Consider the following 56,836-nt stretch of genomic DNA (forward strand, 5'->3'; position numbering starts at 1 on the left):
AACTCTTCCGGATAAGGCTTGGGCACAGCGACATCCTTCCCACCCGCCCCACAGGGCAAGCCAGTTCAGATGTCACCCGATCGTGCAGCAGACCCCGGTCTCCCGCACCGGGGGCAACCAGTGCACAGGCCGGGGCGTGGGCAGGTTACGTCCGGTCTGCTGACTGGCGCTGACGCGAACACCCCGATCAGGCACGCGAAGTCTGTCGCCGGCCGCCTGGTCGACTGGTCCACCAATGAGGCAGGCGTCAGCGCTCTCCACAAACGCCACACCATCCGCCCCGCGAGCCGCGGCCCGCACTACAGACGCACCAGCAGCAGACCATCAGCTGTTTGGCCTTTGCGAGGCCGGCCTTGGCGTGCTCGCAGATGGGCAGTGAGCTCGGCATCTGTTCTCCTCGGGGAACCCGCTCGACGTACGGAGAGAGGTTGCGCTGTTCGGCGGACGCACCCGGGACGCACCCGACGCGACTGCGAACTAATTTAGGATCGCAATAGCAAATTATGACGCGAGGGTCAAAGAGGGTCACATCGCGTAAATTGACCCGTCAACCAGCAGAGTTGCTGCGCCAGATGCTGCTCATGCCCCGGTTGACATCGTCGCGGGTGCGACGCCTACTGGAATCAGGGGCGTTCTGCGGATGGAGATCGACACGGCGCTGGAAAGCCCGGGCGCCACGGATGAGCCCGCGCCGGAGTACGCACATGACGGTACAGACCGTCCAACCTGGCGCTACAACAGGCCGTGGCTCCGAGAGACGGGCACCCCGCGCCAACGCATGGCCCTGGGCGGGAGCGGCGGGCCGTCCCCTCCCCCGGCGGGATCACGCGCTACCACCTCAGCCGGTACGGCTGGAACGACTGCACATCCGGAGACAACAAGGCCACACGTGCCAAGGACGCGGGACGGTGGACACCTCGTGGCCGGCCTCACCCCGCACAAGGAGGCGAAACCCATGTCGATCATGTCGGACCCCACAACGCTGGACGGGGTGGTACGGCCGGCCAGGAGGAACGACCTCGAAGGGCTGATGCCGACCCACAGGGCGGAGCAGAGCGGCGCCGCGGAGGCCGTGCTCGTGGAGCCGGAGGCCGAGGCCATGGTCCAGCTCAGGGATCGTGTGGCGCGACTCGAAGCACAGGCCGTGTCGCGGCCGGCCGATCAGGCCGTAGCGACCATGGTCAGTGGGCGCTTCCGCAGCACGGGAGGCGGAACACAGCTCGAACTGCGAGTGGACGTGGACGGCCCGCGGCCGCTGATGCGGATCAGCGGAGACTTCTTCCAGACCAGTGGGGCGACTACCCATTACGTCGGTTCCTTCGTCGTCGAGACGCTCACCGCCGCCGTCACCGAGGGTCTGGTGAAGCTCACCGGACGGGGCACGTTCAGTTTCCCCGTCCTGTCCCCGTACGTGGAGGTGAGTATCGTCCGCGGTACGGATGTGGCACCCACCCCGGGCGAGGCCACCGTGCAGTTCTCCACCGACGGCGGGAGTCCCAGCGCAAGTTACCTGTGCGCGTTCGTCTCACCGCACTTCCGCAGCGTCCAGCTCGAACAGGATTCCGTGACAGGGACCGTCCCGTTCGTCTCGTACGACACCGGGTCTCTGCCGCAGCCGCCGTCGAGCCCGGCACGTGTCCTGAGCGTGCCCGCCGCGTACGCGGAGGCGGGGATCGAGGTGCAGATCGCCGGGGCTCCCGACATCGTCCCCGCCGGTGCCGCGGGCCCCGACGCACGGTGGAACGACGCGGAGTTGCACAACGCCATGGTCAACCATTTCAGCCTCTGGCGGGATGCCCCGCTGTGGCAGGTATGGCAGCTGGTGGCCTCCTCGTACGTCCAGGACGGTATCCGGGGCATCATGTTCGACGCCGGCGGGGCCTTCCAGAGACAGGGCTGTGCGGTGTTCCACGACGCGATCAAGGGCGAGGACCCGGCCAGCCAGCGTGCGCAGTTGCGCACGTACGTCCACGAACTCGGTCACGCCTTCAACCTGCTGCACTCGTGGCAGAAGGACCTGGCCGACCCGCCTCAACCGCTCGGGCCCAACGGCGGTCTCGGGGACCTGTCCTGGATGAACTACGTGCAGAACTTCCAGCCGCCGCCGCCCGCACCGGGTGGCCAGGCCGCCTACTGGGCCGCGTTCCCCTTCCAGTTCACCGACAGTGAACTCGTGCATCTGCGGCACGGCTTCTACCGGGACGTGATCATGGGCGGCAACCCGTTCGGCGTCGGTGCGGCCGAGGTCGACGTGGACCTCTTCGACGACCCCGTCGTCGACAACTCCGGCCTCACCCTGGAACTGCGGTCTAACGGAACGTTCCGCTTCGGCGAGCCGGTCGTGGTCGAGATCAAGCTGGCCACCACCGACCTGCGCGGCCGCAGCACACATGGCCGGCTGCACCCCAACGACGGACTCGTCACCGTCGCCATCCGCACCCCCTCGGGCGAGACCAGGACCTACCGGCCGCCACTGATCCGCTGTGCGGACCACGAGCACCGGACGGTCCTGGACGCCGACCGGCCGGCGATCTACGAGAGCGCCTACGTCGGTTACGGGAAGGACGGCTTCTACTTCCAGCAGCCCGGCCAGTACCAACTGCGGGCCCAATACCACGCGTCGGACGGTTCCCGGGTGCTCTCAAGCATCCACCGGCTCACGGTCCGCACGCCCCTGACCGAGGCCGACGAGGATGTCGCCGAGTTGATGATGTCCGGCGATGAGCAGGGCATGCTCCTGTACCTGCTCGGCTCCCGCGCCGAAAGTCTTGAGTCCGGGACCCAGGCCCTCGACCAGGTGCTGGACCAGTACCCCGAGCACCCGCTCGCCGTCTACCCGCGCATGGTCAAGGGCTTCGGCGTCTCAAGGGACTTCAAGGACCTCACTCCCGGCAAGGAGCTCCGCATCCGTCACGCCAACACCGAGGAGGGCATCGGGCAGCTCAGCAGCGTGGTGGAATCCTCGGCCGGTGACGAGGGAGTCGACAACATCACTCTCGGCCAGGTGATGCGGCGGCTGGCACAGGTGGAGGCCAAAGCGGGCAATCCGCAACGGGCGACAGAGGTGATGGACGAGATGGTGGAGATCTTCGGCCGCAAGAACCTCAAGCCCCACGTCATGCGGGACATCCGGTCGGAGGCCGAACGGACCAAGGTAGAGATCACCCGTCGGTAGCCATGTCCCGCCCCTCACCCTCCCCCTCCCCCAACGCGGGCGGCGGCCAGGCGGCCGTCGCCCTCCACATGGTCCTGCATGCGGCGAAGGGCCCGCACCCCGTCAGCGAACCGGTTCCCGTCGAAGTGGAACTGCGCAACGTCAGCGACGCGGCTGTGTGGGTCGTCGGTGTACTCGACGGTTCCGAGGCGGGGCTGCGGTTCCCCCACTTTCGCACAGCGGTCCTGCACGGCGGAGGTACCGTGTACCGGCCACTCGTTGAGGACCCCCTCGTAGGTCCGCTGCTACGGTCGCACTTCCGCCTGCTCAGCCCAGGCGAGAGCTTCGACCCCAGCGCTGGTGGAGGCGACGGCTACCTCCCTTTGACCGTCTTCACCCAGTTCCGACCGTTGGAAAGGGGCCAATACCAGTATCGGCTGACCTTTTCCAGCGAGAGCGCCCGTCCTGAGCAGTGGTTCGGACGCTTCGGGCAACGCGCCGACGAGCACCCCGCCCTGATCGACCTGATCAGCCGTGTCCCTCGCGGCGTTCTCACTGCCACAACCGATGTGACGGTGAGCTGACTGCTGAACGCGATGGCCGGAGCGATCGCTCAGAGCCAGGCCCGCCGCTTGAAGATGCGTCGTCGGCGGCCTTGGCCATCCCATACGCGGCGCCGAAGCTGTGCTGCTCGCTCTCGGGCACGGTGAAGGAGGCGGTCACGACCAGGCTGCCCGGGGCCTTCATGAGCAGGGGCGCGCAGCGGACGGTGGCGACGTAGTGGGCGCGCACCCCGTGAGTGAACATGGCGTCGCACAGCTCCAGTGGCTGCTGCCCCATTAGGGTGTTCCATTCGCCCCAGGCCCCTGGGTTCAACCGCTCGTAGCCTGCTCAGACGTTGTTGACCAGCAGGTCGAGGCGTCCCTGCTCGGCGGCGATGCGTTCGACGGTGGCCGCCACCGCGGCGTCGTCGGTGTGGTCACAGACCGCTGGGACCCCCTGCCCGCCCTGAACCTGGCACGCCAATGCGGCTATGCGCCGGCGTAGGAGTTCGGCGGGGGGTTGGCCGCAGGAATATGGAACGGCCCCACCTGGGGAGCTTGGGTTCTATAGGGGCTGCGCGCTCGTTGCCCCTGTACGCGCGCGTGGACGCCTGTACGGTCTTCCACATCGGAAGATTCTCGCCCTGCACCGCCCTGAAGAGGGTCGGCTGGGAGACCAACGCGCCCATCTCGTCAGCAGTCTGCGCCATCTGACTCAGGGAGCCGCAAGCCCTTTGGTCGACCCGCCATAGGCACCTCATGTGTTCACATGTGCCGGTCAGTCCGGGGCGCTTCGTGTCTACCAGGCATTCCAGAGCCCGCCGTGACGGTGGCGGACCGGAGGGATATCTGCGTCGTCAAGGTCGTGTCCGGCGTGATGCAGTCCACGGATCCGCTGGGCTTCGAGTCGACCCTGGAGCCGGGCCGGGCTTTCAGCCATGGCGATCTCGGCAGAGAACGAGCCCTTTCTGCAATAGAGCACCATCCACTGCCAGGAGGTGATCCGGTGCAGCCTCTTCGTAGGGGCAGGGCGACGGCCTTCGCGGGCGGCCTGGGCTAGTTCAGCGTGGGTGTAGCGCAGGTCGTACAGGGACATGGACTCCGAAGCGACGCCTTGGGCGCGGAGTTGCCTGGGAGTGGTGCGGACGGTTCGGGACATCGAGAGCCTCCGTAGGGCCCTCTGGGCTTTCCAGAGGTACCTACGGGGGGTTCGTAGTGGTCAGCACGACTCAGCCCCCTCGTCGGTCGGACGATCTACCAGCAGGACAGTAGTCGCGCTGAGGCGTGGAGGCCGGGATTTTTTTCTCCCAACCCCCTTGCCAGGTCATGCCGATCCAAGATCTTTCACGAAACTGCGGCCAGAGCCAGATTCAAGTAGCCCCATCAGCATGTTGGTGCGGCCGTCCTGACGGTGGACGCTGATGGCGAGGTTGCGCAGGCCGGCCGTGATGCGTGGGAGGTGGCCGACGTGGATCTTGGAGTTGTCCTCGCGGAAAGTCGGGTGGGGTGACGGGGAGCCGGGCGAGGCTGCTGGTGCCGCGGGTAATGCGGCGGGGTCATCAGAAGGCGCCGCGAAGAGGTACGGATGCGGGCCGTGCGTGCAGATGCCCGGCCAGGTCGCCTCCCGCCATGCGGTGACCTCGTCTTCGTACGCCGAAGTCAGCAAACGCCGGCATCGTATGAGGTCACCGGATGACGGCTATGCGGTGTCGTAGCGGTGGAAGATCAATGAGCAGCGTTCATGCGACTCAGCCCGGGCGCGCTCTGCCCTCGGTGCCGTTGCCGGCGGCTGTCAGGACCGGACGGCCCACACGCTGCACAGTTGCTCCGAGCTCGGCGACCCATGTGTTCACAGCGCTGGCGGATCGTCCGGAGCGCTGCCGCGATCCGGGAGCTGTCCAGGTCGACGGCTGACGACGGCAGCTGGCAGGGCCGGCAAGTCGGACTGGCACATTGGGTCGTCGTGACCGATGCCCGGGGCGGTGACCGGGGCCTAGGTTCGGGCTGTCCTCGTCGGTCGCCCGCGGCCCGACGCTCACCCAGCGAAGTGAAAGGCGGTTCATGCGCCGGCTCACCTACTACATCGGCTGCAGTCTCGACGGCTTCATCGCCGGACCGGGCGGGGAGACCGACTCCTCCGGTTTCGACGGCGACCTGAAGGACGCGATCCTCACCGAGTACCCCGAGACGATCCCCGGCCATGCCCGTGAGGCGCTGGGTCTCGTCGATGTGCCCAACAAGGCCTTCGACACGATCCTGATGGGCCGCGCCACCTACGATCCCGCCCTGCGGATCGGCGTCACCAGCCCCTATCCGCACCTGCGGCAGTACGTCTTCTCCTCCACCCTGACCCGGACCGACCCCGAGGTGGAGGTGGTGTCGGGGGACCCGGTGGAGCTCGTCCGCGGCCTCAAGCGGCAGCCGGGCACGGGCATCTGGCTGTGCGGCGGGGCGAGCCTGGCCGGGCAGCTGCTGGGCGAGATCGACGAACTGGTGGTGAAGCGCTACCCGGTGGTGTTCGGCAGCGGCATCCCACTGTTCCGCGCCCCCTTCGCCCCCGGCGAATGGCTGCTTCGCGACTCCCGGGTCTTCCTCACCGGCACCACCTTGACCAGTTACGTCCGACGCTAGGAGCACCGATGCTGTTTCGACCCACGACCGGGGCCGAGGTCGACCGCGTCGCCGCGGTGACGGTCACCGAACCCGTCGGCTGGATCGACGCCGACCGCTACCGGGATGAGCTCGGGCAGGGGATGTACCGGCCGGAGTGGACCTGGATCGCCGAGGACGGCGACGGCCGGCTGCTGGCCCGCGCCCTGTGGTGGGGCCGGGCGGACAGCGCCCACCCGATCGCCTTGGACTGCCTGCACGTCGACCCCGGGGCGGGCGACCCGGCCCGGGTGGCGACCGGGCTGCTCACCGCCGGGCTGCAGGCGTTCGCCGCCGCGGGCGCGCCGAAGCCGCCGCTGTACAACCTGACGCTGCCGGTCGGTTGGCGCGACGACGCGGTGGCGGCGGACGCGGTGGCCTGGCGCCGGAGCGCCGCGCGGGCCGCCGGCCTCAGCCATGAGGTGGAGCGGCTGCGGCTGGAGTGGACCAGCGGCGATCCGCTGCCGGGGGGCGAGGGCCGGCTCAGCTTCGCGCCGGCCTCCGACGAGGAGTTCCTCGGGATGTTCCGGCGGATCGCGGTCGGCAGCCTGGACGACGAGACCCGCCGGAACGTCGCCACGATGGGTGTCGAGGCGGCCGCCCGAGAGGAGTTGGCGTTCTACCTCGGCTGCCCAGGCGAGCGGGAGTGGTGGCGGCTGGCGTACGGCCCCGACGGGCGGCTCGCCGGACTGGTGATTCCCTCCGCGACGCCGTACGCCCGGAACGTCGGATTCCTCGGTGTGCTGCCCGAGTTCCGTGGCCGCGGCTATGTGGACGACCTGCTCGCCGAGGTCACCCGGAGCCATGCGGAGGCCGGCGCCGAGCTGATCACCGCCACCACCGACACCGGGAACGCGCCGATGGCGGCGGCCTTCGCCCGAGCCGGCTACCGGACCACGCAGATCCGGATGATCTGGTCGGCGCCGGTGGCCGAGCAGGAGCGAGCACGGTAGGCGCGGCGGTCGCCGCCCTCGAGTCCGTCCCCAGTCCGTCCCCGGTCCATCCCGCCCGGTCCGCGTACAGTGACGATCAACGTGGCCCGGCGGTGGCCGAGTTGGCGGATCCTGGGGGGCACGGATGCAGGGGCGCGACGAGGAGCTGCGGCGGATCGAGCTGATGCTCGCCGACGCCCTGCGCGGCGAGAGCAGCGCCCTGCTGCTGCACGGCGAGGCCGGCATCGGCAAGACCGCGCTCCTCGACCACGCCGCCGCTCGCGCACAGGGCCTGCGGGTACTGCGCATCGAGGGCATCGAGTCCGAGATGGAGCTGGGCTTCAGCGGACTGCACCAGCTCTTGCTGCCGATCCTCCAGGTGCTCGACCGGCTGCCCGCCCCGCAGGCCCAGGCGCTGCGCTCCGTCTTCGGCCTCGTCGACGCGCCGGTGCAGGACCGGCTGACCGTCGCCCTCGCCGCGCTGTCCGTCCTGGCCGAGGCCGCCGCCGACACGCCCCTGCTGTGTCTCGTCGACGACGTGCAGTGGCTGGACCAGCCGTCTGTGGATGTGCTGGCGTTCGCCGCCCGCAGACTGCGCGCCGAGGGCGTTGCGATGCTCTTCGCCGCACGCGGCGACTGGCCCGGCAGCACCGGGCGGGCGCTGCCCAGGCTGCACGTCACCGGCATCGACCGGACTGCGGCCGCGGCGCTGCTGCCCGGGCTCGCGCCGCACGTCGCCGAGCAGATCATCGACCAGGCGCAAGGCAATCCGCTGGCGCTGCGGGAGCTGTCAGCAGCGCTCACCCCGGCGCAGCGGTCCGGCCAACTGGGGCCGCTGGTGCTGCCAGAGGTGCCGTCGGCGCTGCCGAGCCGGCTGCAGGAGTCGCTCGCCGAGCGGATCCGCCGGCTGCCCGAGGCCACCCGCCGGATCCTCGCGGTGGCCGCCGCGGACGACACCGGGGACTTGACCGCAGTGCTGGCGGCGGCGGCCCGGTCCGGGGGATCGGCCGACGATCTGGCGCCCGCCGAGCGCGCCGGGCTGCTGGTCGTCTCCGGCACAGGGCTGCGTTTCCGGCATCCGCTGGTTCGGTTCGCCGCCTACCGCAGCGCGCCGTTCGCGGAGCGGATCGCGGCGCACCTGGCGTTGGCGCAGACGCTGGACGGCGCCGGGCACGCGCACCGCCGGGCCTGGCACCTGGCCGCGGCGGCGACCGGGCCGGACGAGCGGGTGGCCACGGAGCTGGAGCGGGTCGCCGAGTGGGCGGGAAGCCGGCAGGCGATGGCGTCGGCCTCCGCTGCCTACGAGCGGGCCGCTCAGCTGACCGCGGACCCGGCGCTGCGGGCAAGGCGTCTGATCGGCGCGGCGCAGCGGGCCGGCGAGGCCGGACAGGACGAGCGCTGCGGCGCCCTCGCCGACCAGGTGCCGCAGCCGCTGCAGGACCCTGGAATGGCGGCGGACTTCGCCCGGGTGCGGGCCGTGGTCGAGCTCGGCTTCGGCAGCCCGGCGCGGGCCGCCCGGATCCTCGCCGAGGGCGCGGACGCGACCGCCGCGCAGCGCCCCGACAAGCTCCCCGTCCTGCTGACGGACGCGCTGCACGCGGCGTTCGCCGCGGGGGACGCGGCGCTGATCGCCCAGATCGCGGCCCGCGCGCCCGGTCTGCCGGTCCTCGCGGTGCCGGCGCACGTCTTCGCCGACGCGACGGCCACCCGGCACGAGAACGCGAATGCGGACGCGGACGAAGTCCCCGCCGACCCCGACGTCCGTGGCGCGCGGCGGCCGCTCGCCGAGTTGGTGGCCGCCTGCGACCGGGATGAAGTCAGCCTGATGGACCGGCTGATGACCGGGCACTACTGCCACCTGCTCGCCGACCACGCGACCGCACACCGAGCCGTCTCCGCCGCCGTGGCGCACTGCCGCGACCACGGAGTCGGCGGCTGGCTGCCCACCACACTCCACCTGCTCGCCCAGGTGGAGCTCGCGCTCGGCCGCCGCGACGACGCCCAGGCGCACGCCGCCGAGGCGCTGCGGCTCGCCGACTACTACGACCTCGACCACCGGGTCGCCCACCTGCGCGCCCTGCTCGCCGTGCTGGCCGCCGCCCGCGGCGAGGAGGACCGCACCCGTGAACTCGCCGACCTGGCCCTGGAGTACACCAGCCCGCGGTGCGTCGGCCGGGGCACCTCCGACGCGCTGTGGGCGCTGGGCCTGCTCGACCTCGGCTCCGGGCAGAGCCAGCGGGCGCTGGACCGACTGGAGACAGCGCGGGATGAGGCCGGCCACCCGCTGATGGCCCGCCACCTGCTGCCCGACCTGGTCGAGGCAGCCGTACGGGCGGGCCGCCCGGAGCGGGCGAAGGCACCCGCGCAGGCCCTCGCGGCCTGCGCGAACGCCCTCCAACAGCCCGCGGTCCACGCACAGCTCCTCCGCTGCCGGGCCCTTGCCGGACCGGATTCCCGGGCCGAGGAGCACTACCTCGCCGCCCTCGACCTGCACCCGGCCGACGACAGCTTCGAGCGAGCCCGCACCGAGCTGCTCTTCGGCGAATGGCTGCGCCGGCAACGCCGCAAGCTCGACGCACGCGAGCGACTGCGCGCAGCGTTGGAGCGCTTCGAGCGAGTGGGCGCTCGGCCGTGGGCGCGGCGAGCCCGGACCGAGCTACGGGCGGCGGGCGGGCACCACGACCCGGCACTCGCCGCGGACTCGCCGATCGCGCGGCTGAGTCCGCAGGAGCGGGAGGTGGTGCGGCTCGCCGCGACCGGCGCGACCAACAGGGAGATCGCCACCCAGCTGCTACTGAGCCCGCGCACGGTGGGACACCACCTCTACCGGGCCTTTCCCAAGCTCGGCATCAGCTCCCGCACCCAACTCGCCGACATGCTCGGTGGGTAGCCGGTGCGGGCGAAGCACCGGTCCCGACGCAGATCCAGACCCCGAGACGCCGAAGTCAGTAAATCGCCGTGCAAACAAGATCGTGTTGCGAGCTCTACGCAAAGACCGCCCACGACCGTGATCGGCCGGACAGGTCCTACTAGATCTTGCTCTCGGATCCGGTGGATGATCTCGTCGTCCGTCATGTCGACATTCGTAGCGGCCTGCCACCGGACGTCTTCGTATCCGACTGCTGCGCGGATGGCGTCGAGGCCGATGTGGAACACGACGAAGCGGCTCATGTGGGCAGCTCCCTGAGGTGCCCTTCGGCGACGAACGCCACCTCGCCGCCCACCGTGACGGAGTGGATGTCCTGCCCTTCGCCGTGTGCGCTGATCGCCATCTGGCTGGCGCGGCCGGTGAGGCGCCCCTGGTGCAGGGTGACGGTCTGTCCGTCGCCGATCCGGTTGTGCCGGCGCAGGTAGGCGGCGGCGCAGCCGGCGCCGGAGCCGGTGGCCACATCCTCCAGGAGGCCGTCGTTGCTCCAGTGGCGTCCTTCCAATGCGGTGGCGTCGAGCAGGTAGGCGAACTGGGCGCCGAGCGCAGCGAGCGGGGCTTTGAGGTCATGGGCGATCCGGGCGCGTTCCAGGGCGTCACCACGCACGGGGAGTATGAGGTATCGGAGTCCCGTGGAGAGCACTTCCGGGGGCAGGTCCGGGTCCAGGTCGCAGGCGTCCAGGGAGAACCAGGAGGCCAGCGCGGGGATGTCGGGGCGGCCGAGGAAGGCGGCGGGGCCCTGGTCGAGAACTGCGGTGTAGCGGCCCGCTGCGCGACGTCGGGTGGTGACGTCGACCGTTCGGGCTTTCAGGTTCAGGCGCCAGGTCTCGGTGTCATCGGCGCCGTGCAGAGCGTGCAGGACGCATGCTGCCCCGATGAGGGGATGGCCGGCGAAGTCGAGTTCCCCGGCGAGGTCGAAGACGCGCGCACCCCAGGTCCGCTCATGGGTGGGGTGGCGGGCGAGGAAGACCGATTCGAAATGGCGCATCTCCCGGGTGATGCGCGTCATCTGCTGCCCGCTGAGCCCCACGGAGTCGAGGAACACCGCCAGGCTGTTGCCGCTGTAGGGCTGTGAACTGAAGACATCGACGTGCAAGTAGTGCATGTTTCGGACACTCCGGTCTGTCACAGGCTCGAGGACTTTGTGACCTCTGCGGGGTGGGCCCCTCGGCAGTCGGCGTCCCTGGGGTGTTCGTCGGGTGCGGGCGGGAGAGCTGCGCTGAGCGAGTACAGGATGGGCAGGTAGGTGTCGCTGAAGGGGAACCGGTACAGGCCGTCCGGGCCTTGCGGCAGGATGTGACGCCCATCGGTCTCGGTTTCCGTGTGCTCGCCGAGGCGCTCGACGACCAGCCCCGCCGAAGCGGCCGCCGTCACGATCTCGCCGACCGAATACGGGTATTGGGTAGACCTCTTCGGCTGGAGGGGAGCGTCGGCGTGGGCGTACGTGCCTGTCATCGCGTCGTGCTGCGGTGCGCCGCCACCGTAGGGCCAGTCGGCCACGAAGGGGTCGAACGTGAGTACCGTCTGGAAGACGGGGTGAAGGTCCACGAGAACCAGTCGGCCACCCGGCCGCAGCGCTGTCGCCGCGCCGCCCATCCAGGCGCCGAGGTCCCCGATCCAGGACAGGACCCCGTAGGTGGCGACGACCAGGTCGAATCTGCCGGCCAGAGCGTCGGGGAGGCGCTGGGTGTCCGCTTCCACGAACTCGGCGGCCAGACCGGCCTGTTCCGCAAGGGTGCGTGCCCGTGCGATCGCCTTGGAGGAGAAGTCCACGCCGGTGACGCGTGCGCCCAGGCGCGCCCAGTTCAGGGTGTCCATCCCGAAGTGGCACTGCAGGTGGAGGAGGTCCTTGCCGGCCACGTCGCCCGCGAGTTCCCGCTCGATCCCGCGCAGTGTCTGCCCGCCGGCGAGGAATGTCTGCACGTCGTACGACCGGTCTTCAGGGGCGGTTCCGTGGAATTCGGCGAGGTCGTCCCACAGGGCCCGGTTGGCCGCGAGGCCGTCGCCGGCCGCCCCGCCGTCCTCGCGGGCGCATACGCCGTCAGATGTGTTCTCAGCAGCCATTGCCGGCCTCTCCTTCGCTTTCTGTCTCTGTTTCGAAGACGCTTTCCGACGGGTAGTCGGCGGCGCGGCCGCTAGAGGAGCGGCCGGCCCTCTTCCACAGGCTCTGCTGCCTGGATGCCGAAGGGGTGCGGGCGCTGGCGCGGCGGCGGCAAGGTGGCGGCCGCGGACGTCGGCTGTGCGCTGTTCACCGCCGCCTCGACGCGCCTTCCGGCCATACGGCACCCCAGGCAGTTTGGGTGCCCCTGCCGGGCGCCGAGGTCCTTCACCCGCCAGTGCCACTGGTCGGCCGGGCGGGGGCCGCTGGGCTTGCCCCAGCCCGCCAGGTGGAGGAGCCAGGTGATGACCGCGGCCAGGGCGATCACTGCGGCGCCGGAGATCACCAAGGCCGCGGACACGGCGATGACGCCGAGACCTGCGACGCAGAAGCCGACCAGTGCGACGGCTGTTCCGGTCCAGCCGGCGACCGTATGACCCAGGTCGACGTTTTCGTGTGCGCTCATTTTCTCAATTCCGGTTCTGTGGATATCGATGGGGCAGGCCGGCGCTTACGACGAGGCGCTGTCTCCCCTGGCCGTGGCGCGACCGCTCGGGCCACCGTGGCCCGCCCCCGCCCGGTCGCGTTGCGGAGCTCGCGCTTGCTCGGAGGCCTGCGCAGAGAGGTGGTCCTGTGCCCACACGGTCAGGGCGGCCAGGGGGATGAGAAGCGCCTTGCCGTGGGAGGCGAGCGTGTAGAGGGTGGGTGTGGGGGTGCCCGGGTGGTCGGTTCGGACCACCAGGCCGAGTGCGGTCATCTCCCGAAGGCGTCGGGTGAGCAGGCCGTCACTGAGGCCGGGGACGCGCTCGTGAAGGAGGTGGAGGTCGGCCGGGCCCTTGGCCAGGGCCGTGATGACGAGCCCGGTGCCGCGTGTGCCGAGGAGCGCGAAGGCCCGGGTGAGGGCTTCGAGAGGCTCCGGCAACCGCTCAGGGCCGGGCTGGTGCACCGCCTGCGTGCGCGGTGGGGCCATGTTGGTTCCCTTCCCGGTACGGCGCGCGGGACGGATCGTGGTCCCTCGCGCCGCCCGTCGTGGTGGATGTGTCCGGCAGCCGGCCGCTGCTACGCCGTCGCCTTCGCCGTGTCGCGGGCTGTGCCGCCGGTCTGCGTCTCCACCGCGGTCGTGCCCGGTTTGCCGTTTCGGCGCAGCAGGAGGGTGACGACGACGGCGGCCAGGAGGGTGGTCGCGGCGCCGCTGACGAGTGCGAGGTGCATTCCGGAGGCGAAGGCGTCGCGGGCCCGCTCGATCAGTGCTGGGTTGCCTGTGGTGTGGCCTATGTGGTTGGCGGCGGCGAGGGAGGAGCGGGCCGCGTGCGCGATGGGGGTGGGGAGCCCACTGGTGTCGAGTTCGTCGCGGTACTGGGCGCTCATGAGGCTGCCGAGGACGGCTATGCCCAGAGCGCCCCCGAGTTCGCGTGAGAGGTCGTTCACGGCCGAGCCCACGTTCTGCAGACGGGGAGGCAGTGCATCGGTGATGGCTGCGGTGGCCGGCGTGGTGGCCAGGCCCATGCCCGCCCCGAGCGGCACCAGCCCGCCCACGACCAGCCAGTACGAACTGCCGGTGTCGAGCTGGGCCAGCACGACCAGGCCGGTGGTGACCAGGAGAAGACCGACGGTCCAAGGACCGCGGGCGCCTCTCCGGGCGACCAGGCGCGGGGCGAGCCGGGCGCTGGGGATCATCGCCGCGGACATCGGCAGCACGCTCACCGCGGCCATCAAGGCGCTGTCACCGCGCACCAGTTGGAGGTATTGCATGGTGACGAAGATGAACCCGAAGAATGCGAAGAACTGCAGGGTGGTCGAGATCGACCCGGCCGCGAACGCCTTGTGGCGGAACAGCCTCGGGTCGAGCAGGGGATGCGGGTGCCTCAGTTCCCAGGCGACGAAGGCGGCCAGGACGACGAGCCCGATGGCCATACCGACCAGGGTCCGCGTGCTGCCCCAGCCGTGCTCGGGCGCCTCGATCACCGAGTAGACCAGCATGCCCAGCCCCGCGACGGTGAGAACCGCTCCGACCACGTCCACCCGGTGCTTGCCCGGCTGCGCGGACTCCGGGACGAAGAAGTGGGTGCCGATGAACGCCACGGCGGCCATCACCGCGTTCAGCCAGAACACCGATCGCCACGACCACATCTCCAGCAGCAACCCGGAGGCGAACAGCCCCAGCGCCGCGCTCGCGCCCGCGACCGCCGCCCAGATGCTGATGGCACGCGCCAGCTGATCGCGGGGGAATGTGCTGGTGATCGTGGACAAGGTGGCGGGCATGACGAACGCGGCGGCCACGCCGAGCAGGGCACGCAAGGTGATCAGGACGCCCGGTTCATCCGTGAAGGTCGCGGCGAACGAGATCGCGGCGAATAGTCCCATGCCGCCGAGCAGGGCCTTGCGACGGCCGAAGCGGTCGCCGAGGGTCGCGGCGAACAGCAGCAATGAGGCGAAGATCAGACTGTAGGAGTCGATGATCCACGACAGCTGGGTCTGGTTGGCGTGCGTCTCCCGGGCGACGTCGGGCAGCGCCACGCTCAGCGATGCCATCGCCGATACGACGGTCGCCAGGGCCAGGCAGGTCACGGCCAGGACGGCGCCGGGGCGCAAGGCGCGCACCGGTCCTGCGGTCTGGTCCGACACGGGTGAGCCGGGCATGGGGGAACCTCCTTTGGGACGAAAGAAACAGGTGGACGAGCGGCGCTGTGGATCTGCGCTTCGCAGGGTCAGCTGGTCACCGACGGCGTCACGACGTCGCCGAGGCTGCGGCGCGGGCTGAGGCCCGGTGTGCGCTTGGGGTGACCGATGCGGAAGGACAGCAGGCCGGTCGAGGCGGGGCGGCCCAGCAGGGTGGCCCAGCGGGCGGAGAAGACATCGGGGGTGCCGGCCGCGGTGTCGCGGTCGATGCGTTCGGTGATCTGGTTCATGTGGTGCAGGCCGAGGCCGAGCGTGGTCGCGGTGAGGTGCATCCGGGCCAGCAGCCGGCCGCCGTTGACCTGGGCTGTGCGGTCGGTGACGTCGTCCACGGTGATGACGCCGTAGGCGGCGGCGGTCGCGGTGTGCACCTCGCGGGTGGCCTTGACCCAGTAGGCGTCGCCGTCCTTGCGGGACTGTGCCGGCAGGACCTTTGCGGCGAAGAGGGTCAGTTCGCCGAGTCCCTGGCCGTCGAGGGTGAGGCCGTCGCGGTGCTTATCGATGCTGTCGCGCGAGCTGCGGAACCAGGTGAACGCCTCGGTCGACTGGGCGGTGTCCGCGGTGATCGCCTCGGTGGCCTCGACGTAGAGCCGTCCCAGCCGCTCCCGTGCCTGCGCCTCGGTGATCCACAGTACGCTCGCCCCGTCGATGCGGGAGCTCTGCTCGGTGAAGCCGCCGAGGTCGACGGGCGCGGAGGTGTAGGGGCCGCGGTTGGTGTGCCGGTGCGGGATCGCGGCGGCGAGGGCGCGGTCCCGCCCGCTGCCGCCGGCGCTCAGCACGATCCGCGCAACACGTTCCGAGGCGACGCCGTCCGGGAAAAGGGTGACGCCTGCGGTGAATCCGGCCGGTCCGGCGGCGATCACCATGTTCTCCACGGCGCAGCCGAGCCCGGCGAAGTGTTCGCGGCCACTGGCGTCGTTGAGCGGCATTCTCCGGCTGGGATCCGAGTGCACGTCGATGGTGTCCCCGTCGACGTGGATGCGCCAGGGCTGGGTGTTGTGCGGGTTGCACGCCAGGACGCCGGCGGCGACCACCCGCTCGATGCCGGACATCGAACTCCAGTCGTGCCAGAGGTCGTACGGGTCGCCGGATCCGGCGCTGAAGGCGCCGTTGGTGACGGCCCGCAGTCCGCCGACGCCCACACCGAGGGTGGCTACCGAGCCGATGCCGAGGCCCGCCAGTTTCAGCGCGTCCCTGCGGGTGAAGGCGATCTCCGGGCGTTCGTCTGTGACGGTGTCAGTGGCCATTGCCTCTCTCCTGTCGCGCGGCCTCGGGTTGTGGCAGGAGACTCGCGCCGGACAGGGTGCCTGCGCACCACCCCGCCGCGAGATGTACCCGGGGTGGTGGGGCTGGCAGAATCGGCGTCGGGTTGCGGTACCGGGCCGCAGGTCGGGAGCGTCGTGACGTCGGACAGTCCTACGCGGCCTCTGCTGGCCGTGAAGCAGGTGATCCCGCCGGCCCGGGCCGGCGCGGTCCCGCGTGAACGCCTGCAGCGGCAGTTGCGTCTGACCGAAACGCGTCTGACGGTGGTGGTGGCGCCCGCAGGATGGGGCAAGACGAGTGTGCTCAGCGGCTGGGCGGCGGACCCCGAGGAGAAGCGCCGCATCGCCTGGGTCTCGCTCGACGAGAACGACGACGAACCAGTCCGGTTCTGGAGTTATGTACTCACCGCGCTGCACAACGCCGGAGACGCGATCAGCAGGGCGCCGCTGCAGGCACTGGACGCGGCCAGCGTCTCCCCCATCGACCTCGCGCTGCCGATGCTGCTGAACGAACTGGCAGCGACCGCGGTGGCGCACGTACTGGTCCTGGACGACTACCACCTGATCGCCGATCATCGGATCCACGAGGCGGTCGAGTACCTGGTGGCATACCTGCCCGCCTCGTTGCGGATCGTGATCGCCTCGCGCACGGACCCGCCGCTGCCGATCGCACGGCTGCGGGCCCGCGGTGACCTGACCGAGCTGCGGGCGGCACAGCTGCGTTTCTCGCCCACCGAGGCGGCGGCCCTGGTGTCGGCGGTGTCGGGGCACGACCTCGACGATGCGGTCGCGGCAGCCGTATGGGAACGGACGGAAGGATGGGCGGCCGGCCTGCAGCTGGCCGCACTCGCCCTGCGCACGGACCCGGCGAAGGCCCACGCCGATGACCGGCATCTGCTGGACTACTTCGCCGCGGAGGTCCTGCCGGGCCTCGCGCCGAGCCATCGCGACCTGCTGGTGCGGGCCGCGCCGCTCGAACGGCTCTCCGGTCCGTTGTGCGATGCCGCACTGCAAGTGACCGGATCGGCCGGGGTGCTGGCCGACCTGGTCAGGGCCGATCTGTTCGTGGCAGCGCTGGATGGCGAGCAGCAGTGGTATCGGTGTCATCATCTGCTCCGGGAGGTTCTGGGACGTGAGTCCACGACGGACTCACGTGAGGTCCTGGGCCACGCCGCCATCTGGTTCGCCGACCATGACCGCATCGACGACGCGGTGCACCACCTGCTGCGGGCCGACCGCGACGACGAGGCCGCCGAGCTGATGCTGCGCAACGCGGAGAGCTGGTTCTTCCGCCGCGGGGCCGCGGCGACGTACCTGCAGTTCGGCGAGCGGCTGCCCGGACGAGCGGCGGGCCCGGAGCTGGCCTACTCGCTGGCCTTCGCGGCGGCGCTCTGCGGCGAGCAGGACCGTGTGAACCGCTGGCTGGACGTGTGCGAGGTGCGCAGTACCCCGGACACGGTCATGGCCGGCTGGCACAGCTTTCGCGGTGCCGTGCTCACCGTGCGCGCGGGCTTCGGCATGTCGGATGCCGAAGCCGCGCGATCCGTGGCCCTGGCGCGGCAGGCTCTCGAACTGGAAACCGCCGACGGTGTCACCGCGCATCCCCACGTCCCTGCGACGCTCGGTGGCGTGCTGGCTCGAGACGGCCGTTTCGACGAGGCCGCGCCCCTGCTTCTCGACGTGTGGCAGCACCGCCACCGCGACTCCTGGCCCCTGTGGACCGTGATGGCTGTAGCGGGCATGCTGGCGGTCAGCCTTGTCGAGGCCGACCACCGCGAAGAGTGCGGCCGGGTGCTGCGCGAGGCGGGTCCCACCGCCGACGCCGTCGAGCGCGACGGGAGGGAGGCCAGCACCCCAGGGCTCGCCGCGCTGCGGATCGCCGCCGGCCGCCTCCGCTACCTGAACTCCGACGTGGAGGGGGCCGCGGTCCTGCTGCGCCGTGCCGTCGCCCTCGCCGAACTCCACCCACGGCCGACGACACTCTTTCTCGGCCTGCTGTACCTCGCGGACGCCGAACTCGCCTGCGGTGACCGGCTCGCCGCCCGGGCCGCGCTGGCCCGGGCCCGTGAGGTAGTGGAGGAGGATGCGGTGAGCGGCTACGCGAAGCGGCGGCTCGAGGAGAGCGAGGCGCGGCTGGGCCGGGCCGGCGCCCGTACCGCCGTACGCTCCGGTGCCCTCGCGGAGGAACTGACCGACCGTGAGTTGTCGATCCTGCGGGCACTGCAGGGGCCGGCGACCCAACGAGAGATCGGGGCGGCGATGTTCCTGTCGATCAACACGGTCAAGGCGTACAACAAGAGCCTGTACCGCAAGCTCGGCGTCGCCTCCCGGCACGACGCGGTCGCAGTGGGACGCGAACTCGGCTTGATCTGACCCCACCCCGGGTGCTTCTCCCGGCGGGTGGTGTGCGGCCACCCAGGCGAAGGGTTCCCTGGACGCATGGCCCCTCCCCGTTACGAGCTGACGACGCGCGGACCGATCTCCCGCACCGTGCTGGACGTGGTCCGGACCAGGTTCGATCACGTGTCGACACCGGGCGCGGACGGCACCGTCCTGGTGGTCGACAACATCGACCAGGCGTCGGTACGCGCCCTGCTGACCCTGCTGTGGGACACCGGCCACCACGTGCTGGCCTTCGAGGAGAAGACGGCCTGAGCGGGCCCCGAACAACCTGCGCACTACCGGTAGTTGAGCTCGGCGAGCTCGGTGGCGAGCTTCTTCGGCAGGGCCGTGTGGCCGAGCAGCGGGAGCACGGTGTTGCGTGCCCCACGGGCCATCGGGTTGCGCGTGGTGGCGACGCGGGTCATCCGGTGGGTGAAGGCGACCACCCGCTGAGCGACGGGGCGGCGCTGCGCCTCGTAGCCGTCGAGCTGCTCGTCGGCAAAAGCCCGGCCGAGGGCGTAGCCATCCTGGATACCGGTGTTCATCCCCTGCCCACCGGCCGGGCTGTGGACGTGGGCGGCGTCGCCGGCCAGCAACAGGCGGCCGGCACGGTAGTGTTCGGCGACCCGGTGGTGCACGCGGAACCGTGACGACCACGCGAGGTCGGTGACCATGGCCTGGCCGGGGGCGCGTTCGTCGAGCAGCTGCTGGACGAAGTCGATGTCCGGTGTGGCGGGCGCGTCGTCCACGGTGGCGACGACCCGGTAGTGGCCGCCCGGCAGAGGGGCGACGACGGTGAGGCCCGCAGTGCCGAAGGTGAGCGAGACCTCGGCGGGGCCCGGGGCCCAGTCCATCACCACGTCGGCAAGGACGAAGGACTCGGCGTAGGCGCTGCCGGTGAAGCCGATGCCCGCCGCTTCGCGCACGGTGCTGTGCATGCCGTCGGCGCCGACAGCATATGCGGCGCGCAGCGTCTCGCCGGTGGTCATGGTGAGTGTCACGCCGTCCTCGTCCTGCACGACGGAGGCGACCTCGTAGGGGCGGTGCACATCGCCGCCGAGCGCGCGCAGCCGGTCCAGCAGCACGTTCTCGGTCTCGTACTGCGGGACCATGAGCGTGTACGGATGGGGCGTGGCCAGCTGGTCGAACGGCACGGTCAGCAGCCTGCGGGCGCCGTCGCGGACGGCGAACCGGGTGACCTGGACGCCTCGCGCGATCAGCTCCTCGGAGGCTCCCAGCTCGTCCAGGACCTCCAGGGTGCGGGCGTGGACGACGGCGGCACGCGAGGTGTTCGCACCCTCGGCCAGCCGGTCCAGGACGACAAAGTCGATGCCGGCCGAAGCGAGCGTGACCGCGAGAGCGAGTCCGGTCGGGCCGCCGCCCACGATGGCGACCTCCGTGCGGTCAGGGAGTGCGGTGGTGTTCATGTCGTTTTCCTCCAGGACGCGTCAACAGGCGTTTGCCACCGTATGTTGGCCAACGTTCGTTGACATGATGCGCGACGTCATGCTGGAAAGTCAACATACGTTGGCCTACAGTCGTTGACATGACGCACACCGCCAAGATCACCAGTACCGACAGGCGCTCAGACCGCACCAAGGCCGCGATCCTGCGCGCCGCACGCGAACGATTCGCGGCCCAGGGCTACGAACGCACCACCATCCGAGCCGTGGCCTCCGACGCCGGCATCGACCCATCGATGGTCATGCGCTACTTCGGAAACAAGGCCCAGCTCTTCGACGCGACACTCGCCATCGACCTGCGCCTGCCGGACCTCACGGGCGTCCCAGCGAACAGGCTCGCCCAAGCCCTGGTGCGGCACTTCCTCGAACGCTGGGAGGGCGACCCGGCCGACGACGCATTGCTCGTCCTGATGCGATCGGCGGTCACCAACGAGCAGGCCGCGGCACGGATGCACGAGATCTTCGCGGCGCAGGTCGCCCCAACGCTCGCCGCCGCCCTGGGCCCGGCAGTCGCCGCACAGCGCGCGGGCCTGGTCTCCGCGCAACTCCTCGGCCTCGGGCTCACCCGCTACCTGCTGCGCCTCCCGGCAGTGACCACCCTGACACCGGACGAAATCGAAAGGGGCCTGGCCCCAGCCATCCAGGCCGTGCTCGACCCCGAGTAGGGCCGCTCTCCCACCGTCATCGCGCGCTACCGCGAAACGCGCCGGAGGCTGCGGCGGGTGCCCCGAAGGGGCCGAACGGGTCGTCGTGATCACACAGATCCTGCCCGAACTGGATGCGCCTGCTACGTCGTCGCTCTAATCCGGCCTTCAGGAAGAGGAAGGAAGACAGAAGATGTCTCGGAGGCCTGCCGCCTATCGGGACGAGGTCCTTACGTGACCCGGCGACGCTCTGCCGCAGATGCCGTCAGCGGGCTTGGTCAGCGCCCGGGTCAGTTCCCGGTCAGCCGACCGCGCTGCATCAAGTTCCTCGGTCCGCTCAGCGAGCCGGCCTCTCATGTCGGCCAGGTCTTGTTCGAGCAACTGATGTGGCGTTGAAGCTGGTCGATGTCGGCGGACGCGCCAAGGCCGGTTTCCTGCCATGCGGTTTCACCGAGCTCGGACGGACGCTTCTCCATCTGCCGGACCCAGACTGTCAGCCGCCTGTTCCGCTCGAGGGCGTTGGTCAGGAATGCCCGCGGCGAGGCCTGGCCGACGGCCGCGATCCGGCCTTCTTCAGGTGAGGCGGCTGCGGCGTGGACGCGTTCGAGCAGGTCACGGTGGCGGGCGAGGAAGGTGCGGTCAACCCGGTCGGCGCGAGCGAGACCGGAGACGGTGATGTCTCCACGGACGCCCGAGAACCCTGGAAGCGGACGGAGAGCTGGCCCTCATCGGTATGACGGTCCCGGTCATCGTGGCGCTGATCGTCAACGGACCGAACTGGCTCAAGGACGATGGATGGGGCGCCGACGACACCGTAGTCCGGCTCCACCGGGCATTCGTCGTCGGGTCAATCTGGTTCCAAAGCTAGCTTCGCGTGCCGCGGCTTCTGCTCTGCCTCGCGACACCGAGCGCTCGCCGCTGGCGTGCGGTGGCCAGCGGACTGGCGAGCGGAGCCGTCGCCCTGGCCGGGATCGGCGTGCTGCACGCCGACGCTCCCCAGTTGTTCCACGGACTCACCCACCGGGCGCTGCCCCTCGCCCTTCTCAGCACGATCGGCGGTGTCGCGGGCCTCGGCCTGCTGACGCGGCGGCGACACGTCGCGGCCCGGGGAGCGGCTGCGCTGACCGTCGCCGCGATCGTGTGGACATGGGGCGCGGCCCAGTAGCCGGCCATGCTGGTCGGCAGTCTCACCGTGGACCATGCCGCCTCCCAGGCCGCCGTGCTCTGCGCCTGTCTCCTGGCCCTGGCCTGCGGCGCAGTGCTGCTCATACCGGCCCCGTGGCCGCTGTATGGGACCTTCCAGCGGGCACACACTGATGACGTGTCGAACACGCAGGGCCATACGTCCCCACAATGATCTCGCTGCGTGGGCTGCGACTCCCTGACGCGGAAGCTCAGTGGGCTGTGGTGGCCAGGGCCTCCTCGGCCTGGCGGACGCGCCACTCCTCGATCCTCTCCTGCTGCTGCCGAGCTCGTTCGAGCAGCGTGTCGAGCCGGGCCGGGTCCAGACGCGCGTCGACGGCGCTGAGCCGACGCAGGCTCTGCCAGCCGGCCACCTTCCCCTCGACTCCCAGCCGTAGGGCTTCAAGGTCCAGTACGGTGCCGAGCGGGGAGGGGCGTAGCAGGTGGCCGTTGAGCTTCAGCCGTCCCAGCTTCTCGCCCGCCCAGCCCGCGCACACCTTGTAGCGGCGCACGGGGATGCCGAGGTCTCTCATCATGTCCAACAGCGCCTTCCGGTCCTGGACGATCTCGGCCGCTATGGGCTCGATCGCGCGGCCGAGCGCGGAACCGCGGGCGGTTCGCGCCAGGCGGATGGCGCGTTCGGTGCCGGCGGTGGCGCCGGCGAGGTGGTCGTTGAGATAGATGCCGAGCAGCTTCGTGTCGGCGCTTCGTCCGGTGGGGCGGCGCTGGGCGACGCCGGAGTGCGGTAGGACGTTCATCTGCCAGTCTCCTCAGGTTGTGGGGGCCTGTCGGCATGCGTTTGGTGGACCAGCGCGAAGCCGGATGTCACCGGGGTTCGGTCCGGGCCGCGGGGGAGGTAGTAGGTCTGTCTGAGAAAGGCGGCCATGTCCTGCAGAGCCTGTCTGTATCCGGCCTTGTAGTGCGCGTCGACCTCCCTCCGACGGCCTTCGGCCTCCGCCCAGGAGTCGAGGTGCCAGGCGATGAGCAGATGATTGCGGTACGAGGCGCCGTGCCTTCCGCCGAGGGCGGCTCGCGCGTGGTCCTCGGACCAGTCGTCCAGTTCGCTGGTGTCGAAGGCGAGCAGTTCATCGTCTGTCTGCGGCACCGTTTCCCTCCTCGGGTCGGTCTCCGCCGTCACGGGTACCGCAGTAGCTCCCCGGAATGTTCGAATCGTCCAAGTTGCCCCGTGCAACCGGGCACGGACGTCGTACCGGGGCCCGTCCGGGTACCTGGGGGGACGTGAAGATCCGGGAGCCCCGGCAGGCGTCGCGGCCCGGCTCGGAGCACCCGCCGGAGCGAACCATGCCGAAGACCATCAAGGACCGGACCAGCCAGTACCCTGCCCGTCATCAGCCGCTGTGCCAGGACAGCCGCCGAGCTGGGGTTCTGCCCGGTGAACAGGTTGTGGTCCTCCACCGTGTACGGCTCCCAGATCGGGCCGCGACTGAATTCGACCCCGATCTTCTCCTTCAGCTCGTCCTCCAGCAGCCACTGCGCCTTGTCGGCAAGCCCGACAGCCAACTCCTCCTCATTGGTGAAGCCGGTGACCCGGTAGCCCTTGAAGGGCGACTCGCCGTGGATCCTGGTGGCCAGCAGCGCGGAGGGGGCATGGCACACGATCGCCAGTGGCTTTCCGGAGGCGAGCGCCCTTGTTCAACGACTCCATCGCCGTTCGACGCGTTCGGGAACCCCGAAGCCCAACGGGACCTGGTCGCTGCGGTCTTCGCCGACGCGGGATGGGAAGCCCCAGGCATGCTTGCCGCCATGCGCGACACGGATGACCTGTTCTTCGACGCAGTCGGCCAGATCCGCATGCCCCGCTGGTCCAACGGCAGAGTCGCACTGGTGGGCGACGCCACGTACGCACCCTCGTTCCTTACCGGGCAGGGCACCAGCCTCGCGCTCGTCGGCGCGTACATGCTCGCCGGTTCCCTGGCCGACCGGGACCACGCCGCGGGCTTCGCCGCCTACGAACACAACACCCGTGAGTTCGTGACCGTGAACCAGGACCAGGTCGGCAAGGGCGACGCCACACTCTTCCCCACCACCGCCCGCGCCCTGGAGCAGCGCAACGAGATGCTGCGCAATCTCAGTACCGTGTCCTCCACGGAGGGACGACCGGCCCACTCGGCCCTCACCCTGCCCGAACTCATGCCCATGACCTGAGCCCGGGCACGCGCACGGATGACGGGCGTCACCGGCGGTCGGGGCCGTCAGCCTGGATCCGGCACTGGTGACGGGGGGCGCGCTGATCGCGGAGCGCCACTACTCCAGGCCGACCAACTGGGCGCCCCAGAACCACAGTTCAGCAGCAATGGGTCAGGGCTCGACGGTCCGCCACCGCTCCTTCTCTCTGAGTATCCGCCGGATGCCAGCTCCGGCCCGGCTCGGACAAGGTCCTGTCCGAGTCGGGCCGATGATGCCGGTGCCCGTGCCGCACCAGCCGGCGAGCCGCCGACCGGCCGATTCTGTCGCTCGCGCAGGGGACGATGGTCTTCGGCATGTGCTCACCCTTCGGCCAGTTTCGGCTGGCGTTACGTAGAGCTCTACGCGTGGTCATCAGTCACTGCGGACACCCCAAATCACCTGCACACCAGATCAGTTGCTCTGTTATCCGGGATGGTGCAGGGGATCCCGCACCGCCGCACGTGAAGCTCGGTTCTTCCGGGAGGCGTACGCCCTGTTCGCACGCAACCGATCGGGCCGAGTGTTGACGGCCTGACCGGTCCGAGACGCGGACCCGGACCTTATTCGAGACCGGCTCAATTTGCGAGGAAATGCCCCGCTGCCCGGCCGTGCGCACGATGCCCATGGGCTTTTTGAGTCTGCTCGACGGTGAGGTGCACCTGAAGAACTGGCGCGTACTGACCCGGCTCCGCCTCGACGCGAAGTCGGCCATCCCGCTCATCCGCTGATGGAGGGTGGCCCCCGCCGAATGGTGCAGCCGGTCGAGCGAAGGCAACGCGCAGGCCCCCTTGCAGCGTGACCCCCACGCTTCGAACGTTCTCGGTCAGGGTCCGGGTGCCTCTGCGGTGCCTGATCATCCGTCGGCAAGGCGTTGGATGGTGGTACTCAGCCAGGCTTGGAGGTCAGCGGGGTCGCCGAGTTCGGAACGCAGCACCCGGCGGCGGGTCGAAACGCCGAGCACGAAGGCGTCGATCGCTGCGGCCCGGCTGCGGGCCTCCGCATCGTCCAGGCCGCTGCCGCACAGGAAGCGGTGCAGCGGCTCCAGCGAGTTCGTGTCGAGGAAGGCGGCCAGCGCCTCCGCCGCCTCAGGGCGTTCGCCCGACGCGCGTTGCAGCACCAGCAGCGGGTCCTCCCCAGGCGCACCGAACCAGCGCTGGACGATGCTCGCCGCGAGGCGCGCACCCAGCGCGGAACGATCGCCGTCCAAGGCGGTGGAGACCGGGATCTCCACTCTCGTTGCGGCCACGAACAGGCCGTCCTTGCCGCCGAAATAGCGCGTGATGAGGTTGGGCGACACGCCGGCCGCGTCGGCCACGTCCTTGACCGTGACCGCCCCGAACCCCTGCCCGGCGAACAGACGACGCGCATGCTCAAGGATCCGCTGCCTGGTCGCCATCGCGTCACGAAAAGTCATGTGTATGAGCATACACATGATGTGTATGCTCATACACATGACCGATGAACTGCGAGAACGACTCCGGCGGACGCGGCGCGTAGTCACCCCCTGGAGCGACGACGCGACCCGTGGCGTCGGCGGCACTCGCCTCACCGCACTGCTCGACCACTGGGCGAACGGGTACGACTGGGGCGCGCATGAGCGTCGTATCGCCGAGTTCCCTTGGGTGACGGTGCGAGCAGACGACACCGACCTACGGCTGGTCCACCAGCGGTCCGCCAACCCCGGCGCCCCGGTTGTCGTGCTGCTGCATGGCTGGCCGGACTCGGTGCTGCGGTTCGAGCGCGTCCTGCCTCTGCTCACGGACATGCACGTGGTGGTTCCCGCACTGCCGGGTTTCCCGTTCTCGGCCCCACTCACCCTGCCCGGTATGTCAGTCAACCGGATCGCCAGGATCGTCGCGACCGCCCTTGATGAGCTCGGGTACGCCAGGTACACGGTGTCCGGTGGCGACGTGGGTGGCACCGTCGCGGAGATCCTTGCGGCCGAACGACCGGACCGGGTAGCTGCTCTCCACCTCACGAACATCGCGCCTCGGCGCGCGCTCACGGCGGACCCGGCAAAGCTCGCGCCCGACGCGGCGGCCTATCTCGACCAGGCGGCGCAGTGGTTCCGGACCGAAGGCGGGTACATCGCGGAACAGTCGACGCGGCCAAACACACTCGCTGCCGCCCTTGGCGACTCCCCCGCCGGACTTGCAGCGTGGATCGTCGAAAAGCTGGAGTCCTGGTCCGACGAGGCGGCCTTCACCCCGGACGAGCTTCTCACCTGGGTCACCGCCTACTGGGTCACCGGCACGATCGGCACCTCTTTCGCCACCTACGTCGAACCGGTCGCCCTCCCTGACCGGATCGACACGCCGACGGTGCTTTCCGTGTTCCCGCGCGACATCAAACCGGAGCCGCGAAGCTACGCCGAGGCGTTCCTGAACGTTTGCGCTTATGTGGAACACCGCGCCGGGGGCCACTTCGCAGCCTGGGAACAACCCCAGGCTTTCGCAGGCGACGTACACACCGCGGTCGAACTGGGCGTCTGAAACGGAGTCTGCCGACGGCGGCGCCATTGGTCCACTTTTCAGCCGTCGCCGACAGGCGTGGTGGTGAAGGCGCCGCCTGAGCTCTTGCGCCGCAGCTCTCTCCCAGGGAGCTGCGGCGCAAGACTACAAGCCGCCGTGGGCCGAATGCGGCCATGTAAACGGCGTCGCCAGCGACCAAGGGAGCCGGACTGATGCGTCGGGCGACCTGGGTGTCAAACAAACGGGTGTCCCTTTTGCCCGTCCCAGGCCAGCACCCGGCCGCACACCGTAGTCAGATGAACCATCGCGTGATGCCAAGGGCCCGGCGTCCCGAAGCCGGGAGGCCGGGCCCTTACCGGGGCGGGCGTGATCAGGCGGGGTGGATGTTCTCAGCCTGCGGGCCCTTCTGGCCCTGCGTGACGTCGAATTCGACCTTCTGGCCCTCCTGCAGCTCGCGGTAGCCCTGGCTGGCGATGTTGGAGTAGTGGGCGAAGACGTCGGGGCCGCCGCCCTCCTGCTCGATGAAGCCGAAGCCCTTCTCGCTGTTGAACCACTTCACTGTGCCTTTGGCCATGACTGTCTCCTTTGAGGGAAACCGGGCACGCATCCTGCGCGACCGGGAGGTGATCGCCCTGGTCCGGAGAGGTGCTGAACAGCAAGAACGCCCGTGAGGCGATCACGGGCGAACGGAACTTCGGAACCACGACTGCTGATCACAACGCTATAACGGCATGACGGCAGCCGCTAGTCAAAACGCGCCAGCATCCGGCCCGGAAAAGGGCTGGATCGCTCGCCCGTGAGGCTCGGCCGACGGTGATCAAGCAGTTCGCGCCCTTCTTCTGCAACAAGGCTGCGGCGAAGCATGGCCTCTCCCCGCCGCCGACTGTTCTCCGGGTGGGCCCCACCGATCATGCGTGACCTGCCCCTCCCCACACGACGTCACCTTCGACTTCCCGGAACCGGCTCGAGACCGCGGACGAGCCGCCCCCGCGCGACCTCGATGGGGCACCACATCGGCTTCCAGCATGGCGGGCGGGGGCGGCAAGCGATTCTGGGACGCCGCCATCTGTCTGCCCGGCGAAGGAGGCTGCCTTGAGGCCTCTCAGCCCACTTGCTCCTGAGCGCCGAGGACACCCGAGTCTCGACTACTGCGAGTGGACAAGTGCCGAGGCCCGCCGGGAGGCGCCGAACGCCGGAAAACAGGCGACAGACGCACGAGATCTTCTCCCGCACCGGGCGAACGGTTCGGCCAGGGAAGGTGGCATCGCTTTCACCGCTCCCTGTCCCGGGTCGCCGGCGTGATCCGATGGTGCCGAGGCACGCTGCGGGTGCCCCGCTCCGTCGGGAAAAGGAGATCGCACAGGCAGTGGATCATCCTGTCCCGCTCTGCGGGTACCGTCAGGGTATGAGTCATCCACACCCCCAGCTGAAAGCCGCCCCGCCCCTTCCAGAAGGGGGGCTGCGGGTCGTCGCCCTGGGCGGCCTGGGTGAGATCGGCCGCAACATGACCGTCTTCGAGCACGCGGGCAAGCTGCTCATCGTCGACTGCGGCGTGCTGTTCCCCGAGGAGACCCAGCCCGGCGTGGACGTGATCCTGCCGGACTTCACCTCAATCCGGGACCGGCTGGACGACATCGTGGCCGTGGTGCTCACCCACGGCCACGAGGACCACATCGGCGGCGTGCCGTACCTGCTGCGCGAGCGGTCCGACATTCCCCTTGTCGGCTCCAAGCTGACGCTGGCGTTCCTGGAGGCCAAGCTCAAAGAACACGGCATCCGGCCGCGCACGGTGGAGGTGCGGGAGGGCGACCGGCGCGGCTTCGGGCCCTTCGACTGCGAATTCGTGGCGGTCAACCACTCCATCCCCGACAGCCTCGCGGTCGCGATCCGCACCCCGGCCGGGATGGTGCTGCACACCGGCGACTTCAAGATGGACCAGTTCCCTCTCGACGACCGCATCACCGATCTGCGCGCCTTCGCCCGCCTCGGCGAGGAGGGCGTGGACCTGTTCCTCACCGACTCCACGAACGCCGAAGTACCCGGCTTCACCACCTCCGAGCGAGAGCTGAACCCGGCGATCGAGCAGGTGATGCGCACCGCGCCGCGCCGGGTCATCGTCTCCAGCTTCGCCAGCCACGTGCACCGCATCCAGCAGGTCCTGGACGCCGCCCACCAGCACGGCCGCAAGGTTGCCTTCGTCGGCCGCTCCATGGTCCGCAACATGGGCATCGCCCGTGACCTGGGCTATCTGAAGGTCCCCTCCGGTCTGGTCGTGAGCACAAAGGAGCTGGAGAAGCTCCCGGACCACAAGATCACTCTCGTGTGCACCGGCTCCCAGGGCGAACCCATGGCCGCGCTGTCACGGATGGCCAACCGCGACCACCAGATCCGCATCGGAAAGGGCGACACCGTCCTGCTCGCCAGCTCCCTCATCCCCGGCAACGAGAACGCCATCTACCGGGTGATCAACGGACTCACACGGTGGGGCGCCCATGTGGTCCACAAGGGCAACGCCAAGGTGCACGTCTCCGGGCACGCCAGCGCCGGCGAACTCGTCTACTGCTACAACATCGTCAAACCCCGCAACGTCATGCCCGTGCACGGCGAATGGCGCCATCTGCGGGCCAACGGCGACCTCGCCATCCGTACCGGTGTCGACCCCGAACGGGTTGTCATCGCCGAGGACGGCGTCGTCGTCGACCTCGTCGACGGCCGCGCGTCCATCACCGGCAAGGTCCCCGCCGGCAACGTCTACGTGGACGGCATGGAAGTCGGCGGTGCCACCGAGGCGTCCCTCAAAGACCGCCTCACCCTCGCGGAGGAAGGCGTGGTCACGGTGGTGGCGATCGTCGACGCGGACACCGGCGCCCTCGCCGAGGCCCCCGACTTCCTGGCCCGCGGCTTCGTCCACGACGACACCACCTTCGAGCCGGTCATCCCCGTCATCGAGAAGACCCTGGCCACCGCAGCCGAGGAAGGCGTCGGGGACGCGCGCCAACTCGAACAGCTCCTCGCCCGCGCCGTGGCGAACTGGGCGTTCCGCACCCACCGTCGCAAGCCGCTCATCATCCCCGTCATCATCGACGCCTGAGCCGCGGCCCGGCAGCACGGTCCGCGGTTGCGGTGGCGGCCCCGCCACCGCAACCGCGGACAAACCGCGGTCGATTCTCACAGCGGCACAGGGGCACGCAAGGCGCGCGACACCGGCCGCCTACTCTCGGAGAAGGCAGTGCCCTCATCCCGGAATTCCACTTCGGCGGCGGCAACGACCCGAGCCAACCGCATCTGGGCCATTCCCCCAGGCGAGTCCCCCGGCTGCGCCCCGCCCGCAACGCGCGCACGGGCGTGCGCACGCTGCGGGCCGCTGCAAGGGACGGGCGAGTGGACAGCGCGAGTGCCGGTGCAGCGGTTAAATCGCGGGACTCATCGACTCAGCCGCCGCTCTTGCGCCTGAACGACCGCTGGCTCGCAGCCGGGCCGTGCGCCGAACGCACCTTCGACGCATCGGACTTGGCGGCAACATCAGCGGCATCCGCCTGCGCACCGCGCTTGCGCGCCAGGGCTTCGCGGAACTTCCGCTTGAGGTCGTAGTTGCCGTCGCTGTCCGGCTCCAGAGGGGACGTCTCCGGGGCAGCCGGCTCCGAACCTTCCGTAGATACGGGCTCTGCGGTCATGGTGACCTCCTGGGTTCGGGGGGTGGGCAAGCACAGCTTGTCATGCCGGGCGCAGTGCGAGGCGCCGGCAACATCATCCTGCTCCGTTTCGGCGGGCATCCCTCTCGCGCCAAGGGCGTCGACCTCGTAGGTGAGGCACACAGCACGGCTTCGGGCCAGGCTGAGGGTTGTCGATCCCGTGGCCAGGCTGCCAGGGCAACGGCGCTCAGCCGTCGCGACGCACGAGGGCGGCCCTGCGGGCTTCGGCCAGCTTGCGGGCCTCGGCCGCCTTTCGGGACTTGCCGCCGGCGCCGCGGGAGGTGCCCTTGCTGGTGCCGAGGCCGCGGAAGGGAGCGTTGGTGTTCTTGGGTCGGGGGGCGGCGGGCTCGCCGTCGAGCGGGATCCCGGAGGGAGTCTTGGCGCCGGTGATCCGGCTCAGCTCCGCCTCGCCCGAGCGCACCTTGGTGACGGTCGCCTCGATGCCGGCCCCGGCCATCATGCGGCTCGTCTCGCGGCGCTGGCCCGCCAGCACGAGCGTGACCACGCTGCCGGACTCACCGGCGCGGGCGGTGCGGCCCGCCCGGTGCACATAGTCCTTGGCATCGGTGGGCGGGTCGACGTTGACCACGAGATCGAGGTCGTCGACGTGCAGGCCACGGGCCGCGACATTGGTCGCCACCAGAACGGTGATCTGGCTGTTCTTGAACTGCGCCAGGGTCCGTGTGCGCTGCGGCTGGGACTTGCCGCTGTGCAGGGCCCCGGCGTGCACCCCGCTGGCCCGCAGATGCCGGGTGAGCTGGTCGACGGCGTGCTTGGTGTCGAGGAACAGCAGTACGCGGCCGTCGCGGGCGGCGATTTCCGTGATGACGGCGTAGCGGTCAGGGCCGTGGACGACCAGAACGTGGTGCTCCATCGTCGTGACTGTGCCCGCGGCCGGGTCGACCGAGTGGACGATGGGGTCGTGAAGGTAGCGGCGGACCAGTTGATCGACGTCGCGATCGAGAGTGGCCGAGAAAAGCATCCGCTGACCGTCGGGGTGCACCTGGTCGAGCACGTCGGCAACCTGCGGCAGGAATCCCAAGTCGCACATCTGGTCGGCCTCGTCCAGCACGGTGATTCTCACCCGTCCCAGGCGGCAGGCGTTGCGATCGATCAGGTCGTGCAGGCGTCCGGGGGTGGCGACGACCACCTCGGCTCCCTGGCGCAGCGCGGCGATCTGCCGGCCGATCGACGTTCCGCCGACGACCGTGGCGATCCGCAGCCGCAGCGCCTCGGCGTACGGCGCCAGCGCCTGGGTGACCTGTTGGGCCAGCTCCCGGGTGGGCACCAGGATCAGAGCAAGGGGCTGCTTCGGTTCCGCGCGCCGCCCGGCCGTCCGTGCGAGCAGCGGCAGGCCGAAAGCGAGCGTCTTGCCTGATCCGGTGCGCCCGCGTCCCAGGATGTCGCGCCCCTCCAGGGCATCGGGCAGTGTGGCGGCCTGGATCGGAAAGGGTTCGCGCACCCCGAGTTCGCTCAGTGTCCGCAGTATCTCCGTCGGCAGTTCCAGACCGGCGAAGGTGACGGCCGGGAGCGGCGCCGGGGTCGTTGCCCCGGGCTGGGTGGGGCTGCCGTGAGCGATGCCGGGGTGATTGGGATGCTTCATATACAGCCTTCCGCAAGGGAACTTACCGAGGAAGGCCCGGCAGGTCTGAACAGCTCATGCACAAGCCGAGCGGAACAGACAGAATCGCCCACCGCGACGACCACGCAAACGCGTCAGACTAACACACGGCATAACCTCGCGCCGCTCCGCACGGCGATCCAGCTGGCTGACCCGCACCCGCAGCAGGGGTTTTTGGCCCGCCCGGCGCCCCGCTCGTACGGCTCGATGCGTGGCTCGACAGCTCGCCCGCGGGGTGGTGTTGCTGAGTGGCACCCGGCACAGGCCCGGCCCGATGCGGTCCTCGTGGTGCCGGCGAGGACCAGTTCGTTCGTCCGCCAGTCGGGGCGCGCCCCCACACGTCCCCGCTCGCCTCGGCGATGGCTGCGTACCGGCTGCCGGTCTGTGCCGCCCGAAGATCGCCGGCGTACGCCTGGACGCAGGCCGGCGACAGCCGCCAACAGGCCGCCGTGCGCTCGTCGTTCTGGAAGAAGTGACGGGTGCGGGGCGGTGCTCGAAATCCAGGTGCGGATCGGTCTGGAACCTCGTCAGCATGGGCGGATGGAGCAACCGCTTGACGTGCCTGAACTCGTCGCTGATGGATACACGCTTCGGCCTTGGCGTCTTTCGGACCTTCCGCTGGTCCGTGAGGCGTCGGAAGACGACTACATCCCGTTGATCACGACGGTGCCGTCGCCCTATTCCGAGCCAGCGGGCGTCGCGTTCATCGAACGGCAATGGAGCCGGGCGACCACAAGGGCGGGGTATACATTCGTCATCGTGACCTCCGACGATCGATCGGTCGGACAGGTCGGGCTGTGGCTGAGGGACCTGGAACAGGGCCGTGCGTCGCTGGGCTACTGGGTCGTCAAGTCGGCGCGCGGTCAGGGTGCCGCGGTGGCTGCCGTCGACGCAGTGGTCGGCTGGGCCTTGCGTGATCTGCGGATTCCCCGGCTTGAACTGTGGGTGGAGCCGTGGAACACGGCCTCCGTGCGCACTGCCGAGGGTGCTGGGTTCCGACGTGAGGGGCTGCCGATGATCGTGCCGTTGAAAGTGAGCCGGTCGACCATGGCCGCGCAGAGACCAGGATCGGTGAACGTCTTCGTCAAGCCACCGAAGGATTCGTCGGAGGCGATGGCGGCGCTGTTCTTCTCCTCGCGCTCGGTCAGGACCTGGAAGCAGAGCCCGGCGCCGTGCCGGTCGAGTTCCAGGGATCCGAGTTCGTCGATGCGGAGCAGGTCGACGCGGCCGTAGCGGGCGATGGTCTTGTTCAGCTGCTTCTCGTCGGCGGCTTCGACCAGCTCGTTCACCAGCTTCGTGGCGAGTGTGCAGCGGACCCGGTAGCCCTTCATGGCCGCCTCGGTGCCCAGGCGATGAGCAGGTGGGACGTGCCGTACCGGAGTCGCCGATCAGGCAGAGCGGCTGCCACTGGTGGAGTGTCGGTATTCGGGAGTTGCAGTATTCGCCCACAGGGTAAGCAGCCCCTCAACGGACCCGGTCACGTCAGCGGTGACGAGGCGTACAGCTCTCGCCGCACCAGGCGCTGTCTGCGGGGACGCCGGATCAAGCGCCCGATTCCGGACGGGGGACCGTAGGTTGAACACAACGGTCGTCGGCACCTCGCAGACCGCGGCACAGGTGGCGGAATTCGCCGCCTGCCTGCTCTCCACGTCGAAGGATCTGACCCCGCGACCCTCAGAAGGACCATCACACTGTGACTGCCCCCGACTCCTGCCCGATCGGCCAGGGGGCAGCCGAGCCTGCTGGCGTTCAACAACGCATCAGCCGGCTGACCGTCACCCTGGACAGGGCCGTGCTGTTCGTCGTCGGCCCAAGCCGGGCGCCGTCGGCAGGCATCCGATGATCGCCGGGCGCACTGCCTGGCCTTGCCCTATGGGGCGTTGTCCAGCGTCAGGGCGAGCTCGGCGATCCGCCACCTACCGTCGGACCGTCGCAGGCTGAACGTGTAGACCCCGGTCGAGATCATCTGGATGCTCTCGCCGGTGTTCCTCGTCTGCAGCAGATAGGCCCGCACCTCGGCGGTGGCGGCGTCCGTCGTCGTGACCACGACGTTGCCCAGGTGATGCCGCACCCTTCCGGTCTGGGCCGTGTGCCCGTCACGGATGAAGTCGAGCACCGCCGCGCGTCCGGCGACCGGGCCGATCACTCCCTGTCCGGGCATCGTGAAGGTCCAGGTGGTGTCCTCGGTCAGGACCGCTTCCAGCTCGGGCACATTCAGCTCGTCCAGGGCGTGGGCGTAGTGCGCCACCGTCTGCTGGGGTTCGGCGATCACGAGGCCACCGTCAGCACGATCTTGCCTTGGATGTGGCCCTGCGCGGCTCGCGTGTGTGCGCTGCCCGCTTCGGACAGCGGGTAGGTGCTGTCCACCCCGACCTGGAGCTTGCCCTCGTCGAACAGGCGCCCGATCTCGGCGAGCTGGGGGCCGTTGGAACGCACCTGAATGTTCGAGACGGTAATGTCCAGACGCGCCGTCTCTTCCGGGTCGTACTGGGCGAAGAACACCGGAAGCATCGTGCCGCCGCGCTTGAGCACCCTCAGGAAGCGTGCGCTGTCCGGGCCACCGACGGTGTCGATCACCAGGTCGACGCCGCTGACCACGTCCGCGGCCTGCGTCGTGGTGTAATCGATGAACTCATCGGCGCCGAGCTTGCGCAGGAACTGCTCGTGCCGGCTTGAGGCCACCGCCATGACGTGTGCCCCCTTCCATTTCGCCAATTGCACCGCGAAGTGGCCCACTCCCCCAGCGGCCCCGTTGACCAGCACGGTCATCCCTGGCGTGATCGGCACCGGCTGGTGCACCTGGCCGGTGAAGGGAGACGGCACGTCGTGGCCGAGATCAACCAGGAACTGCCAGGCCGTCAGCAGGGCCATCGGCGCCCCGGCCGCCTCAACGTGGTCGATACCGACCGGCTTGTGCGCCAGGTCAGAAACCGGCGCGGCCACGTACTCGGCGTACGTCCGGCCGTCGAATCCGGGGAACCGCAGCATGCCGAAGACCTCGTCACCAACGGCGAACCCCCGCACGTCCGGAGCGACCGCCTCGACCACGCCCGACATGTCCGTTCCGGGGATCAGGGGGAACTCCAGCACCGGCCTCATCTCGGCCGGCATGACCTTCATTCCCTCACGCAGGTACCAGTCCGGCGGGTTGATGCCCGCCGCGTGCACCCGCACGAGCACCTCGCCCGGACCGATCTCGGGAACCGACACCTCGACGTACCGCAGAACTTCCGGCCCGCCCGCTTCGTGGAACTGGATCGCCTTCATCGCGCCTGCCGCTTTCTCGGGGAAACATTGCTCCTTCAGTCAAAGCCCGGGACGACAGGGCCGTCCAAGACCGGTTCGGCAACCAGATCATTCCGAAACGGCATGACGCGTACCCTGCAAGGGTGAACGATCTCGGACAGGACCTGGAACTGCGGCTGGTGCGCTACTTCACCGTGGTGGCGGCGCACCAGCACTTCGGCCGGGCCGCAGCCGACCTGCACGTGGCCCAGCCGGCGCTGAGCCGCCAGATCCAGCGACTCGAGAAATATCTCGGCACACGACTGCTGGACCGCACCCCGCAGGGCACCCGGCTCACTCCGGCCGGCCAGACATTCCTCCCCCGGGCCCAAGCCCTGCTGCAGGCCGCCCGCCAGGCCGAACTGGCCGTCCGTGAACAAGCCCGGACCGAACGAATCACCATCGGCTACGTCGAAGACCTGGTGATCACCGCCGCCGTGCGGGAACTGCGCCACCGTCACCCCAACGCTGAGATCGCCACCCGGCATCTGAACTGCCGCGACGTCGGCGCACTGTCCGACAAGCGCGTCGACGCCCTGATCGCGCGGGCCCCGCTGCCCCTCGCCGCCGACGACATGTTCACCACCCCGCTGTACGCAGAGCCCCGGATGCTCGTGGTCCCGAGCGGCCATCCCTTGGCCGACCGCGCGTCGGTGACCGCGGAAGAACTGGCCGGGGAGGAGGCGGCGCCGTGCGCGTTCGAGACCGCGGACTGGGCTTCCTACCGGATCCTCGGGGCCGGCGTGCCGCCGATCGAGAGCTACGAGGACAAGCTCGAACTCGTCGCGAGTGGCAGGGCGATCGCCGTGCTACCGGTCGGCGATCGGCGTAGCTCACTGCGTCCCGACCTCGTCACCATCCCCATCGAGGGTGCTCCCCCCAGCCAGGTCGTCCTGGTCAGCCGCAAGGGCGACCGGAATCCGTTGATCAGGAATCTCCGGCTGGCCGCCAAAACCGTCCTGACCGCCACGGCAGCCTGACCGAGACCAGCCGACCCGCTTGGCTTCCCTCCTTGATCCACTCGCAGCAGCTGAGGTGTTCACGGTGGCCGGGTCGATGATGGGGTGGGCGTCCTGCCATCAGCAGTTCAGGGAGGAAGCCGCGGTAGGTCATCTGGTCCTTGGCCGCCCTGTCGGCGGTCTCGGCGAACTCGTGGCGGATCGACGGCAGCCGCAGCAGACGGCAGGCGGTGTCGAGGGCGGTGGTAGCGGCCTGCTCGGACGGGAGCGTACGGCGCTGATTCCACCCCTCGGCGGAGGCGATCGCCGAGGTCACCAGCCTGCTCGCGCCCGGAGACAGAAGACGCTGAGGTCCTAGCCAAGGCTGGAGCGGACAACCGAAACTCGTCGACTTCACCTATGCGGCGGGGTTCGTGGACAGGAGCCGGGCGAGCCAGGCGGTGCGGGTCCGGCGGGCTGTGGCCGAGATGGGTGCCTGCGGGTACAGGGCGTCGAATCCGTGGAAGCCGCCTGCCCAGACGTGGAGTTCGGCCTGGCCGCCGGCCGCCCAGATGCGGGTGGCGTAGTCGGTGTCCTCGTCGCGGAAGACTTCGGCGGAGCCGGTGTCGATGTAGGTGGTCGGCAGGCCCGCAAGGTCGTCGGCCAGGACGGGTGAGACGTATGCGGGTACCTCGTCGTCGGTGAGGTCGCCGAGGAGACAGCGCCATCCGAATCCGTTCATCTCGCGGGTCCAGACGCCGGGCCCGTTCGAGTACTGGAGGCTGGAGGTGGTGGTGTTGCGGTGGTCGAGCATGGGGCCGATCAGGACTTGGGCGGCGATCGTCGGGGTGCCGAGGTCGCGGGCCAGCAGGGTGACGCCGGCGGCGAGGCCGCCGCCCGCGCTGGCGCCGGCGACGATGATCCGGGCGGGGTCGATGCCCAGTTCGGCGGCGTGGTCGGCGATCCAGAGCAGTCCCTGGTAGCAGTCGTCGACCGGGATGGTGCCGGTGGACTCGGGCGCGAGCCGGTAGTCGGCGGAGACCACGACGGCGCCGAACTCGCCGAGCCACTCCAGCGGGATGTCGATCTGTGAGAAGCGGTCGCCCATGACCATCCCGCCGCCGTGCATCCAGTAGACGCAGGGTGCGGCGGCGGTCCGATCGCGGTTCACGGGGCTGAAGACGGACAAGGGGATCGGGGTACCGTCCGGACTCGCAACGGTGAGCTCGTGCCGGTCGATACCGCGACCTTCTAGGAGGGGTTCGACGGGCATCGAGGAGAAGGGGCGTACCTGCGCCAGCACTTCCGGGCTGAGCTGGGACATCAGCGGCATGTCGGCCAGGAGTTCATGCAGTTCGGGGTCGAGTGAGGGGCGTGCTGTGGTCATGGTGATGCCTCTCGTGGGTGGCGGCGGGGCGGTCGGGCGAGGACGGGGGCCACCTCGGTGGGCACCGAGGCGGCAGAGGCCGGGGGTTGGGGTTTCGGCGAGTCAGAGGGCGGATTTGCCGCGGACCGGAACGTAGTCGGTGTACTCGGAGTCCTTGGCGAGCAGCGGGTCGATCTGCGCCACGATGGCCTGAGCGGTCTTTCCGGCGAAGACGCGGTGGTGGTCCTTCTCGCTGGTCCAGCCTTCGGCGACGTGGACGACGTCGGGGTCGGACGCGGAGCGGGAGACGAGGTAGACGAGGCAGTATTCGCTGGCGCCGGGGCTGCCCTCGTTCAGTCCGGTCAGCAGCAGGTCGACGAGCTGGTCGCCCATACCGGGCCTGGCAGTCAGGGTGGCGCTGAAGCCGTAGTGGGCAATCATGGATTCCCTCTCTTCCTCTTCGGTGATGGAGTGGGGTGATTCCATTCAAGCGGGTTGACCTGCGGAAACGTTAGACCGATACTCGTTCGTACTTGCACGATCCTCGCGACTTTGGGAACCGCTGCGCGGAATGGTGCTGCAATGGACGCATGTACCTCGAAGAACTCCGCACCCTGCTGGCCCGCCATGCGCGGCCCGACTGGACCACCGCTGTCAACGGCGTCCTCATCTCGAAGGTCGACCGCCCTGATCCGCCGGCGCCTTCGATGTCCGGCACGGTCCTGGCGGTCATCGCACAGGGCGCCAAACGCCTCGCCCTGGGTGAGAGGGTGTTCGAGTACGGGCCCGGGCAATATCTGGTCGCATCCGTCGATCTGCCTGTCACAGGGCAGTTCACCCAGGCCGACCCCAAGCAGCCGGCGCTGGGGTTCGGTCTCGTCCTGGAACCGTCCGCCGTTGCCGAGCTGCTGCTTGAGGCCGGGCCCGGAGACGCACCCCGGAGCAGCGGGGGCGCGCCGTCGGGGATCGCCGTCAGTGACGCTCCGGCCGCGCTGCTGGACGCGGTGGTCCGGCTGTTGCGCCTGCTCGACGAGCCCCGCGACCGGGCCGTACTGGCCCCGCTGGTCAAGCGCGAGATCCTGTGGCGTCTGATCACCGGCGAGCAGGGTGCGACGGTCCGCCAGCTCGGCCTGGCCGACAGCAGCCTCAGCCACATCTCGCGGGCCGTGCGCTGGATCCGCGAGCACTACGCGCAGCCCTTCCGGGTCGAGGACGTGGCGCGGCAGTCCGGCATGGGCGTCTCCGCCTTCTACCGCAACTTCCAAGCGGTGACCGCGATGAGCCCCATCCAGTTCCAGAAGCAGATCCGGCTCCAGGAGGCCCGGCTGCTGCTCGCCACCCACCCCGGAGACGTCACCGGGGTCGGCCACCGCGTCGGCTACGACAACCCGTCGCAGTTCAGCCGGGAATACCGCCGCCAGTTCGGCGCGCCCCCCAGCCAGGACGCCGCCCGCCTGCGTCAGGCCGTGCGTGCACCGGCAGGTCTCCTGCCCTGAGCCGGGTGGGCTTTACTGGAGGATCGTGCAAGGAGTAGCGAGGATAGTTCTACTATCTCCGCAGGTCAGAACGATTCAATGGGATCACCGGTTCTCCCGTGGAGCAGGAAAATACCTGTCCACCCGTATGGATCCCACCACCTCATCAAAGGGGCACAACATGAAGACAGTTCTGATCACTGGTACCTCATCCGGGTACGGGCGGGAGACCGCCCTCCACTTCCACTCGCAGGGGTGGAACGTCATCGCCACGATGCGGACGCCGCGTCCAGGCGTCCTGCCTGAGTCGGACCGCCTCCGCGTCATCGAGCTCGACGTGACCAGGCCCGAGAGCATCACCGCCGCGTTCGAGGCAGCCGGGCCCATCGATGTCCTGGTCAACAACGCGGGCGTCCCCTCGATCAGCGTGTTCGAGGGAACCCCCATGGCCCGAGTGCGGGAGGTCTTCGAGACCAACACGTTCGGCGTGATGGCGACGACGCAGGCAGTGCTGCCCCAGTTCCGCGAGCGCGGCTCCGGTGTAGTGGTCAACGTGACATCCAGCGTGGTGCTGGGCCACATGCCGCTCTCGGCCGTCTACAAGGCGAGCAAGATGGCCATCGAGGGCTTCACCGCATCCCTCGCGCTCGAGCTCGCGCCCTTCGGTGTACAGGCGAAGACGGTCCAGCCGGGCGCCTGCCTGACGACGAACTTCGCGGCCAACGCGACGAAGGGCGCCTCGCTGGACGAGCTGGTCCCGGCGCCCTACGCACCATGGGCGAAGAAGGCCATGGGCGACTTCACGGGCCAGGACCTGTTCACCAAAAAGAGCGACGTCGCCGAGACAGTGTGGCGAGCCGTGCACGACACGACCGGCCAGCTGCGATTCCCCGCCGGCCCCGACGCGGTCTCGCTCTCCCAGGCGAAGTGATCAGCCAGCAGGCAAGGCCACGCCGCACTCACACCAGGAGCCGGCCCCGCGCCCACGCACCGGGTCGGCTCGCCGTCCGGCGCTCACCCCGAGCGCCGGGACGTGACCGGCGCACTGATCTGCCTGGCCGGCACGGCCGTGATCATGGGGGTGCCGAGGGGCCCATGAACCGCCCTCAGGACGGCTCGTCGGGCAGCAGCCCCAGCTGCCCCAGGAACTCCATCTCATCGAAGTAGAGCCGGTAGTCCGCGATCCGCCCGTCCTCGTCGACGGTGGCCAGGTCCACCCCTCGGATCCTGACCTCCTTCTGCGTCGGAGGCAGCGTGTCCCCCGAGGGCAGCTGGATCGGCCCGGTGTTCCGGCCGCTGAAGAACCCCTCGTCTATCGCCGTGTTCCCGATCTCGTACGAGTGCACCGACTCGTACGACCCCTCCGGGATCGCGTCCGTCATCTGACGCCAGTACTCGGCAATGCTGTCGCGCCCGTGGATCTCCCCGCCGTCAGGGGTGAACGCGACCGCATCCGCTGCGTAGAGCTCACCGATGGTCTTCGGGTCCGCGTGCGTGGTGACCGCTTCCGTGAGCCGGTCCATGACCTCACGTGCCTGCCCCATGATTCACCTCCCGAGCTGAAGGATCACCCATCCCATCGTCCCACCGGAGCCCCGCCGAGGCCCACCGCAGAACCCGACCGCAACCCGTCCACGCGCCCGGCCCGCCTGTCCTGGCCGGACAGGCATCCGACGGTCCCCACCGGACCACGCAAGAGGACAGCCCATGGTCACTCGCGGCCGACGACCGGGGGGGCCGCCCAGGTCGCGGCCGATCTACTGCGTCGGCCCGCGGTGGCGGGCCAGGTGCCCGCCAAGGCGAGGTCCAGGCGATCCGGGTCCTGGCCCTCGACAAGGATCTGCGCGCCGGTCCGGCTGCCCCTGGCGTCGGAGGTATGCCTTTGGAGTCACCGGCCGGTCAGGCCCAAACGTAGATCGGCACCTCCGGCGCCACCCATGGAACCTCAACTTCCGCATGCTAGTTGACACTTGTGGCACGAGACCACCGCACGGTGTCTCTTTCAGCACGCGAGCCTTTCAGCTCCTGCGCAGACCGAGACCCGCACGGTGCGCTGGTGCCACGAACGGCTCGTGAGGTGTCGGCCCGGCCCGCGCCTGGTCGAGGCCTGGGATTACCGGTAGTTCGTTAGATCCGGCGGTAGAGGTCAATGCCGTGTCCGGTGCTGATCGCGTCGATCAGGGCCTGGAGCTCGGAGGGTGGGTCCTTGTCCGTCCAGGCTCGCCACCAGCGATTGAGGGTGATGACGGGGGTAGGCCAGGAACGGATGGCGCGTAAGCCCCTGGGCCCGCAGGGCTGTTGGGGCCGGTGGGACGGGGCCGGTCCCCCTCTCTGGCCCCTCGTCGGACAGGGGTCCGGCGCAGTGGCGTTCAGAGGTCCGGGTGGAGCGAACCATCGGTCCCAGCAGAAGGAGAAGGCGCAGTTGACCAGGGTCTGTGGCGGCGGATGGCGCGGTCGGAGCGGACCTGGAAGTCGGCCCAACCGAGTTCGTCCTTGACCTGTTTGTAGCTCTGCTCGATCCACGGCCGCAGGCTGTAGAGGCGGACGGTCTCCCCGAGGTCGGCCGGCGGGTGCGGGCTGGTCGCGGCGTGGGGTGCGTCGGGTGGGGTGGGTTGGCGGCCAGATACCAGGTGGCCTTGCCCGGCAGGCTGGCTGGGTCGGTGGTGGCTACGACCAGGCGGCCCCCTTCACCGCGCGGAGTGTCCGCGGACCGTGTCGCGGAAGGCGATGGGGGTCTGCCCGGTGCCCCGGTGGAAGAACTTGCTGAAGTGCGTCGCGCTGGGGAAGCCGAGATGGTCTGAGATGCGGGCGGCGCTGTGGTCGCTGTGGGCCAAAAGGCGCTTGGCCTCCAGGATCACGCGGCGGTCGATGAACTCCTTGGCGCCGAGTCCCGCGGCGCTGAGGGTGGCGCGGGAGAGTGTGCGGGGCGAGTAGCCGAGGGTCCGGGCGTAGTCCTCCACGCGGCGCGTGCGGGCGAAGTCCCGTTCGACGGCGTCGCGGAAGCGCAGGTAAGTGGGGTCGGGCTCGGGGGCGGGCGAGCCGGCGGGCGTGGTCAGGTGGGTCAGGCGCAGCACGAGGACGGCCAGCAGGTGGCGCAGGGCCGCGGTGTGGACGTCCAGGGGCAGGTGTCCGAGTGCGCGGAACTCGATGGCGAGGTGCTCGGCGGCGAGGCGCAGGGCCGTGGCGTCGTCGGGTAGCGGGAGGCGCAGGACCGGGGCGTGCGGGTCCTGGGTGCGGGCGGCCTCGGCCGTGGCCGCGTCGAGGAAGTCCGGGCGGAACAGGATCAGGGTTCCCTCGGCGCCGGTGAGGTCGCCCCACTGGTGGACCTGGCCGGGGCGGACCCAGAGCCAGGATCCCGGTTCGAGGGCGTAGCCGGCGAAGTCCACGGTGTGCCACAGGGTGCCGCCGGTGAGGGTGAGCAGGTGGTGGAAGTCCGGCCGGTGCGGTGCCGCGAGCTGGGCCGCGGTGGCACGGTGGCGCAGATCGGCCAGGGACAGGACCTCGACCCCCGCAGGCGTGCCGGCAGGCGCTGTGAAGGCGATCTCGCGGATCTCCGCCCTGGCATCCACGTGCGCATCATGTCGCTTTTTGGCCATCATGTGTCGCCAGCGTATCCAATTTCCCTCGGTTCTGCCTCGTAGCTTGGAGGTATCGCTTCACACGGCACCGCACCGAGTGTCGGAAAAGCATAAGAGCCGTATGGGAGGAGGCGTGCGATGGCCACAACAGAGAGTGCCCGGCTGACGCATGCCTTCGACGCGTACTGCCCCTGGTGTTACGGGGTGTTACGGCTTCGGCCCGACCCTGCGGTCCTTCGCCCAGGCTGCTGCACACCGCGCACGGCGCGGGCCGGCTGGGCGGTGCGGCATCCACCGCCGCATCACTGACCGCGGCGCTCGACCAGTGCCTCGCCGGAGCGTTCCCCCGACCCACTTCCACCCCAACCCCCTGCTCCACAAGGAGAATTGTCATGAGCGACGCCAAGAACACCGTCCTGACGGCCGCCGGCGAACTGTTCGGCAAGAAGGACCCCGCCGCGGTCGACCGCTGGGTCGCTGCCGACTACACGCAGCACAGCACCCTGGCCGCCGACGGCCCCGAGGCCCTGCGCGCGCTGGTCGCCTCCCTCGGTGACGACTTCCGCTACGAGGGCGCCCGGGTCATCGCCGACGGCGACCTGGTCGCCCTGCACGGCACGTACCACGGCTTCGGCCCGGACCCACTGGTCGGCTTCGACATCTTCCGCGTCGACGCCGACGGCAAGCTGGCAGAACACTGGGACGCCCCTGACCCCGGTGGTCTCCCCGACCGCCTCCGGCCGCTCGCAGACCGACGGCCCCACCGAGGTGGCCGAGCCCGCCAGGACCGAGGCCAACCGGGCCCTGGTCACCGAGTTCGCGCAGAAGGTCCTGGTCGGCGCCGACTACTCGGTCCTCACGGACTACATCTCCACCAAGACGTACGCCCAGCACAACCCGGAAGCCGCCGACGGCCTGGACGGCTTCGGCGCCGCCGCCGCGCAGTGGGCCGAGCAGGGCAAGAACCTCGTCTACACGAAGGTCCACAAGGTCATCGCCGAGGGCGACTTCGTCCTGACCCAGTCCGAAGGCGAGTTCGGTGTCCCGGTCGCCTACTACGACCTGTTCCGCGTCGCCGACGGAAAGATCGTCGAGCACTGGGACGTCATCGCCCCGATCCCGGCCGAACTTCCCCACACCAACGGCCTGTTCTGACACCCCCGGGTCACACGTGAGAAAGAGCAGCATGAACACACACACCTACGTCGGCCGAACCTTCGTCTTCCGGGTCGACAACGGAGTCGCCTTCCGCAACACCTACGCGGCTGACGGCACCACGTTGCATTACGAGACGCTGCAAGGGCCGACCAAGGGCGCGTCGGAGACGGTCAGGCTCCACACCGCCGCGCTCGGTGCCCCGGCCAGTTCATGGTCGGCTGGGTCGAGGAGTCCGGCATGACAGTCACCCACGTCATGAACCTGGACGCCCTGACTGTCCACGCCTTCTGGACCTACCAGGAGGGCGCCGGCCGGGTTGCCGAGCTCCACACCGGAACCCTCGAGCCCGCCTGAATCCGTCCCCCGATGCGCCGCCGTGCCCTCTCGCCATGCCCTAAGGGCACTGGCGGCGCCCATCGGCCCGACAGCCCGGTTCACGAGGCCGCCCGCCTGACGCACCACCCCCACTGCCTGGAGGACGATCGTGCATGTCACCCCGCTGCCGCTCGACGCCTACCGTGGCGCGATAGCCCTGGACGAGCCGTTCCGGCCGACCGGCGCCCCGGCCGCACGCCCGGCGCACCTGGTCCGTGCCGTACTGTCCGCGCTGAGCAAGGACCCGGCCACGACGGCGGCGGGCCTGGGAGCGGGCGACGCGGACCGGCTCGACGACGTGACCGCCCGACGCCTGCTGCGCGCGGTGCTCACCGTCCGCCGACCGGGCCCGCTTCCGGCGGATGCGTCCGAGCTGCTGGACGCCCTACTGAGCAGAGAGCGCGCGGCCAGGACCGTGACGGACTCGAACCACCTTCCTTGCATCGCCGAGGAGTTTCCCGACACGGCCACGGCCTATCCGGCCGCGGAACGTACGGTGCTGTGGCAGGGCGACGTCACCACGCTCGGCGCGGACGCGATCGTGAACGCCGCCAACAGCGCCATGCTCGGCTGCTTCGTCCCGCAGCACCCGTGCATCGACAACGCCATCCACAGCGCGGCGGGCCCCCGCCTGCGCGACGACTGCCACACGATCATGACCCGGCAGGGTCACCCGGAGGCGACCGGCACCGCGAAGATCACCCGCGGCTACCACCTGCCCGCCCGCTACGTCCTGCACACCGTCGGTCCCATCGTCGACGGCCCCCTGCACGCGACGCACGAGCGCCTCCTCGCCGCGTCCTACCGGGCCTGCCTCGACCTCGCCGCCGAGGTGGAGGACATCCGCACGGTGGCGTTCTGTGGCATCAGCACCGGCGTCTTCGGCTACCCCAAGTGGCCCGCGGCCCGCATCGCCCTGGACACGGTGGCCGACTGGCTCGACGCCCACCCCGGACGCCTGGACCGCGTGATCTTCAACGTGTACGCGCCCGACGACCGCGCCGCCTACCTCGACGCCCTGACCGAAGGGGCCACCACCCGATGAACCAGACGAACCACCAGCCCCACGCCCTTCAAGCCCAGGCCGACACGGTCCGTTCCTGGCTCGCCGAGGCCGACCGCGTACTCATCACAGCCGGCGCCGGACTGAGCGCCGCGGCCGGCTACGACTACGGCGACACCGACCGCTTCCAGGAACTCTTCCCCGCCCTGTACCGCCTGGGCCTGCGCTCCCGCTATCTCGTCGGCCTGCCCCTGCCGCCCGCCCTGCTGTGGGGATACTGGGCCGTCCACATCGACGACATCCGCTACAGCCCCGCCCCCAACCCGCTCTACCAGCGGCTGCGCACACTCGTCGGGGACAAGGACCACTGGGTGATGACCTCCAACGTCGACGCCCTCTTCCCCCGCAACGGCTTCGCGGCAGACCGGGTCTTCACCCCGCAGGGCGACTACGGCCGCTACCAGTGCACGACCCCCTGCACCCCCACCACGTGGGACAGCAAGCCGGTGATCGACCGGCTCCTGTCCGCGTACGACCCGGACACCGGCGCCGTCACCGACTCCGACGCCCTGCCCCGCTGCCCGAACTGCGGCGGCGAGGTCGAGATCAACGTCCGCATCGGCCCCGAGTTCGTCGAAGCCCCCTACCTCCCCACAGGCCGGCGTCTGCAGAAGTGGCTGAACGAGGCCCCCACCGATGCCCGCCTCCTGATCCTGGAGTTCGGCGCCGGATTCAACACCCCCGGCGTCATCCGCCACCCCGGCGAGCATCTCACCCGCCACTTCCCCCGGGCCCGCCTGGTCCGCGTCAACCCCACCGACCCCGACATCCCCTCCGACCTGGCAGGACGGGCTCTGCCAGTCCCCGCCGGCGCCGATCACTTGCTCGACGCACTCATCGCGCCGCAGGCCCCGGCCGGTCCTACGGTGACCTCATGACTGGATACGCGGCCAAGAAGGCCCGCATCGAGCACTTTTGCGCGATTCCCGACGGCGAGATCATGGCCGAGGACGGCGAGCTTGAAGTCGTCTTCTCCTTGGACGAGTGCGGCCCCACACGAACGCCTACGGCAGAAGGCACCAGACCTCCACTGTCATAGGCGTCCGTCAGCTGCATGCCTCTCCAGGCCGTCCGCGGCCTTCCTGGACGTCTCCGGCATGGTGGCCCCGACTGCGGCGTACACCGCCGCCGAGGCCCATGTTCCGTCTGCCGCCCGGCAGTTCGCCCCGTACTGTATGCGGGCGTTGCAGAGCGCTGCGCTAGAAGGTGAGGTTCCAGGCGTCGATCTTGCCTGTGTCGGAGGCGGCGTTGTCGTTGACGCGCAGCTTCCAGGTGCCGTTGGCGACCTCCGAGGAGGCGTTCACGGTATAGGTCTGGGCGATGTTGTCGGCGCTGCCGCCCGCGCGGTTGTGCAGCGTGTAGACGGTGCCGTCCGGCGCCACCAGGTCGACCTTCAGGTCACCGATGTAGGTGTGCTTGATGTCCACACCCACCTTGAGGGTGGCCGGGGCGTTGCCGGTCACACCGGTGACGGCGATCGGGCTCTCCACGGTCGTGTTGTCGTTGATGGCGAAGTCCGTGAGGTTCTCGAAGTACTTGCCGGGCGGCGGCGTGGCCGCGACGGCCTTGAGCGCGTCGACCTGCCCCTCGCCGAAGAACGAGTTGTTGGCCGTCGTACCCGTGCAGCGGCTGTCCGAGGGGCAGGCGATGTCGTTGGCCTGCTCGGCCAGCTTGGCGCGGATCTGCGCCGGGGTGATGCCCGGGTTGGCGCTGGCGATGAGGGCGGCGACGCCGACCACGTGCGGGGTCGCCATCGAGGTGCCGCTCTTGGTGCCGTAGCCGCCGCCGGGGACGGTGGAGTACACGTTGCTGCCCGGCGCCGCGACGTCGATGACGCCCTGGCCGTAGTTGGAGAACGAGGCCTTGGTCACGCCGGTGCCGTTGGCCGCGACCGTGACCACGCCCGGCAGCTCGGTCGGGATGTCGAGGCAGGCGTTGGTGATGGTGCGGGTGACCGGCGTCGAGTCGTTCGGGCTCGCGGAGTCGGTCGTCTTGTGGGCGAGGTCGTAGTTCTCGTTGCCCGCCGCGGCGATCTGGAGGGACCCCTTGCTCTCGGCGTACTCCTGGGCGCGCTTGACGCCCTCGATGATGGCGGCCTGGTCGATGTTGTCCGGGCAGTTGAACTGCCACGGGTCCGTGTAATAGCTGTTGTTGGTGACCTTGAAGCCGTGGTCACCGGCCCAGACGAAGCCGCAGATGGTGTTCTCGGCGAAGAAGAAGGAGTTGCCCGGCTCGGCGACCCGGACCGCGGCGATCTTCACCCCGGGGGCCACGCCGACGACGCCCTTGCCGTTCTTGGCCGCGGCGATGGTGCCCGCCACGTGGGTGCCGTGCGTGTCGACGTCCCGCCAAGCACCGGTACGGGTGTCGGGCTTGCCGTAGGCGCAGGAGACCGAGTCGGCCGCGTCGAAGTTGGGCGCCAGGTCCTGGTGCTGGTCGTCCACGCCGGTGTCCAGGATGCCGACGGTGACGGAGGCGGAGCCCGGGTTCACGGCCCAGGCCTGGTCGGCCTTGATCTGGCTCATGTCGGCCCGGACCGGTTCTCCGGCCGGCGTCGTGGACTGGGCCGGATTGGCCGGGAGCGCCGGGTTGTAGGCATCGGCCGGGACGTCCGAGGTGCGCGTGGCGCCGACCTGCTGCACGCCGGCGACGCCGCGCATGGTGGCGGCGAAGGTGCTGGACGCCGAGTGGGCGACGATCACGCCGATGGCGTCGAAGCTCGAGAAGACGGTGCCGCCGTTGGCCGCGATCGCGGAGCGGACCGCCGAGGTGTCACCGGGGGTGGTGATCACGAGGTAGGCACGTGTGCCGGCCACCCAGGCCGCACTCTGGGAAGCCGGCGTGGCGGCCGACGCGTGGGCCTTGGCGGCCTGCGCGGTGGAGGGGACGACCGGGAGCGTGCCCGCGAGGGCGCCCGGGGCGCCGAACGCGAGGGTGGCGCCGAGCGTGGCCGCCAGCACCAGCGTGCGTCTCTGTCGGCTGAATATGTGGGGTATCAATGCGTCCTCCGAAGACGGCCCGGCCGCGCTTATGGCACCGGCCGGGCCGTACGAAACGAGTGGTGGGAGCAAGATGTCAGGTGCATGCCCGCGTACGGAAGTACCTTTCCGTACAGGGACGTTGTGGAGGCATGGCTGAAAAGCGACGTCCTGTGTGCCGACGCGGCGGCGCGGGCGCAGGGGGCTTCGCAGACGGGATGCCAAGGAGTTCGCCGCGGTGGCGGGCGATGGGGAGCGATGGGCACGCCGTGATCGACGCCGACGGGGGCGCGGTGACCGGCTCGTTCAGCGACTCCAGGTCCAGGATTCGTCAACGCGCAGGATCACGCGGCGGTGCGGGCTGCTGCTGGTCGTAGGGGGCGTCGAGTTCGATGCTCCACAGCGTGGCCGATGAGTTTGCGGCTCCGGGACGGTCCAGACTCGTGACACCCCAGGAAAGGACGCCGTCATGTCCGAGCTTCTCGTCGACTTCATCACCTCCCTCGACGGCTACGCCTCAGCAGAGGGATGGCCCGGCTTCTGGGGCCTGGAAGGCCCGGAGTACCTCGCATGGCTCGGTGACCAGCCCCGGGCCACCTACCTGATGGGAGCCAACACCTACCGCCTGATGTCGGGCTTCGCCGCAGGCGAGCTGCCGGAAGGCCAGGACGAGTTCAGGCCCGAAGAAGAAGCCTCCGTCGACGAGCTCACACAAGCACCCAAAGTGGTGTTCTCCACCTCACTCAAAGAGCCACTGACATGGGCCAACTCCACACTCGTCCGCGACGAAGCCGTCGACGCTGTCCGCACCATGAAGTCGAGCGGCACGGGGCTCCTCAGCACGATCGGCAGCCTCAGCCTGTGCCGGTCCCTGCTCCGAGCCGGACTCGTCGACCGCTTCCGCGTCGTGATGTTCCCCGTGATCACCGGAGCCACCGGCCAGGAACGCATCTACGACGGCTACCCCGACATCGCCCTGGAGATGACCGAGCACCGCACCTTCGACGACCGCATCCAACTGGTCGAGTACAAACCCCAGGCACTCGAACACCCCCCGCTCAGCACCCACGCGTGACACCGCCCCCTCCCCCGGCCCGGACCACACCACCATCCATGCCCCTGCCTCCGGCCGCGGCCAACAGCACACGCCGTGCAGCCCTACCTGCCGTGGATTGCGGCTCTGGCTCGCAAAAGCAAGTGGTGAACGGCAGCTCGCATCTCGCGGGACTGGGGCCGCCCGTCATCTGCCGTCTGGAGAAAACTGGGATGGAGCCGCAGGGGGCTGGACCGGCTCAGGCCTGACGGAAACTTCGGCGGGGGCGCGCCATGCCTGGATCAGCTGGCCCAGTCGACGGGCTGGTGTCTCGCTGGGGATGAACAGGACGACCGCGACCAGGACAAGCATGCCTGCTGTGAGAGTTCCGGCCGTCCAGGCGGACAGACCGCCACGGGCCGTGGCGATGGCGAAAGCGGCCGCCGCACCCAGCACGCTGCCGATGCGGGCCGCGGTGCTCACCATGGTCGTTCCCGGAAGGCTGTTCGGCGCAGTGTCCACGACAGCCTGGGTGTGCTGAGCAGGACTCGGAGAGTGAAACAAGTGCGGGTGCGGCGGGTGGTGAGGGTGGCGATTTCGGCGTGCCATTCCTCGCGCCACCGTGCGCGTGTCGGGGTGGGAAGCAGCAGGGTCAGCATGGACAGCGTGCGTGTGGTGACCGCGGCGGTGGATGTGGGCTGGAGGACGCCCGAGGAGAGGTCGTGCAGTTCCCGGCTTACGTCGGTCAAACCTGCCGCGCGGGCCAGCGGTGCGATGACATCGAGGGTTTCACGGGCGACGCGGTAGCGCCTGGTCGGGGCGACGAACGCGATGGTGCGCAAGTTGTGCAGCCGGTCGGCAAGGCGAATGGCCAGCACGGCCTCCTCACGCGTGGGCTGGAGCGCCGCCGGCCTCGCTGTGCCGAAGCGGAGGGCGGTGAGTGGGAACGTGCTGAGCTTGGCGGTGCGGACGGCTGCAATCAGATCGGCGGTCTCTTGCCCGAAGTGCTCGGCCACGCGGCCCGGCGGGCAGGGACTGTCCTCAACGTCGTGCAGCAGAGCCGCGCAGATCACGGGGGCCGGCATGCCGATGTCGGCGACGATGGCGGCGACGGCGATGCAGTGGGTGAGGAACGGGTCGCCGCTGCGGCGGGTTTGGCCCGCGTGCCAGACGGCGGCCTCATCGTGGGCGTGCCGGATGAGCGAGGTGTCGGCGTTCGGGTGGTGCTTACGGACGACGGCCAGGATGTCGTCCAGGGACGGGGTGGCGGAGCGGCGCTTGCTCGGTCGGGGTGCTAACCGGCGCCCCGCCCTCATGACACTCCCCCGTCGGCGATCGGGCGGGCGGCCCAGCCCGGCAGGGGCTGTTTGCGGGCGCGGTAGGCGCGGGCGAGGGCGTCCCGTGCCTGCTCGGCACCGTCCTCGGTGATCCGGTAGAAGCGACGGCGCGGGCGGCCGGCTTCCTCGTGTACGGAGGGGTCTTCCCAGGTGCTGTCCACCCAGCCGACTTGTTCCAGGCGGGCGAGGATCGGATAGATCGTGCCCGACGGCAGTCCCGCCAGCTCGCACAGCTCCAGGCCGTAGCGTTCTTTGGCGGGGTCTTCCAGCAAGGCCCGCAGCACCAGTTGGGTCTGCAGGGTCATTCGCAGACTAGCCATGCTCGTACTCTACATAGCCCATATATGGCCTGTCTAGAGCTTGTCGTGGTGCCCGCCGCCCCGGCGTCCCGGTACTGCCCGTCGACGTCAACCACTCCCCCCAGGCAGCACAGCGTGAAAGCCCCGCGTTGCTGCGCCGGTTCCCAACCCGCACCCCGAAACATGGCCCGGCACCCGGCTCAGGTTCCGGGGAGGATGCGGCGCGTTTCGTAGGCCCACATCGCGATCTCGACCCGGTTGCGGGCGCCGAGTTTGGCCATCAGGCTGGCCAGGTGGGTCTTCACCGTGCTGAGGCTGATGTGCAGTGCATCGGCGATCTCGGTGTTGGTCAGCCCGCGAGCGACGGCGAGGAGCACCTGCTCCTCGCGGGCGGTGACGGGGGAGACCGGCTGGGCCGCGGGCCGGCCGGCGGGCAGGTCCGAGAATGCCTGGAGCAGACGGACGGTGACGCTGGGCGCGATGAGCGCCTCACCGTCGGACGCCGACCGTACGGCCTGGGCCAGAAGGTCTGGTCCCGTGTCCTTGAGCAGGAATCCGCGGGCGCCGGCACGCAGCGCGCCGTAGACGTACTCGTCGAGGTCGAACGTGGTGATGACGACCACGGCCAGCGGGTCGGCGACGCCCGGGCCGGCGACCGACCGGGTGGCCTCGAGCCCGTCGATCACGGGCATGCGGATGTCGAACAGGCAGACATCGGGGCGCAGTTCGCGGGCCAGACGCACCGCTTCCTGTCCGTCGGCGGCCTCGCCGACCACCTCGATGCCGGGCTGGGCGTTCAACATGATCCGCAGCCCGGTGCGGATGATGGTCTGGTCGTCAGCGACGAGGACGCGGATGGGCACCGCTCTCGGTCCTCCCTCTCGGCAGCTCGGCTTCGACGTGCCAGCCCTGGTCGGTGCCGGGGCCGGCTTGTAGTGTGCCGCCGAGCAGGTCAGCGCGCTCGCGCAGTCCGGCAAGTCCGTATCCGGCACGGCCTCGGCCGGTGCGTTGGCCGTTGTCTCGCACGCTCACCCGTACCGTGTGCCGTTCCGCGGTGACCCGTACGACCACTTCGGTCGCGTTGACCGCATGGCGCATGGCGTTGGTCACCGACTCCTGCACGATGCGGTAGACGGCCGCGTCCACGGCCGGGGGCAGCGTGTCCAGTTCGCCGTCGAGCCCCAGGTCGACCTTTAGGCGACCACCCGGGGTGCGCACCAGGCGCTCCAGATCCACGACACCGGCAGGCGGCGCCAGCTCGGCGCCGGCCCCGCGGTCGCGCAGCGCGGCGACCATGGCTCGCATCTCCTCCAGCGTGCGCGCCCCTTCCTCCTCGACCCCCTCCAGCGCCTCGACGGCGGCGGACGGGTCGGTGCCCGCGAGCACCCGGCCCGCCTGGGCGCGAATCACGATGGCCGAGACGTGGTGGGCCACCGTGTCGTGCAGTTCCCGGGCGAGCTGCTCGCGCTCGCGGGACCGTACCTGCTCCAACTGCCGCTCGCGGGCGGTCACCCGGAACCGCACGGTGGCCCCCATCAAGCCGGGCAGCAGCAGGAAGACGAAGCCCCCCACCTGATCGGCGGCCGGGGTTTCCTCGGTGACGACCGACAGTGCGAAGGCCGCGAGGATCAGCGCGCCGCCCAGCACGATCTCCCGTCCCGATCCCCACCGGGGCAGCGCATACACCAGTACGACCACGACCGCGCCGATGTTCAGGCCGACGTGCTCGCGCGGCGCGGCGACCAGCGAGGCGATCTGGAGCAGGATCACCGAGCCGAACGCCAGCGCGACCACCGCCAGCGGGCGGGTCCGGCGCCACAGGGGCAGCACGCACAGCCAGACGGCCAACACCACCGCCACCGGCCGCCACACGACGTTCTCGCGCAGGGTGGCCTCCAGCACCACACCGCCCAAGCCCGCGGCGAGCAGTACCCAGTCCCGCCACACCCGGGCGGGCGCGTCGGGCGGCCGGGGTTCGGTCCACAGGCTTCGCAGGTCGTCTCGGAGCACGGTTCTCAGCCTAGGGACCGCGCCGCGGTGCGCATCGGCCGAAAGGACGGGGCGTCACTCCGCCCTGGGGCTGACGGATCCGCGGCCCGCGAGCCGATGCCGCGGAGCGCCGTGGCGACGAACCTCGGCGTCGGCGGCCGTACAAGGACGGCCGACGAGGTGGTTGGAGGACCCGATGCTCTCGAAAGCCCTGTTGCGCCTGGGCGCAGGCGCCGCCCGTCATCCCTGGCGGGTGATCGCGGCATGGCTGATCGCCGCCACGCTCGCCGTCCTCGCCGCGATCGCCTTCGGCGGGCGGACCGCGGACTCGATGACCGCTCCGGGACTGGACTCCCAACGGGCCGCGCAACTGATCGAGCGGGCCGGCACCGGGCAGGAAGGGATAACCGCCCAAGTGGTCGTCACCCCCCTCGACGGGGGTGCGACGTTCTTCGGCGACGGCAGCGCGCGCACCGCTCTGACGCGGCTGCAGACCCAGGTGCGGCGACTGCCGCACGTGCTCGGCACGACCGACCCGGCGGGGGCACTCGACGCGGGCGGCGACACGGCCGTGCGCGGCGGCCTTGTCTCGGCCGACGGGCGGATCGCGGTCGTCCGGGTCCAGTACCCCGACCAGAGCCGACTGTCGGCCGAGGACCTCCACGCCCTCGTCGGCCTCGGCGACCGGCTGCGCGCCGAACTGCCCCTGCGCATCGAGATGGGCGGGGACCTCTTCTACGTCTTCTCCAACGCCGACGGCGGCGCGAGCGAGCTGATCGGCCTCCTCGCCGCGGCCGCGATCCTGTTCCTGGCGTTCGGTTCGCTCGTCGCCGCCGCGCTGCCGATCGGCATGGCGGTCTTCGGGCTGACCGTCGGGGTTGCCACGATGACGGTACTGGCGGGGGTGACGGACGTCCCGACCTTCGCCCCTGTCCTGGGCAGTATGGTCGGACTCGGAGTGGGCATCGACTACGCGCTGTTCGTGCTCGCCAGGCACCGGGAGTACCTCGCGCGCGGGCTCGATCCCCGCGAGGCGGCGGGGCGAGCGGTGGCCACGGCGGGGAGGCCCGTGGTCTTCGCCGGCGGCACCGTCGTCGTATCGATCCTCGGCCTGGCGGTCGCGAACGTGCCGTTCATGACGGTGGGCGGGTTCGCCGTGTCGATCGTCGTCCTGATCATGGTCGTCGCGTCGGTGACGCTGCTGCCGGCCTTCCTCGGCCTCGCCGGCCCACGCCTGGCCCGGGCCGGCCGGATCGGCCGGGCTCTGCACACCAGGAAGCTGGGCCGACTCGCACGCCGGCAGGACCCGGCGGCGGGCGCCGCCCCGGCCGCCGGGTGGCGGCGCTGGATCGGGCACGTCAGCCGGCACCCGGTGCCGTACGCGGTCGGCGCGGCGGGGCTGCTGCTGACCGCGACGCTGCCCGTCCTCGGCCTGCGCGTCGGCCTCCCCGACGACGGCTCACTGCCCCACAGCCGTACCGAGCGCCGCGCCTACGACCTCGTCGCCGAGGGGTTCGGCCCGGGCACCAACGGTCCCCTCGTCATCGCAACGGACCCGGCCGGTGATCCGGGAGTGCTGGACCGACTCGTCGGGGCAGTCGCAGCGGATCCGGGCATCGCATCCGTCGCGCCGACGCACATCGATCGGGCCACGGGCATCGCGACCCTCGTGGTGTTCCCGACCACCAGCCCTCAGGACAAGGCCACGACCGACACCATCGCCCGGCTGCGCACCGACGTGCTGCCCACGGCGATCGGGCACGGCCCGGCCAGGGCCCACGTCGGCGGCGCCGCCGCGAGCCTGTCCGATGTGGGCCAACGCACCAGCCAGCGCCTGCCGGTGCTCGTCGCCGCCGTGCTGGCGATGTCGTTCCTGCTGCTGATGCTCGTCTTCCGCTCGATACTCGTACCGCTCAAGGCGGTACTGCTGAACCTGCTGAGCATCGGCGCGGCCTACGGCATCATGGTCGCGGTCTTCCAGTGGGGCTGGGGAGGCGCCCTCATCGGGCTGGAAGCGACGGTTCCGATCGTGTCGTTCATCCCGATGTTCCTCTTCGCCATCCTGTTCGGCCTGTCGATGGACTACGAGGTGTTCCTCCTCTCCCGCGTACGCGAGGAGTACCTGCGCACCGGCGACAACGGCACGGCGATCGTCGAGGGCGTCTCGGGCACCGCCCGCATCATCACCTCGGCCGCCCTCATCATGGTGGCGGTCTTCCTGTCCTTCGCCGTCGCCGAGGACCCCTCCACAAAAATGTTCGGGCTCGGCATGGCCACCGCGATCTTCATCGACGCCACGGTCGTGCGTATGGTGCTGGTACCGGCGACCATGACACTCCTCGGCCGGACCAACTGGTGGCTGCCGAGGTGGCTGGACCGGATGCTTCCCCGCGGCCCGGTCGGGACCGACGACGCCGGTGCGGAATCCAGGGGTGAGGCCCCGCGTCCGCGGCTGGTTGACCGTTGAGTCAACTCCCTGCCCGCCCTTGGCGTCCGGCACCTGAGCGTGCCGTATCGGGCGGCGATGCCTCGCCACACCGCTCGCACCCCGGCCTTCCTGCCCGCTCTCCCGCCGTTCAGGAAGGCCCAGGAGGTGGACCACCATATGCCGCTGGTGGACTTTGAGTGGCGCTGGTCGTCTCCGGTCGCGCACCACACTCAGGGGGCCGGGTGAGTGCCGGATCGCTCATTTGTACGTTCGGTTAATCGGATGTGTCGGACGTATTGACGCGCTCTCTTTTCCGGATCTAGCCTCTGCCCGACCCTGCGAACGGCGTTCGATATTTCGCAAACCTGCTTGATTGGACAGCGAGTTGGTTATGAAGGCTTCCCGCCCAAGCGCCACCCACCCGAAACGCCTTCACGGGCGCTGAGAAGCACAGACACCGGCCCACACCGCAACCGCCCCACCTGGACGGACGCACGGGCTCGCACGCCCTGACCCGCCGTCACCACGGCGCCCTGGGCGAAGCGGTGAAACACCGTCGTTCGGATCCCCCTTCCGGCCCACGCGGTGCCCGGGTCCCGTCCCGCCCACTCCGAACCAAGTTCCCCGCGCCACCCCGCTCCCCCTCCGCCCGGCGGTGGCACCCGCACCCAACAGGAGATCCGATGTCTGCGCTCCGCGCCCGGCTGACGGTGATATTGCTCGCCGTCTGCCTCCTCTTCACGGGCCAAGCCCTCACCACACCCCAGCGGGCGGCCGCCGCCGACCCCGGCTACCTGATGGTGCACTTCACCGGGGAGGGGGCGACCAACCAGCAGATGTACCTCTCGCACAGCACGGACGGCCTGCACTGGAACGACCTCAACGGCGGCGGGATGGTCCTGCGCTCCACGGTCGGTACGAAGGGCGTGCGCGACCCCGCGTTCGTGAGGTCGCCCGACGGCAGCAAGTACTGGATCATCGCGACCGACCTGTGCATCAGCTGCGGGCAGGACTGGAACGCCGCCATCAACAACGGCAGCCGCAACCTCGTGGTGTGGGAGTCCACGGACCTGGTCACCTGGTCGCAGCCATGGTTGCTGAACGTCGCCGGTGCGATCCCCGACGGCCGCAACGCCTGGGCACCCGAAGCGATCTGGGACCCCGAGAGCAACGACTACGTCCTGTACTGGGCCACGAACGTCCCCTTCAACGGCGCGACGAAGCACCGCATCTTCGCCGCCCACACCAGCGACTTCCGCACCATCACCACCCCCCAGCTCTACATCGACCGCCCCGGCACCCAGGAGATCATCGACACCCAGATCATCGAAGTGCCCCCAGGCGTCGGCAACTACCGCTACGTACGGGCCTCCGGCGACGGACAGATCACCCTCGAAGGCAGCAACTCCATCCTCGGCACCTGGACCAAACTCGGCGATCTCTCCGGCATCGGCCTGACCGGGTCCATGGTCGAGGGCCCGATGTGGATGAAGTTCAACGGCACCAACAAGTGGGCTCTCTACCTCGACCAGTACGCCACCAACGGCGGCTACATGCCCGTCACCACGACCGACCCCTCCAACCCCGCCGCCTACCAGAAGCAGGCGTCGACCAGCTACAACATGGGCGGCACCAAAAAGCGCCACGGCTGGA

The 56,836-nt window shown here is 69.8% G+C and carries 49 protein-coding genes and 7 pseudogenes (1 of these 56 cut by a window edge); 26 read left to right on the forward strand and 30 right to left on the reverse strand.

Annotation, left to right across the window (positions count from 1 at the left end):
- The first annotated feature begins 955 nt into the window (after positions 1–955).
- Both ABT254_RS42370 and ABT254_RS42375 read left to right on the forward strand, forming a co-directional pair.
- Positions 956–3,175, forward strand: coding sequence for a hypothetical protein (locus ABT254_RS42370; RefSeq protein ID WP_351482926.1), 2,220 nt, complete (start codon positions 956–958; stop codon positions 3,173–3,175).
- Positions 3,176–3,243: 68 nt separating this feature from the next.
- Positions 3,244–3,738 (forward strand): hypothetical protein, encoded by a 495-nt coding sequence (locus ABT254_RS42375; protein ID WP_351482928.1) that lies wholly within the window; start codon positions 3,244–3,246, stop codon positions 3,736–3,738.
- Positions 3,739–4,045: 307 nt separating this feature from the next.
- Here ABT254_RS42375 and ABT254_RS42380 read toward each other — a convergent pair whose 3' ends face one another.
- Positions 4,046–4,180: a hypothetical protein gene (locus tag ABT254_RS42380; protein WP_351482930.1), complete on the reverse strand. Its 135-nt coding sequence runs from the start codon at positions 4,178–4,180 to the stop codon at positions 4,046–4,048.
- A gap of 840 nt (positions 4,181–5,020) precedes the next feature.
- Entirely contained in the window at positions 5,021–5,362 is a 342-nt protein-coding gene (locus ABT254_RS42385) for a hypothetical protein (RefSeq protein ID WP_351482932.1), read from the reverse strand.
- Positions 5,363–5,757: 395 nt separating this feature from the next.
- Here ABT254_RS42385 and ABT254_RS42390 point away from each other — a divergent pair, with 395 nt between their 5' ends.
- The 3 genes from ABT254_RS42390 (at position 5,758) to ABT254_RS42400 (ending at position 10,167) form a co-directional block, all read left to right on the forward strand.
- A complete protein-coding gene (locus ABT254_RS42390) occupies positions 5,758–6,327 on the forward strand; it encodes a dihydrofolate reductase family protein (protein ID WP_351482934.1) in 570 nt (189 codons plus the stop codon).
- 8 nt (positions 6,328–6,335) lie between these two features.
- Positions 6,336–7,298, forward strand: a complete 963-nt coding sequence (locus ABT254_RS42395; protein WP_351482936.1) for a GNAT family N-acetyltransferase — start codon at positions 6,336–6,338, stop codon at positions 7,296–7,298.
- A 124-nt stretch (positions 7,299–7,422) separates the two neighbouring features.
- Positions 7,423–10,167, forward strand: a complete 2,745-nt coding sequence (locus ABT254_RS42400; protein ID WP_351482938.1) for an ATP-binding protein — start codon at positions 7,423–7,425, stop codon at positions 10,165–10,167.
- 277 nt (positions 10,168–10,444) lie between these two features.
- Here the strand turns inward: ABT254_RS42400 and ABT254_RS42405 are convergent, their stop codons facing one another.
- The 6 genes from ABT254_RS42405 to ABT254_RS42430 form a co-directional block, all read right to left on the reverse strand.
- On the reverse strand, positions 10,445–11,308 hold the full coding sequence (locus ABT254_RS42405; protein ID WP_351482940.1) for a PhzF family phenazine biosynthesis protein: 864 nt from the start codon (positions 11,306–11,308) through the stop codon (positions 10,445–10,447).
- Positions 11,309–11,328: 20 nt separating this feature from the next.
- On the reverse strand, positions 11,329–12,267 hold the full coding sequence (locus tag ABT254_RS42410; protein WP_351482942.1) for a class I SAM-dependent methyltransferase: 939 nt from the start codon (positions 12,265–12,267) through the stop codon (positions 11,329–11,331).
- A 71-nt stretch (positions 12,268–12,338) separates the two neighbouring features.
- Positions 12,339–12,767 (reverse strand): HGxxPAAW family protein, encoded by a 429-nt coding sequence (locus ABT254_RS42415; protein WP_351482944.1) that lies wholly within the window; start codon positions 12,765–12,767, stop codon positions 12,339–12,341.
- A 45-nt stretch (positions 12,768–12,812) separates the two neighbouring features.
- Complete coding sequence (locus ABT254_RS42420; RefSeq protein ID WP_351482946.1) at positions 12,813–13,271, reverse strand: winged helix-turn-helix transcriptional regulator; 459 nt, start codon at positions 13,269–13,271, stop codon at positions 12,813–12,815.
- Between the two features lie 89 nt (positions 13,272–13,360).
- Entirely contained in the window at positions 13,361–14,941 is a 1,581-nt protein-coding gene (locus ABT254_RS42425) for an MFS transporter (protein ID WP_351482948.1), read from the reverse strand.
- A 68-nt stretch (positions 14,942–15,009) separates the two neighbouring features.
- Positions 15,010–16,224, reverse strand: coding sequence for an Acg family FMN-binding oxidoreductase (locus tag ABT254_RS42430; RefSeq protein WP_351482950.1), 1,215 nt, complete (start codon positions 16,222–16,224; stop codon positions 15,010–15,012).
- 189 nt (positions 16,225–16,413) lie between these two features.
- Between ABT254_RS42430 and ABT254_RS42435 the strand changes: the two genes are divergently transcribed.
- Together ABT254_RS42435 and ABT254_RS42440 are read left to right on the forward strand one after the other, a co-directional pair.
- Positions 16,414–18,612 (forward strand): helix-turn-helix transcriptional regulator, encoded by a 2,199-nt coding sequence (locus tag ABT254_RS42435; RefSeq protein ID WP_351482951.1) that lies wholly within the window; start codon positions 16,414–16,416, stop codon positions 18,610–18,612.
- A 66-nt stretch (positions 18,613–18,678) separates the two neighbouring features.
- Positions 18,679–18,894: a hypothetical protein gene (locus ABT254_RS42440; RefSeq protein ID WP_351482953.1), complete on the forward strand. Its 216-nt coding sequence runs from the start codon at positions 18,679–18,681 to the stop codon at positions 18,892–18,894.
- A 23-nt stretch (positions 18,895–18,917) separates the two neighbouring features.
- Here the strand turns inward: ABT254_RS42440 and ABT254_RS42445 are convergent, their stop codons facing one another.
- Positions 18,918–20,048: an FAD-dependent oxidoreductase gene (locus ABT254_RS42445; protein WP_351482954.1), complete on the reverse strand. Its 1,131-nt coding sequence runs from the start codon at positions 20,046–20,048 to the stop codon at positions 18,918–18,920.
- Positions 20,049–20,167: 119 nt separating this feature from the next.
- Here ABT254_RS42445 and ABT254_RS42450 point away from each other — a divergent pair, with 119 nt between their 5' ends.
- The 3 genes from ABT254_RS42450 (at position 20,168) to ABT254_RS42460 (ending at position 21,893) form a co-directional block, all read left to right on the forward strand.
- Complete coding sequence (locus ABT254_RS42450) at positions 20,168–20,749, forward strand: TetR/AcrR family transcriptional regulator (protein WP_351482955.1); 582 nt, start codon at positions 20,168–20,170, stop codon at positions 20,747–20,749.
- Positions 20,750–21,321: 572 nt separating this feature from the next.
- A complete protein-coding gene (locus ABT254_RS42455; RefSeq protein WP_351482956.1) occupies positions 21,322–21,465 on the forward strand; it encodes a hypothetical protein in 144 nt (47 codons plus the stop codon).
- Between the two features lie 137 nt (positions 21,466–21,602).
- Positions 21,603–21,893 (forward strand): hypothetical protein, encoded by a 291-nt coding sequence (locus ABT254_RS42460; protein ID WP_351482957.1) that lies wholly within the window; start codon positions 21,603–21,605, stop codon positions 21,891–21,893.
- A gap of 229 nt (positions 21,894–22,122) precedes the next feature.
- Here the strand turns inward: ABT254_RS42460 and ABT254_RS42465 are convergent, their stop codons facing one another.
- The 3 genes from ABT254_RS42465 to ABT254_RS42475 are packed head-to-tail and all read right to left on the reverse strand — an operon-like array spanning position 22,123 to position 23,527.
- Complete coding sequence (locus tag ABT254_RS42465; RefSeq protein ID WP_351482959.1) at positions 22,123–22,668, reverse strand: hypothetical protein; 546 nt, start codon at positions 22,666–22,668, stop codon at positions 22,123–22,125.
- Positions 22,665–23,015 (reverse strand): hypothetical protein, encoded by a 351-nt coding sequence (locus ABT254_RS42470; protein ID WP_351482961.1) that lies wholly within the window; start codon positions 23,013–23,015, stop codon positions 22,665–22,667. Before ABT254_RS42470 ends, ABT254_RS42465 begins: the two co-directional genes overlap by 4 nt.
- Positions 23,016–23,044: 29 nt before the next feature.
- Positions 23,045–23,527, reverse strand: a complete 483-nt coding sequence (locus ABT254_RS42475; protein ID WP_351483037.1) for a type 1 glutamine amidotransferase family protein — start codon at positions 23,525–23,527, stop codon at positions 23,045–23,047.
- A gap of 51 nt (positions 23,528–23,578) precedes the next feature.
- Here ABT254_RS42475 and ABT254_RS42480 point away from each other — a divergent pair.
- Positions 23,579–24,076: pseudogene (locus ABT254_RS42480) on the forward strand (Rossmann-fold NAD(P)-binding domain-containing protein); the annotation flags it as partial.
- Between the two features lie 874 nt (positions 24,077–24,950).
- Here ABT254_RS42480 and ABT254_RS42485 read toward each other — a convergent pair.
- Entirely contained in the window at positions 24,951–25,511 is a 561-nt protein-coding gene (locus ABT254_RS42485) for a TetR/AcrR family transcriptional regulator (protein WP_351482963.1), read from the reverse strand.
- 37 nt (positions 25,512–25,548) lie between these two features.
- Between ABT254_RS42485 and ABT254_RS42490 the strand changes: the two genes are divergently transcribed.
- Positions 25,549–26,589 (forward strand): epoxide hydrolase family protein, encoded by a 1,041-nt coding sequence (locus ABT254_RS42490; RefSeq protein WP_351482964.1) that lies wholly within the window; start codon positions 25,549–25,551, stop codon positions 26,587–26,589.
- Between the two features lie 349 nt (positions 26,590–26,938).
- On the opposite strand, the gene ABT254_RS42495 is transcribed toward ABT254_RS42490, so the two are convergent.
- Positions 26,939–27,142: a cold-shock protein gene (locus tag ABT254_RS42495; protein ID WP_351482966.1), complete on the reverse strand. Its 204-nt coding sequence runs from the start codon at positions 27,140–27,142 to the stop codon at positions 26,939–26,941.
- An 831-nt stretch (positions 27,143–27,973) separates the two neighbouring features.
- Between ABT254_RS42495 and ABT254_RS42500 the strand changes: the two genes are divergently transcribed.
- Positions 27,974–29,659, forward strand: a complete 1,686-nt coding sequence (locus ABT254_RS42500) for a ribonuclease J (RefSeq protein ID WP_351482968.1) — start codon at positions 27,974–27,976, stop codon at positions 29,657–29,659.
- 340 nt (positions 29,660–29,999) lie between these two features.
- Here ABT254_RS42500 and ABT254_RS42505 read toward each other — a convergent pair whose 3' ends face one another.
- Together ABT254_RS42505 and ABT254_RS42510 are read right to left on the reverse strand one after the other, a co-directional pair.
- Positions 30,000–30,242 carry a DUF5302 domain-containing protein gene (locus ABT254_RS42505; RefSeq protein WP_053663526.1) on the reverse strand — a complete coding sequence of 81 codons (243 nt, stop codon included), beginning with the start codon at positions 30,240–30,242 and terminating at the stop codon, positions 30,000–30,002.
- Positions 30,243–30,447: 205 nt separating this feature from the next.
- A complete protein-coding gene (locus ABT254_RS42510; protein WP_351482969.1) occupies positions 30,448–31,863 on the reverse strand; it encodes a DEAD/DEAH box helicase in 1,416 nt (471 codons plus the stop codon).
- 558 nt (positions 31,864–32,421) lie between these two features.
- Here ABT254_RS42510 and ABT254_RS42515 point away from each other — a divergent pair.
- Positions 32,422–32,820, forward strand: a pseudogene (locus ABT254_RS42515) (GNAT family N-acetyltransferase); the annotation flags it as partial.
- Positions 32,821–32,894: 74 nt separating this feature from the next.
- Here the strand turns inward: ABT254_RS42515 and ABT254_RS42520 are convergent.
- From ABT254_RS42520 to ABT254_RS42535, 3 genes and pseudogenes are all read right to left on the reverse strand, one after another.
- A pseudogene (locus tag ABT254_RS42520) lies at positions 32,895–33,285 on the reverse strand (ATP-binding protein); the annotation flags it as partial.
- A gap of 466 nt (positions 33,286–33,751) precedes the next feature.
- On the reverse strand, positions 33,752–34,153 hold the full coding sequence (locus tag ABT254_RS42530) for a nuclear transport factor 2 family protein (RefSeq protein WP_351482971.1): 402 nt from the start codon (positions 34,151–34,153) through the stop codon (positions 33,752–33,754).
- Positions 34,150–35,148 carry an NADP-dependent oxidoreductase gene (locus tag ABT254_RS42535; protein ID WP_351482973.1) on the reverse strand — a complete coding sequence of 333 codons (999 nt, stop codon included), beginning with the start codon at positions 35,146–35,148 and terminating at the stop codon, positions 34,150–34,152. Before ABT254_RS42535 ends, ABT254_RS42530 begins: the two co-directional genes overlap by 4 nt.
- A 122-nt stretch (positions 35,149–35,270) precedes the next feature.
- On the opposite strand from ABT254_RS42535, the gene ABT254_RS42540 reads away from it, so the two are divergent.
- Positions 35,271–36,146, forward strand: coding sequence for a LysR family transcriptional regulator (locus ABT254_RS42540; protein WP_351482974.1), 876 nt, complete (start codon positions 35,271–35,273; stop codon positions 36,144–36,146).
- Between the two features lie 97 nt (positions 36,147–36,243).
- Here ABT254_RS42540 and ABT254_RS46620 read toward each other — a convergent pair.
- From ABT254_RS46620 to ABT254_RS42555, 3 genes and pseudogenes are all read right to left on the reverse strand, one after another.
- A pseudogene (locus ABT254_RS46620) lies at positions 36,244–36,429 on the reverse strand (hypothetical protein); the annotation flags it as partial.
- A gap of 93 nt (positions 36,430–36,522) precedes the next feature.
- A complete protein-coding gene (locus tag ABT254_RS42550; protein ID WP_351482976.1) occupies positions 36,523–37,491 on the reverse strand; it encodes an alpha/beta hydrolase in 969 nt (322 codons plus the stop codon).
- Between the two features lie 102 nt (positions 37,492–37,593).
- The gene (locus ABT254_RS42555; protein WP_351482978.1) at positions 37,594–37,911 is read right to left on the reverse strand and encodes a putative quinol monooxygenase; all 318 of its coding nucleotides are present in this window, start codon (positions 37,909–37,911) and stop codon (positions 37,594–37,596) included.
- Positions 37,912–38,060: 149 nt separating this feature from the next.
- On the opposite strand from ABT254_RS42555, the gene ABT254_RS42560 reads away from it, so the two are divergent.
- The 3 genes and pseudogenes from ABT254_RS42560 to ABT254_RS46625 all read left to right on the forward strand — a co-directional run.
- On the forward strand, positions 38,061–38,966 hold the full coding sequence (locus ABT254_RS42560; RefSeq protein ID WP_351482980.1) for an AraC family transcriptional regulator: 906 nt from the start codon (positions 38,061–38,063) through the stop codon (positions 38,964–38,966).
- 160 nt (positions 38,967–39,126) lie between these two features.
- Positions 39,127–39,876 (forward strand): SDR family oxidoreductase, encoded by a 750-nt coding sequence (locus tag ABT254_RS42565; protein ID WP_351482982.1) that lies wholly within the window; start codon positions 39,127–39,129, stop codon positions 39,874–39,876.
- A 78-nt stretch (positions 39,877–39,954) separates the two neighbouring features.
- Positions 39,955–40,044: pseudogene (locus tag ABT254_RS46625) on the forward strand (YnfA family protein); the annotation flags it as partial.
- A gap of 7 nt (positions 40,045–40,051) precedes the next feature.
- Here the strand turns inward: ABT254_RS46625 and ABT254_RS42570 are convergent.
- The 3 genes and pseudogenes from ABT254_RS42570 to ABT254_RS42575 form a co-directional block, all read right to left on the reverse strand.
- Positions 40,052–40,489, reverse strand: coding sequence for an ester cyclase (locus tag ABT254_RS42570; RefSeq protein ID WP_351482983.1), 438 nt, complete (start codon positions 40,487–40,489; stop codon positions 40,052–40,054).
- Between the two features lie 602 nt (positions 40,490–41,091).
- Positions 41,092–41,625 (reverse strand): annotated as a pseudogene (locus tag ABT254_RS46630) (IS701 family transposase); the annotation flags it as partial.
- A 7-nt stretch (positions 41,626–41,632) separates the two neighbouring features.
- Positions 41,633–42,541 carry a helix-turn-helix transcriptional regulator gene (locus ABT254_RS42575; protein WP_351483034.1) on the reverse strand — a complete coding sequence of 303 codons (909 nt, stop codon included), beginning with the start codon at positions 42,539–42,541 and terminating at the stop codon, positions 41,633–41,635.
- A gap of 374 nt (positions 42,542–42,915) precedes the next feature.
- Between ABT254_RS42575 and ABT254_RS42580 the strand changes: the two are divergent.
- The 5 genes and pseudogenes from ABT254_RS42580 to ABT254_RS42595 all read left to right on the forward strand — a co-directional run bounded on the left by ABT254_RS42580 (position 42,916) and on the right by ABT254_RS42595 (position 45,997).
- Positions 42,916–43,678 (forward strand): annotated as a pseudogene (locus ABT254_RS42580) (nuclear transport factor 2 family protein).
- Between the two features lie 31 nt (positions 43,679–43,709).
- Positions 43,710–43,922, forward strand: a complete 213-nt coding sequence (locus ABT254_RS42585) for a MoaF-related domain-containing protein (protein ID WP_351482985.1) — start codon at positions 43,710–43,712, stop codon at positions 43,920–43,922.
- A complete protein-coding gene (locus ABT254_RS46635; protein WP_450752501.1) occupies positions 43,919–44,035 on the forward strand; it encodes a hypothetical protein in 117 nt (38 codons plus the stop codon). The genes ABT254_RS42585 and ABT254_RS46635 overlap by 4 nt, the downstream gene beginning before the upstream one ends.
- 130 nt (positions 44,036–44,165) lie before the next feature.
- Positions 44,166–45,101, forward strand: coding sequence for a protein-ADP-ribose hydrolase (locus tag ABT254_RS42590; protein ID WP_351482987.1), 936 nt, complete (start codon positions 44,166–44,168; stop codon positions 45,099–45,101).
- Positions 45,098–45,997 (forward strand): SIR2 family NAD-dependent protein deacylase, encoded by a 900-nt coding sequence (locus ABT254_RS42595; protein WP_351482989.1) that lies wholly within the window; start codon positions 45,098–45,100, stop codon positions 45,995–45,997. The genes ABT254_RS42590 and ABT254_RS42595 overlap by 4 nt, the downstream gene beginning before the upstream one ends.
- 321 nt (positions 45,998–46,318) lie before the next feature.
- Here ABT254_RS42595 and ABT254_RS42600 read toward each other — a convergent pair whose 3' ends face one another.
- Positions 46,319–48,079: a S8 family peptidase gene (locus ABT254_RS42600; protein ID WP_351483035.1), complete on the reverse strand. Its 1,761-nt coding sequence runs from the start codon at positions 48,077–48,079 to the stop codon at positions 46,319–46,321.
- A 487-nt stretch (positions 48,080–48,566) separates the two neighbouring features.
- On the opposite strand from ABT254_RS42600, the gene ABT254_RS42605 reads away from it, so the two are divergent.
- A complete protein-coding gene (locus ABT254_RS42605) occupies positions 48,567–49,172 on the forward strand; it encodes a dihydrofolate reductase family protein (RefSeq protein ID WP_351482991.1) in 606 nt (201 codons plus the stop codon).
- Positions 49,173–49,609: 437 nt separating this feature from the next.
- Here ABT254_RS42605 and ABT254_RS42610 read toward each other — a convergent pair whose 3' ends face one another.
- The 4 genes from ABT254_RS42610 to ABT254_RS42625 form a co-directional block, all read right to left on the reverse strand.
- A complete protein-coding gene (locus ABT254_RS42610; RefSeq protein WP_351482993.1) occupies positions 49,610–50,446 on the reverse strand; it encodes an HD domain-containing protein in 837 nt (278 codons plus the stop codon).
- A complete protein-coding gene (locus ABT254_RS42615; protein ID WP_351482995.1) occupies positions 50,443–50,787 on the reverse strand; it encodes a PadR family transcriptional regulator in 345 nt (114 codons plus the stop codon). Before ABT254_RS42615 ends, ABT254_RS42610 begins: the two co-directional genes overlap by 4 nt.
- A 179-nt stretch (positions 50,788–50,966) precedes the next feature.
- Entirely contained in the window at positions 50,967–51,629 is a 663-nt protein-coding gene (locus ABT254_RS42620) for a response regulator (protein ID WP_351482996.1), read from the reverse strand.
- Positions 51,604–52,776 carry a sensor histidine kinase gene (locus ABT254_RS42625; protein ID WP_351482998.1) on the reverse strand — a complete coding sequence of 391 codons (1,173 nt, stop codon included), beginning with the start codon at positions 52,774–52,776 and terminating at the stop codon, positions 51,604–51,606. The genes ABT254_RS42620 and ABT254_RS42625 overlap by 26 nt, the downstream gene beginning before the upstream one ends.
- Before the next feature lie 175 nt (positions 52,777–52,951).
- On the opposite strand from ABT254_RS42625, the gene ABT254_RS42630 reads away from it, so the two are divergent.
- The gene (locus ABT254_RS42630) at positions 52,952–55,222 is read left to right on the forward strand and encodes an MMPL family transporter (protein WP_351483000.1); all 2,271 of its coding nucleotides are present in this window, start codon (positions 52,952–52,954) and stop codon (positions 55,220–55,222) included.
- 644 nt (positions 55,223–55,866) lie between these two features.
- Positions 55,867–56,836, forward strand: the 5' portion of a protein-coding gene (locus ABT254_RS42635; RefSeq protein ID WP_351483002.1) for a glycoside hydrolase family 43 protein. Its footprint extends 464 nt past the window's final position; only the first 970 of its 1,434 coding nucleotides appear in the window; the start codon lies at positions 55,867–55,869; its stop codon lies beyond the right edge, outside the window.

The sequence above is a fragment of the Streptomyces sp. NPDC001137 genome, assembly GCF_040298885.1.
In the GTDB taxonomy this organism is placed as follows: domain Bacteria; phylum Actinomycetota; class Actinomycetes; order Streptomycetales; family Streptomycetaceae; genus Streptomyces.

Coding starts and splice junctions, on each gene's coding strand:
- ABT254_RS42370 (WP_351482926.1), top strand. CDS start 956: ATGTCGATCATGTCGGACCCCACAACGCTGGACGGGGTGGTACGGCCG.
- ABT254_RS42375 (WP_351482928.1), top strand. CDS start 3,244: ATGGTCCTGCATGCGGCGAAGGGCCCGCACCCCGTCAGCGAACCGGTT.
- ABT254_RS42390 (WP_351482934.1), top strand. CDS start 5,758: ATGCGCCGGCTCACCTACTACATCGGCTGCAGTCTCGACGGCTTCATC.
- ABT254_RS42395 (WP_351482936.1), top strand. CDS start 6,336: ATGCTGTTTCGACCCACGACCGGGGCCGAGGTCGACCGCGTCGCCGCG.
- ABT254_RS42400 (WP_351482938.1), top strand. CDS start 7,423: ATGCAGGGGCGCGACGAGGAGCTGCGGCGGATCGAGCTGATGCTCGCC.
- ABT254_RS42405 (WP_351482940.1), bottom strand. CDS start 11,308: ATGCACTACTTGCACGTCGATGTCTTCAGTTCACAGCCCTACAGCGGC.
- ABT254_RS42410 (WP_351482942.1), bottom strand. CDS start 12,267: ATGGCTGCTGAGAACACATCTGACGGCGTATGCGCCCGCGAGGACGGC.
- ABT254_RS42415 (WP_351482944.1), bottom strand. CDS start 12,767: ATGAGCGCACACGAAAACGTCGACCTGGGTCATACGGTCGCCGGCTGG.
- ABT254_RS42420 (WP_351482946.1), bottom strand. CDS start 13,271: ATGGCCCCACCGCGCACGCAGGCGGTGCACCAGCCCGGCCCTGAGCGG.
- ABT254_RS42425 (WP_351482948.1), bottom strand. CDS start 14,941: ATGCCCGGCTCACCCGTGTCGGACCAGACCGCAGGACCGGTGCGCGCC.
- ABT254_RS42430 (WP_351482950.1), bottom strand. CDS start 16,224: ATGGCCACTGACACCGTCACAGACGAACGCCCGGAGATCGCCTTCACC.
- ABT254_RS42440 (WP_351482953.1), top strand. CDS start 18,679: ATGGCCCCTCCCCGTTACGAGCTGACGACGCGCGGACCGATCTCCCGC.
- ABT254_RS42445 (WP_351482954.1), bottom strand. CDS start 20,048: ATGAACACCACCGCACTCCCTGACCGCACGGAGGTCGCCATCGTGGGC.
- ABT254_RS42450 (WP_351482955.1), top strand. CDS start 20,168: ATGACGCACACCGCCAAGATCACCAGTACCGACAGGCGCTCAGACCGC.
- ABT254_RS42465 (WP_351482959.1), bottom strand. CDS start 22,668: ATGAACGTCCTACCGCACTCCGGCGTCGCCCAGCGCCGCCCCACCGGA.
- ABT254_RS42485 (WP_351482963.1), bottom strand. CDS start 25,511: ATGACTTTTCGTGACGCGATGGCGACCAGGCAGCGGATCCTTGAGCAT.
- ABT254_RS42490 (WP_351482964.1), top strand. CDS start 25,549: ATGACCGATGAACTGCGAGAACGACTCCGGCGGACGCGGCGCGTAGTC.
- ABT254_RS42495 (WP_351482966.1), bottom strand. CDS start 27,142: ATGGCCAAAGGCACAGTGAAGTGGTTCAACAGCGAGAAGGGCTTCGGC.
- ABT254_RS42500 (WP_351482968.1), top strand. CDS start 27,974: ATGAGTCATCCACACCCCCAGCTGAAAGCCGCCCCGCCCCTTCCAGAA.
- ABT254_RS42505 (WP_053663526.1), bottom strand. CDS start 30,242: ATGACCGCAGAGCCCGTATCTACGGAAGGTTCGGAGCCGGCTGCCCCG.
- ABT254_RS42510 (WP_351482969.1), bottom strand. CDS start 31,863: ATGAAGCATCCCAATCACCCCGGCATCGCTCACGGCAGCCCCACCCAG.
- ABT254_RS42535 (WP_351482973.1), bottom strand. CDS start 35,148: ATGAAGGCGATCCAGTTCCACGAAGCGGGCGGGCCGGAAGTTCTGCGG.
- ABT254_RS42550 (WP_351482976.1), bottom strand. CDS start 37,491: ATGACCACAGCACGCCCCTCACTCGACCCCGAACTGCATGAACTCCTG.
- ABT254_RS42555 (WP_351482978.1), bottom strand. CDS start 37,911: ATGATTGCCCACTACGGCTTCAGCGCCACCCTGACTGCCAGGCCCGGT.
- ABT254_RS42560 (WP_351482980.1), top strand. CDS start 38,061: ATGTACCTCGAAGAACTCCGCACCCTGCTGGCCCGCCATGCGCGGCCC.
- ABT254_RS42565 (WP_351482982.1), top strand. CDS start 39,127: ATGAAGACAGTTCTGATCACTGGTACCTCATCCGGGTACGGGCGGGAG.
- ABT254_RS42570 (WP_351482983.1), bottom strand. CDS start 40,489: ATGGGGCAGGCACGTGAGGTCATGGACCGGCTCACGGAAGCGGTCACC.
- ABT254_RS42575 (WP_351483034.1), bottom strand. CDS start 42,541: ATGGCCAAAAAGCGACATGATGCGCACGTGGATGCCAGGGCGGAGATC.
- ABT254_RS42585 (WP_351482985.1), top strand. CDS start 43,710: ATGAACACACACACCTACGTCGGCCGAACCTTCGTCTTCCGGGTCGAC.
- ABT254_RS46635 (WP_450752501.1), top strand. CDS start 43,919: ATGACAGTCACCCACGTCATGAACCTGGACGCCCTGACTGTCCACGCC.
- ABT254_RS42595 (WP_351482989.1), top strand. CDS start 45,098: ATGAACCAGACGAACCACCAGCCCCACGCCCTTCAAGCCCAGGCCGAC.
- ABT254_RS42605 (WP_351482991.1), top strand. CDS start 48,567: ATGTCCGAGCTTCTCGTCGACTTCATCACCTCCCTCGACGGCTACGCC.
- ABT254_RS42610 (WP_351482993.1), bottom strand. CDS start 50,446: ATGAGGGCGGGGCGCCGGTTAGCACCCCGACCGAGCAAGCGCCGCTCC.
- ABT254_RS42615 (WP_351482995.1), bottom strand. CDS start 50,787: ATGGCTAGTCTGCGAATGACCCTGCAGACCCAACTGGTGCTGCGGGCC.
- ABT254_RS42630 (WP_351483000.1), top strand. CDS start 52,952: ATGCTCTCGAAAGCCCTGTTGCGCCTGGGCGCAGGCGCCGCCCGTCAT.